Genomic DNA, 53,561 nt, shown 5'->3' with positions numbered 1-53,561 from the left:
GCCTGCATAGGCCTGTAATCTGCCGTAGGAGACCTGCATATTCACCTCCTTGTTGAATATGGTTCAATTTTTATATTACTCGTCCGGCGCAAGCTGGATAGGGGCCAATAACATTTCGGTTACATATGCTGATTGAACGGTCGATTGTTTGATTATTTTTTAGCCCTGAGTATCATTGGCAGCCGAATAGGTTGAAGGTTGATAATAGATGAGTGATTTATTCTGTGGTGCAACTCATGAGTTGGACGCAATCGGGCTTCGTTGCCCGGAACCCGTGATGATGGTGCGCAAGAAAGTGCGGCTGATGGCGGATGGCGAGACCCTGCTGGTCAGCGCCGACGATCCTTCAACCACCCGCGACATCCCCAGTTTCTGCCGCTTTATGGATCACACCCTTGTCGCCAGCGAGACAGAGCAGGCCCCCTACCGCTATCTGATCCGCAAGGGTCAATAAGCCCCCGTACCGGAGCACTCCATGACAACCATTACCCGAATCGGCACCACCCAGCGCTGGTCAGACGTGGTCATCCACAATGGCACCCTCTATGTGGTGGAAGTACCCGTCAGCGAAGAGGCCGACATCCACCAGCAGACCCGCGAAGTGCTTGAGAGCCTGCAGTGCCTGCTGGAAGCCAACGGCTCCGGCGTCGACAAGATCCTGATGGCCAATATCTATCTCAAAGACATTCAGGATATCGCTGCCTTCAACGAGCAGTGGGATGCCTGGATCCCGGCTGGCACCGCACCGGTCCGCGCCTGCGTACAGGCCCGCTTGGCCCACGAAGGCTACAAGGTGGAAGTGCAGCTGACTGCGGCTGTCTAAGCAAAACGGGATGCCTGGATCCCCTGACGCCAACACCGCACCGGTCCGCGCTTGCGTGCAGGCCCGTCTGGCCCACGAAGGCTACAAGGTCGAAGTGCAGCTGACTGCGGCTGTCTAAGAGACGGTTATCCCCCTCATCCCCAGCCCTTCTCCCACAAGGGGAGAAGGGAGCAAAGAACAAGGCGCGATTGCTCGCAACGGCTCAAATAGAAAGGCCCCGCCATCACTGGCGGGGCCTTTTCGTTACCGAAACCGGACGACTTAGGCAGTCGGGGTCAGGGTAATGGTCACGCGGCGGTTCTGGGCTTTGCCAGCAGCGGTGCTGTTGGTGGCAACCGGCTGATCCGGGCCTACGCCGGTGGTGGAGATACGGCTGCCTGCTACGCCCTGGCCAATCAGCTGGGCGGCAACGGCATCGGCGCGTTCGCGGGAGAGCTTCATGTTCAGATCGCGGGAACCGGTGCTATCGGTGTGACCGACCACGTTCAGGCGGGTCTTGTCGAACTCGGCGACCACCATGGCGACGCCAGAGAGGGTGTTGGCACCGGCCGCTTTCAGCTGGGCGCTGGAGCTGTCGAAGGTGACGTTGTTCGGCATGTTGAGGATCAACTCATTGCCATTGCGGGTCACGCTGACGCCAGTGCCTTGCAGCTTCTCGCGCAGCTTGGCTTCCTGCACATCCATGTAGTAACCGATACCACCGCCCAGCGCCGCACCGGCTGCCACGCCAGTCAGGATACCCTTCTTGCGATCACCCTTGCTGGAAGAGAGGGCACCCACGGCCGCACCGGCAGCGGCACCGGCCAGCGCGCCCCAGGCCCCTTTGGAGGTCTGGGATTCACCTGTGTAGGGGTTGGTGGTACAGCCGCTCAGGGCTACGGCCAGCGCAACAGCTGGAACAATTGTCTTGAAATGCATGAAAAAACCTCTGAAAAAACCGACTCTAAACCGGAGAGCGCGCATTCTACTCCAAAGGCATGCCAAGGTGTGACGTCAGCATGCTGATTGCGCCCCCTTCTGGCGGATGGCCACCCTTATGCCAAGCCGCACTGGATATGAGTCGAGCACCACAAGGCTCCATATGAGGCAATTCCAGGTCAGAAACGGCAAGCCCTGATGTGGTGCTATTGACTACTATTGAAAGCACCATCAATAGGTTTCAGGGGTCTTTCCATGTCTGCACTGCTTCATAACCTCTCGATCCGGCGCCTGCTGCTGGGGGCGGGCCTCGTCATCCTGCTCACCATGGTGCTTGGCGGCATCTGGCGCAGTACCCTGACCGATCGGCTCGGGCAACTGCCGGAAGCGCTGATCAGCAGTGCCAACCGGCAAATCACCCTGCAGGAGCTGCGCTATCACACCACTCAGGTGCAGCAGTTTCTGACCGATGCCGCCGTCTCGGGAGAACAGGACTCCATCTCCGAAGCCGAGCAACACGCACAGGCTGCCCGGCAGTTGCTCGCCACCCTGCCGCAGCTGCAAAGCGCCCTCACCCCCCAGCTCACCCGCCAGCTCGAGGTCGGCAAACAGATGGTCGATGCCTACCTCAAGGAGGGACGCGAAGCGGGCAACCACTTGATGAAACAGCCGGGAGAGGGGTTTGATGCGATAACCGATACCATTGCCAGTCAGGTGGAAGGGGCGCTGGTTCAGCAGCAGCAACAGCTAATGCGCCAGGAAACGGCGATTGAAGACCAGAGCAACGCGTTGCAAACCCAGGATCTGCTGCTGCTGGTGATCAGCCTGACCATCATTCTGCTGATGCTGCTGTTAATCTATCTCAAGACGGTGCGACCACTGCAACATCTGATGGCACAGCTGGTTGAGCTGGCCAACCACAGTCACAACCTCACCTTCCGGCTGCGTAGCCAGGGGCAGGACGAGTTCGCCTATCTCGCCACCGTCTTCAACCGCTTTCTCGACAATATCGACAGCCTGATCGGCTCGGTACAGCAGGTCTCCAACCAGACCCACGACAAGATGGCGCTGCTGATGAAGCTCTCCGGCAGCACCCTCAACAGCATGCAGCAGGCCCAGCAGAATACCGATCTGCTGGCGACCGCCATCAATGAAATGACCGCCACCGTCCACAACATCGAACACAACACCGAGCAAGCCAGCCAGGACACCCTGCTCACCCAGCAGCAGGCTCACGATGGCCAGCAGCAGGTGAGCCACACCATCACCCTGATCCGTCAGGTGGCCACCCATATCGAACAATCCGCCGGTGAGGTGACCCAGCTGGATCAGGAGAGCAGCCAGATCGGCAACATACTGCAGGTGATCAGCACCATCTCGGAGCAGACCAACCTGCTGGCGCTCAATGCCGCCATCGAAGCGGCACGCGCTGGTGAACAGGGACGCGGTTTTGCGGTGGTGGCCGACGAGGTGCGCCAGCTGGCGACCCGCACCCAGACCGCCACCGTCGATATCCAGAAGCGGATCGAAGCGCTGCAGCACAACACCCGCCACGCGGTCAACACCATGCACACCACCCGCAACGTCAGCGAACAGGCGGTCAATCAGGCTGCCGGCACCGGTGAAACCCTTGGCGCCATCGTCACCGCCATTACCCGGGTGGCCGATATGAACAACCAGATCGCCACGGCAGCCGAGCAACAGGCGCAGGTCGCCGAAGAGACCAACCGTAACGTCATGCAGGTTGCCAATATTGCCCGCGAATGTCTGGATCTTGCCCGCGAGAGCCGCGCTCACACCCGGGATCTGAACCAGGCCAACGAAGAGATCAATCTTATCAGCGAGCAGTTCGAGGTGAGCCAACGGGACCTCAGTGGCCACGAGCACGATCTGCTGCACTGGAACGAAGCCTTTATGGTGCGCGTGGCCAGCGTGGATCGGCAGCATCAGGGGTTGTTCGAGGCGATGAACCGCTTCTACCACGCGGTACGGGAGAACAGCCCGGCTCCGCAACGCAAGCAGCGGCTGGACGAGTTGCTGAAACTGGCCGTCCAGCACTTTGCCGATGAGGAGCGCAGCATGGAGCGAGCCCGTTACCCCGAGTTGCAGCGCCACAAGCAGGAGCACACCAAGCTGCTGAGCGAGCTGGATACCCTGATCCGGCGCGAGGATACCGACGAGCAGGATCTCAACATGGAGCTGATCATCTTTCTGAAGAACTGGCTGCTCAACCACATCTTCAAGGTCGACAAGCAGTACAGCGAATGCATGATCCATGCGGGGGTGGAGTAACCGCCCCTCACCTTCCGAAAACAACAATGCCAGTCAGCCATGACTGGCATTGTTGTTTTCGGGACTGGTTTGACAGAACTATGTGTGGGCAGCCTGCTGGCATTCGGCGTGGCAGGGGCAGCTGACCAGATGATCGTTCACCATCCCCACCGCCTGCATAAAGGCGTAGCAGATGGTGCTGCCGACGAAGGTAAAACCGCGTTTCTTGAGCGCTTTCGACATGGCATCCGACTCCGGCGAGGTCGCCGGAATATCGCCATTGCCCTGCCGCTGGTGGACGATGGGGGCGCCGCCGACAAAGCTCCACAGATAATCGACGAAGTCGATGCCTTCAGCCTCCAGCGCCAGCAGGGCGCGGGCGTTTTTGATGATCGACTGCACCTTGAGCCGGTTGCGGATGATGCCGCTGTCCTGCATCAGCCGCTCCACATCCTGCTCGTCGAACTGCACGATACGCTGCGGATCAAAGTCGGCATAGGCGCGGTAATAGCTCTCGGTGCGCTTGAGGATGGTGATCCACGACAGCCCCGCCTGCTGGCCATCGAGGCAGAGCTTGGCAAACAGCTCGCGGGCGTCATAGACCGGCCTGCCCCACTGTTTGTCATGGTATTCAATGTATTCCGGGTCCTTGGTCACCCAGGCGCAGCGCAGTTCCATTTCCTCTCCCTCGTTATTTCAGCGGCTTCCCCGACCCTGCCCACTCTGCAGGCGGCACTGCTCACATCATATACCGGACATCCCGCCCGACCAGCCACAGCGCAGCACCATCCCGCGAATCCGCTGCAATTTCGCCTATTATCCGACCATGCCAGACGGTATACTCCCTCGGTTCACATTCAGCAAATCTTGCTCTGATTTTCATTTCGCGCGAAAAAAATTATGCAAAAATTCGATGTCAAAACCTTTCAGGGCCTGATCCTGCAGCTGCAGGACTATTGGTCCCGCCAGGGCTGTACCATCATTCAGCCGCTGGATATGGAAGTGGGTGCCGGTACTTCCCACCCCATGACCTGTCTGCGTGCCCTGGGCCCGGAGCCCATCGCCTGCGCCTACGTACAACCGTCCCGCCGTCCGACTGACGGCCGCTACGGTGAAAACCCGAACCGCCTGCAGCACTACTACCAGTTCCAGGTGATCATCAAGCCTTCCCCCGACAACATTCAGGAACTCTATCTGGGCTCCCTGAAAGAGCTGGGCATGGATCCTGAAATCCACGACATCCGCTTCGTGGAAGACAACTGGGAAAACCCGACACTGGGTGCCTGGGGTCTGGGTTGGGAAGTGTGGCTGAACGGCATGGAAGTGACCCAGTTCACCTACTTCCAGCAGGTTGGCGGCCTCGAGTGCAAGCCGGTCACCGGCGAGATCACCTACGGTCTCGAGCGTCTGGCCATGTACATTCAGGGCGTGGACAGCGTCTACGATCTGGTCTGGTCTGACGGCCCGCTGGGCAAGACCACCTACGGCGACGTGTTCCACCAGAACGAAGTGGAGCAATCCACCTACAACTTCGAACACGCCGATGTAGATTTCCTGTTCCACTGCTTCGAGCAGTACGAGAAGGAAGCCCAGCACCTGCTGGCACTGGAAAAACCGCTGCCGCTGCCTGCCTACGAGCGCATCCTCAAAGCCGCTCACTCCTTCAACCTGCTGGATGCCCGCAAGGCCATCTCGGTCACCGAGCGTCAGCGCTACATCCTGCGCATTCGCACCCTGACCAAGGCCGTGGCAGAGGCCTACTACGCCTCCCGCGAAGCGCTGGGCTTCCCTATGTGTCAGCGCAGTGAGAACAAGCAAGGTTAAGGAACGGACATGGCACAACATACATTTCTGGTAGAGATCGGTACTGCTGAGCTGCCGCCCAAAGCCCTGCGCTCCCTGGCCGAAGCCTTTGCCGACAACCTCAAAAGCGAACTGACCAAGGCCGATCTGGCCTTCGGCGACGTCGAGTGGTTTGCCTCACCGCGCCGTCTGGCCCTCAAGGTAAGCGAGCTGGCCGGCGAACAGCCGAGCAAGAGCGTCGAGAAGCGCGGCCCGGCCGTCTCTCAGGCGTTCGATGCCGAAGGCAAGCCGACCAAGGCTGCCGAAGGCTGGGCCCGTGGCAACGGCATCACCGTTGAACAGGCCGAGCGTCTGGTCACCGACAAGGGCGAGTGGCTGGTCCACACCGCCAAGGTCGAAGGCCGTCCGGCCAAAGATCTGCTGGGCGAGCTGGTCGCCTCCGCACTGGCCAAGCTGCCGATCCCGAAAATGATGCGCTGGGGCGACAAGACCATCCAGTTCGTGCGTCCGGTCTTCACCGTGACCCTGCTGCTGGATGGGGAGCTGGTTCCCGCTCACATTCTGGGTATCGACTCTGCCCGCACCCTTCGCGGTCACCGCTTTATGGGCGAGCCCGAGTTCACCATCGACAACGCCAGCCAGTACCCGCAGATCCTGCAGGAGCGCGGCATGGTGATTGCCGACTTTATGGCGCGCAAGGCCAAGATCAAGGCTGACGCCGAAGCGGCCGCTGCCGCCTTTGGTGGCGTGGCCGATCTGGACGACGCCCTGCTGGAAGAGGTCACCGCACTGGTCGAGTGGCCGGTGGTGCTGACCGCCAACTTCGAAGAGAAGTTCCTGGCCGTGCCGGCTGAAGCGCTGGTGCACACCATGAAGGGTGACCAGAAGTACTTCCCGGTCTACGACAAGAACGGCAAGCTGCTGCCGAAGTTCATCTTCGTCACCAACATCGAGTCCAAAGACCCGAGCCAGATCATCAGCGGCAACGAGAAGGTGGTTCGCCCCCGTCTCTCTGACGCCGAGTTCTTCTTCAAGACTGACCTCAAACAGACTCTGGCCTCCCGCCTGCCGCGCCTTGAAACCGTGCTGTTCCAGCAGCAGCTGGGCACCGTCAAGGCCAAGGTCGAGCGCATCGAGACCGTCGCCGGCTTTATCGCCGAGCGTATCGGCGCCGACGTGACTCAGGCCAAGCGTGCCGGTCTGCTCTCCAAGTGTGACCTGATGACCAACATGGTCGGCGAGTTCACCGACACCCAGGGTGTCATGGGGATGCACTACGCCCGTCACGATGGCGAAGACGAAGCGGTGGCCGTGGCCCTCAACGAGCAGTACATGCCGCGCTTTGCCGGTGATGCCCTGCCGTCCGGTCTGGTTGCCTGCGCCGTCGCGCTGGCCGACAAGTTCGACACTCTGGCCGGTATCTTCGGCATCGGCATGCTGCCCAAGGGTGACAAGGACCCGTTCGCCCTGCGTCGCGCCGCCATCGGTGCCCTGCGCATCATGACCGAGAAGCAGCTGGATCTGGATCTGGTTGAACTGGTTGAAGAAGCGGTACGCGTCTACGGCGACAAGCTGACCAACAAAACCGTCGTTACCGACGTGGTCGACTTTATGCTGGGCCGCTTCCGCGCTGCCTATCAGGACGAAGGCATCGGTGCCGACGTGGTGCTGGCCGTACTGGCCCGCCGCCCGACCCGTCCGCTCGACTTCGATCGTCGCGTCAAGGCCGTCAGCCACTTCCGCACCCTGGATGCCGCACTGGCACTGGCTGCTGCCAACAAGCGCGTGAGCAACATTCTGGCCAAGGTCGAAGGCGAACTGCCGACTGCCGTCAAACCGGAACTGCTGGTCGATGCTGCCGAGAAGGCGCTGGCCACCCAGGTTGCTGCCCTGCAAGCCGAACTGGCCCCGCTGTTCGCCGCCGGTGACTATCAGGCTGCCCTCACCCGTCTGGCCGCCCTGCGCGAGCCGGTCGACACCTTCTTCAACGAGGTGATGGTGATGGCCGACAACGAGGCCCTCAAGGCCAACCGTCTGGCGCTGCTGAACAACCTGCGCAACCTGTTCCTGCAAGTCGCGGATATCTCCCTGCTGCAGTGATCTTGGTGGGGTAAGTGATAATAAAAACGGCGCCGAAAGGCGCCGTTTTTTATAAAATATCATCCATATGCCACATTCTTACCTTTCATTCTGTAATTCTCTCACATAACTTGACTGTTCCGCCGTTGAATTTATATAAAGCACATGGTTTACCTATATCAAATACACCTATTTCATTTTGTGAGTCTATGGCTTTAGACACGAAGTTAAGCATTTTAATTTCAACACTCTCCCTATTTTCTAGCGCGTCGTTAAATTCTATTTGTGCATCAGCAGCATAGAGGGTTCTCATTCCAATGACAGCGATATCGCCCTTTGACACTTTGGTCTTTTTTACCAATGCCCCACGAATTTCATCCTCTATTATTTCGAACTGAAACAAGCCTAATTCATTTGTAGATGGACATCGTGCGCCAAATATAAACTCAGCTTTGAATGCAGTGAAATTATCCTTCATCCCATCATGTTTCTTCGCATGATCCAATACAGCCTGTATTGAATGCTCAACTACATCAGAAAGAAAACTCAGAGTAATTGTTGGAATTACATGCTCATCAAGAAACATATCTTCTTCACAATATACATTGTTATGTAAGAGCCGTTCTTTCTCACAAGACATAGCCAGTAAGTATTCTCCATTTTCATGAATAGGATACAACTCCGACAAATGATTTTTTATTGAATTAATAATGTGTTGAGCGACTAAAGTACTACCTGCAAAAGCAATTAAACATGCCCCCTCATATTGAAAACCATAATAATTATGAAACCATCCATCATTGAATAATGGCCGCATAACTCGAATTGGCATTTCTATAACTTTTTTAAACCCTCTAACTAGAATTCTTCCACCGCTAGTAATACTAGAGTCTGACACAACGAAAATTCCATTATCGCCCACATGTAAAGCCTGTGAATTATAACCAGCAACAATAAGTGTCATATTTCCCTCAATGTTAACAATTCAAAACCACTGCAAATTTTATTTCTTAAGTGAACACTGGGATACCTGCATTTTGGGCACCATGGAGCCCTTAACTTACTCGTAATTTCGATTCGGTGGCAAGAATCCGTAGGTTCTATTAGCCGCAGGCGTAATCGGACGTTCGCGTAAATGGATTCTCCCGCCATAACAGCCAGCCGCATTTCTCCCTCCGGCTGGCCACCTTTGCTACGCAGCAACAACCGCAACCAAAGCCTCTCGTTCGTCCGATTACGCTGCGCTAATCGAACCTGCAGGGCATTGGCTGGCGCTATATGCCGGTTGTTCAAGATCGGCCATTGCCCTTTGCGGGCCGTGGATGGGCCAAGCTGCGGCATCGGGGCACACTGCAAACATGCATAAGTAAAAATTGGGTCATTATCCGAAAACCCATAAATTTTGTTTATACAAACTACCTTGGCTGAGTTGGCAGCCACCAGTGGCGTTTACGGGTGCCAGCAGGCCATCGCCCGATCTCTGGCAAACGAGCGGATTCATCCTCACCTGCCATTGCCACCAATCTTGCAAGAAGCCGGGTAAATGCCGGTACGTAAACCCGCAGGTTTGATTCGCCGTCAGGCGTAATCGAACATTCGCGTAAATCGATTCTTCCATGATAACGGCAAGCCCTATCCCACCTCTGACTGGCCGCTGGAACAACCGTGTCTCGTGTGTCCGATTGGGCTTCGCTCATCAAACCTGCATCAGACGGTGAGATGCGGTGTATGCAAATGGGCACCGAGCGTCACGAAACTCAACATTTATCGAACATCAGTCTCAACCTGCTGGTATGCAGGTTGAGTTTTTGTTGATAGATATATTTACAACTGTTGCAAATCGCTTTCTTTTTAAGCTAAAACATCCCATATTACTTGGCCTACCCTATTATATAGTTGAACAATAAGCTAAAGATATATATATTAATTACATTAAATGCAATTAGGCTGCAGCATGGAAAAACTGGATTTTATCTCCTGGCAACTGGAACGAACGAGAGGAAAGCGATTCGAAAATTATGTCATAACTCGAATTTGGCATCTGCTGAATGATTTGGAAATCAAAATCATCACTCAACAATATGTAGCAAGGCCATATGGTAGAGCGTTGACAGACCTATACTTCCCTCAATTATCACTACATATTGAAGTCGATGAGCCTCACCATTTGACGCAAGTTGAACAGGATCGGCTAAGAGAAAATGACATTATCAATGCCACTGGACATCAGATTATAAGAATTGACACCTCAAGAGGAATTGACAAACTCCACGAGGACATAGATCAAGCTGTTCTTCTAATCAGGAAAATGAAACAGCAGAAATCCAACTTTATTAAATGGGACATGGAAATGGAACAATCATCCAAGACATATATAGAACGCGGTTATATTGACTTAAGTGATGATGTGGCCTTCGATAAAATAGTGAGTGCAGTAAACTGCTTCGGTCATAACTATGCGGGGTGGCAACGAGGGGGTGCCTCTCACGGGATAGAAGAAAATACTATCATTTGGTTTCCCAAGTTATTTCCAAACGGGGAGTGGGAAAATAATATATCTGATGATGAAACCACTATTTACGAGAGGAATATCGATAATGAAAAAGCTAAAGCCCACATATTAAAAACAATAGACGATGGGATCCACACCAGAATTGTATTTGCGAAAGTAAAAGATAATTTTGGCAAGACAAAATATAGATTCAAAGGAAAATACGTTCTTAATATTGAACAGACCAACTTCACAACGGGCTTGGTTTGGGATCGTATCGCAAGCAGAGTCAAGACATATAAACCCAAAGACTGAAGTCAATTAAACTCGTAGGTTCGATTAGCCGTCAGGCGTAATCGGACGTTCGCGTAAATCGACTCTCCCGCCATATCGGCCAGCCGCATTTCTCCTCCGGCTGGCCAACCCTGACTCACGCAATAACCGGAACAACAGCATCTCGATCGCCCGATAACGCAGCGCGACTCGAGCCGACAAACGGCGGTGGTTTGCGGTGCATGCTGCTTGGCGCTGATCGGCCATTGCCCTTTGCGGGCCGCGGACGGGCCCAAAGCGGCATTTGGAGTGGATGGATGTCGGTATAAGTTAAAATTGGGTCATTTAACACAAATCCATAAATTCAGCTTATAGCGAGCCGGTTGGCCGCTTTACAGCCCACTGGCAGCCCTCGCGGACGCCGCCAAGGGGTCCCCCGATCCGCAGGGATAACCCAGGGGCTCGCTAAGCGAAGCGGCATCATGACCGACTGGCCCCTCAGCCACACCGACATGCCCTAAATGCTGGCACTGGATGCCCGCCGTACCAGCAGCGGGGTTTCGCCGCTGATGCGGGCCACGTCGAGCTTGAGCTGGTCGACCCGGGCCGGGTCCTGCTCGCACAGATAGAGGACGTAGTGGGGCTCGCCATCCCGGCTCTTTTGTACCGCCTCGAAGGTGACGTTCTGCTGGCGCGCCCAGCGGCGCCACTTCTCGACGTTGTGCGTCTGCTTGTAGACGCCGATCTTGAGCTTGGCCGGTTGTGCGCGGCGAGCGACCACCGGCTGCGGGATGACCGTTTCACGCGGCGGAAAGGCCAGCTCTATGGCATACACGACCTCGGGCGGGTCAATATCGGCCACGCCGATCTCCGCCAGCGGTTGCAGGCCGCTTGCCGCGAGGGGGAGGGTGGCAAGGTGCGAGCGGGCAATAAAGGTGAGCGAGGCCAGCAGCGCCAGACTGGTGCAGATCAGCGCGCCAACCAGCGTGGTGCTGGCGCGAGCTGCCGGGATCGGCTGCCCCTGTGGTTGGGCATCTCCCTGCACCTCTGCCCGCTCCTCTTGCTGCCTCGTCCCTGTCGCAACGGCAGGCCCGGCGAGGGTGGTAACAGGCGTCGCAGCCGGGGATAACGCAGAGGGCACAGCCGTGGCTGGCACGGTATCGCAAGCAGGCGCGAGCGCACTGCTCTTGGCTGCGCCGGACGACGGGGTAAGGGCTATCGGGCTGACCTGCCGAACGGGCAGTGACAGCAGGGATTTATTGGTGGGTTTCACGCTCTCGGTTCCAGATTCGGCAGCTGGCGCAGGATTGCCAGACTGTCAGCCTCCCGGCGGCGCCAATCCGGCAGCCTGCTCGGGGCGGCGGGCATTATCGGAGAGCACCCTTGTACCGGAGCTTAAGGAGTGACGGCTTTTCCGGTGGCGAACGCCATGAAAAAGGGCTGACATCGCGGCCAGCCCTTTGGCTATCCGACCCTTGCCGTGCCTAGCGCTGCGGTCTGGTCATCTCCTGCAACAGCTGATCGATGCAGCCCACCACCTGTTCGGAGTTCTGCTCGATCTCGCGGTAGAGGGCCTCCGCCTCTGCGTGCTTGTGCTGATTTTTCAGCTCGATGACCTGCTGGATCACCTGATGCAGTCTGGCGTGGGGGGTGGCGATCGCCTTGAAGGCCGGTTGAGAACTGCAGCAAGATGCCCCTTCGCTGAAGTACCAGCGGCCGAGGCGGCACTCCTTGTCACTGACCGCTTCGCTGCGCGACAGCCCCTCCTGCCCATCCAGATAGGCACGCACCCGGGTCTTCCAGCCCAGATGGGCGGCACGAGCGCGGGTCAGCACCATCCGCACGTTGGAACCATCCTGAAACTGCCCGGCCAGATCCCCCAGCTTGTCCACCAGGGCCGCCACATGGGTAGCAATCTGGGCGGTGTCTCGCGCCACCAGCGTGGTGGCCTGAGAGATCTCGTGGACGCTGACGATATTGCGGGTGATCTCGTCGCTCACCGAGGATTGCTCCTCCGAGGCGGCGGCGATCTGGGCGTTCATGTCGCGAATGCTGTTGACCGCCCCCTTGATTCGGCTGAGAGCCTCCCCCGCCTGATTGGCCCGCGCCACCGACTCCCCCGCCCGCGAGACGCTGTGCTCGATCATGGTCACCGTTGCGCCCACCGCCCGTTGCAGCTGCTCGATGGTGCCACGGATCTCGGCGGTGGAGTGCTGGGTACGGCCCGCCAGCGAGCGCACCTCGTCGGCCACCACCGCAAAACCGCGTCCCTGCTCACCGGCCCGGGCTGCTTCGATGGCGGCGTTGAGGGCCAGCAGGTTGGTCTGCTCGGCAATGGACTGGATCACCGCCAGCACAGTGCCAATCTGCTCGCTGGCCTTGGCGACCTCTTGCACCGTGTTGCCCGCGCTGGCGATCTCCTCGGCCAGCTGTTCGATCATGCTGACGCTCTGCTGCACCACCCCATCGCCGGTGGCCGCCTGATTGTCTGCCTCGCTGGCCGCTTCGGCTGCCTGCGCCGTGTTGTTGGCCACTTCGTGTACTGTGCTGGTCATCTCGGTCATGGCGGTGGCGAGCTGGGTGGTCTGCTCCTGCTGGCGCGTCATGCTGCCCAGATTGCCCGCCGCACTGCGCGACAGCCGCTCGCTCTCGCCAGCCAGTTCGCCCAACGTGGTGGTGAGCTGGCTGATGGTGTCGCGGATCTTGCCGACGAAGGCATTGAACGCCGCGCCGAGGCGGCGGGTCTCCTCCGGCCCGGCCACCGGCAGCATGCTGCCGAGATCGCCGGAACCGTTGGCCAGCGCCTCCAGCGCCTTGACACTGTCGAGCAGCGGGCGGCTAAGACGCGCCAGCAGCAGCACCAGCGCAACTGCAATCAGGGCAGTGCCAAGCAGCGCGATCATCACCATCTGCCAACTCTGACGTGCCAGCGCGGCTGCAACCACGCTGTGATCCCGCGCCAGTTCGATCACCCCGACCGCCTTGCCGGAGAAGTCGCGCAGCGGCGCCACCATCACCAGAAAATCGCTCCCCTGCTGCTTGATGGTGGTGAAGCGGCTCTCGCCCGCCAGCACTCCCTGATACCAGTCACCCGACTCGTTGAGCATGGATGTGCCGGTCAGCATCACAGGTTTGCCCTGTTCAAACAGATAGATGGCGAGCCGACTGTTCTGGCCGAGCAGATCGGCAAACAGCGAAGCATCGAGGGCGCGGCCAAACTCCACCGAGCCGACCGGCTGACCATTGAAGGTGACCGGCACCACGCCGCGGATCCCGGTGCCGCCCTGACCGGTCTCCAGCCCGCCCACCGGCTGATGGTTGCGGTTCACCTCGACCACCGCCAACCGGGTAGTGGAGAGGTCGTCGCCATGGTTCGCGGGTTTGTGCACCCGATAAAGGGAGGTGGCCGGGGGAACGTGGAAGTGAAACTGCTGGATCCCCTGCGCCTTGAGGGCGGGCCAGAGCGGGTCGAACAGGCTGGCAAGGGCCTGCCAATCCTTGTCGGCCACCGCCTTGGCGGCATCCGGCCGCTGGGCGATCAGGGTCGCCGCCAGCACAGTTTCATGGCTGGCATTGCGGATCACCGATTCGATATTTTGCAGTTCGGTTTGCAGTGCGCCCTGTTCCGCCGTCACCGCCCGCTGGCGGTTTTCAAACAGGTTAAAAGTGAGCAGCACCACGGCGAGCAACACGATGCCACTGATTGCCAGCAGCGTGATCTGGTGACCCAGCTTGCGAGGGGGGAACATAAGACACCATCCTTGACAGTCATACCCAACTTACAGCATGGAACGGATAAGGCAGGCGCCCCTCAGTACTTGTCTCTTTGTTGATATCGATCAAACGAGTAACAGACAAACTGCGAGGCGGCTCAAATGGTTGAAATAATTGCCAGCCGGGCTGGAATTGGGTCTGCGGGCTGCACGTTAAAAGCAAACCCCCCATAAACAAAAACCCCCTCGTGACAGAGGGGGTTTTTCATTTTGGCAACGGGTGCGGGATTAACGCAGCGGTTTGACCGAGCGACGGATAATCAGCTCGGGCTGAACCGTCATTGACTCGACATCCAGCTCTTTGTTGCGGATCCGGCTGACCAGATGCTTTACCGCCAGCTGGCCCAGCTCGGCCTTCGGGTGACGGATGGTGGTCAGCGGCGGGCTGGAGAAGCGCGCCATCGCCACGTCGTCATAACCGATGACGGAGATGTCGTCCGGCACCTTGATACCGACTTCCCATGCGGCACAAATTGCGCCGATTGCCATGGGGTCATCGAAAGCAAAGACCGCGGTCGGACGAGGCTGCATGGCCAGGATGCGCTGCATGGCATCAAAGCCGCTCTGGCTCTCGTAATCCCCTTCAATGATCTGTTCATCTTTCAGGGTCAGACCATGTTCACCCAGGGCATCACGCACCCCGTCCAGTCGCTGCTGGGTGGTCTGTTTGGCGAGCTGCCCCGTGATGCAGACGATATCGCGGTGCCCCAGCTCCAGCAGATGGCGAACGGCCATGCGGGCGCCGATGCGGGCGTTGTCGTTGATCACGTTGGCGAAATCGCACTCCGTGCCCCAATCCAGTACCACCTGCGGCACGTTCTTGTGGATGCGCAGCATGTCACGCAGCGGGGTGTCGATATCGGTACCCAATACCAGCAGGCCATCCACCCGTTTTTCCATCAGCATTCTCAGGTAATGCTGTTGACGGGGTGGCTGGTTTTCGGTGTTACAGAGGATCAGGCTGTAGCCCTGTTCGAAGCAGTACGCTTCAACCCCTTGCACCACTTCTGCAAAGAAGGGGTTTACGCTGGTGGTCACCAGCATGCCAATGGTCTTGGTCGAATTTATTTTAAGGCTGCGCGCCACCGAGTTGGGCGCGTAGTTGAGTTCTGCCACCGCCTCAATCACCTTCTGGGTCGCGTCTTCGCTGACCCGCCGAGTGTGGTTGAGCACATGTGAGACGGTGGAGATGGATACGCCTGCGCGCGAGGCGACATCCTTGATAGTGGCCATCTCTGTCTCCTGACTGTCAAAGGCGGAACAGTAGCAGATTTCCCGAATAAAGGCTTGGTTTTAACGAGCTCTGCCACGGAATTGTCAATGCTGGCTAATTTAGGCACTCATTTCTGTTTGCGCAAATGGATTGTGGTCAAAATGGGAGCGTCATCAGAGTAAAATATCGCCAGATTAATCCGCTGCTATTTCTCCAACCCGCCCTTGGTTACGTAGATGTTAAGTTTAATAATTAACATTAAACTCTGACATCCTGTAAATAACAGGTCATTTATTTCAAAATAGCCTGTTGAATCCCCCTCTGGTTAGTATCTTTAACAGCTTGTTATTGCCCCGTGAGGAATGATAGAACCTTATCTATTGCCGGATATGCGGGATGTAGATCCGGAATGGCACACGGGAATGAAACAATCCACTGATTAAGGGACGAATCAATGCATAAGTTGAGCAAAATCACAGTAGGCGCAGCGGTTTCTTTGGCTCTGTTTGGATCGATCTCCATCGCCCATGCGGCTGACACCATCAAGATCGGTATCGCCGGTCCGCTCACCGGTCCGGTCGCCCAGTATGGTGACATGCAGTTCACCGGCGGCAAGATGGCGGTCGAGCAGATCAACAAGGCGGGCGGCATCAAGGGCAAGCAGATCGAAGCGATCGTCTATGACGATGCGTGCGATCCCAAGCAAGCGGTCGCGGTCGCCAACAAGGTGGTAAACGACGGCGTCAAATTCGTGGTCGGCCACCTCTGCTCCGACAACACCCTGCCCGCTTCCGACATCTATGAAGATGAAGGGATCCTGATGATTACCCCCGCCTCCACCAACCCCAAGATCACCGAGCGCGGTTACCAGCTGACCCTGCGCACCATCGGTCTGGATAGCGATCAGGGCCCGACTGCCGCCAAATACATCATCGAACAGGTCAAACCGAAGCGCGTCGCCGTTATCCACGACAAGAAGCAGTATGGCGAAGGCATTGCCTCCAGCGTGAAAGCCGCGCTGGACAAGGCTGGCGTGAAAGTGGTGGCCTTTGAAGGGATCACCGCCGGTGACAAGGACTTCTCCGCCCTGATCGCCAAGCTGCAGAAAGAGAACGTCGATTTCGTCTACTACGGCGGCTACCACCCGGAGCTGGGTCTGATCCTGCGTCAGGCTGGCGAAAAGGGGCTGAAAACCAAGTTCATGGGCCCGGAAGGGGTGGGTAACAAGGATATCTCCGCCATCGGCGGCCCGGCTTCCGAAGGCCTGCTGGTGACCCTGCCGAACAAATACGATCTGGTGCCTGCCAACGCCCCGCTGGTTGCGGCGTTCAAGGCCAAGGGTCAGGACTCCTCCGGCCCGTTCGTCTGGACCACCTATGCCGCGGTGCAAACCCTGGCTGCCGGTATCGCCAAAGCGGGTGAAGATGACCCGGCCGCCGTTGCCGCCGCCATCAAGGCCGCTCCGATCGATACCGTGATGGGCCCCCTGACTTGGGCACCGAACGGTGACCTGAAAGGCTTCGAATTCGGTGTGTTCCAGTGGCACGCTGACGGTACCTCCAGCCAACTCAAATAATCTGCCGATCGGGGGTGAGCCTCACTCACCCCCTCCTCTCTTTGCGGGCAAGTACAGGGAACGCAGTATGTCCGAACACCTCCTTTATCTGGTTCAGCAGTTGCTGAACGGATTAACCATAGGCAGCACCTATGCGTTGATCGCCATCGGCTACACCATGGTCTATGGCATCATCGGCATGATCAACTTCGCCCACGGCGAGGTTTACATGATCGGCTCCTATGTCGCTTTCATGGTGATGGCGGGGCTCATGATGATGGGCATCGACAGCACCTTTCTACTGCTGGGGGGCGCCTTCCTGGTCAGTATCGTCATCACAGGCACCTATGGCTGGACCATCGAGCGGGTTGCCTACCGGCCGCTGCGCGGCGGCAACCGGCTGATCCCCCTCATCTCCGCCATCGGCATGTCGATCTTCTTGCAGAACATGATGCGGATGGCCCAAGGATCCCGGGATATCGCCATGCCCACCCTGATCTCCGGTGGCTGGACCCTGGGGGGCGAGGATGGTTTTCAGGCCAGCCTCTCCTATATGCAGCTGATCATCTTCGTGGTGACCTTCATCACCATGCTGGCGCTGACCCAGTTCATCAACCGCTCCCGCATGGGCCGCGCCTGCCGCGCCTGTTCGGAAGATATCAAGATGGCCAACCTGCTGGGGATCGACACCCACGTGGTCATCTCCATCACCTTCGTGCTGGGGGCCGCGCTGGCCGCCGTGGCCGGGGTGCTGCTCGGCATGTATTACGGCGTCATCAACCCCTATCTCGGCTTTATGGCCGGTCTGAAGGCCTTCACTGCGGCCGTGCTGGGCGGTATCGGCAGCATTCCGGGCGCCGTACTGGGTGGCCTGCTGCTGGGGGTGGTTGAAGCGCTCACCGCCGGTTATCTCAGCACCGAGTACAAGGATGTGATGGCGTTTGCCCTGCTCATCTTTGTGCTGCTGTTCATGCCCACCGGCATTTTGGGTCGTCCGGAGGTCGAGAAGGTATGAAACGCCAATCTATGCATGCTCTCGTGCTGCTGTTTATGTCCATATGCAGCATTCTCGGTCGTCCGGAAGTGGAGAAAGTGTGATGAAACGTCAATTTATCCACGCCTGTATCGCCAGTCTGGTACTGCTGGTGCTCTCCTTCTGGCTGCTCGGCTTCAAGCTGGAGACCGAAGGCTCCCGTCTGTTGGTAGTGAGCCGCCTCGATGTGTCGCTGGCCTGGCTGCTGGGTGGCGCCACCCTCGTATTCTGGTTCCAGATGCTGCGCGGCCAGATTGCCAAGCTGTTTCAGGCCTCCATCAGCGGCTTCTCGGTCGGCTTCAACAAGCTGGTGCTGCCGAGCCCGGAAGAGGCGCCCAAGCTCTATAACCTCACCGCCGTGCTGGTGCTGCTGTTCGCGGTGAGCTGGCCCTTTATGGCCTCTCGCGGCGCCATCGATCTCGCCACCCTCACCCTGATTTACATCATGCTGGGATTGGGGCTGAACGTGGTGGTTGGCCTCGCCGGTCTGCTCGATCTCGGCTATGTCGGCTTCTACGCGGTCGGCGCCTACAGCTATGCCCTGCTCAACACCTACTTTGGGCTGAGCTTCTGGGAGTGCCTGCCCATCGCCGGGCTGATGGCCGCCACCTTCGGCTTCCTGCTCGGCTTCCCGGTGCTGCGGCTGCGGGGGGACTATCTGGCCATCGTCACCCTGGGTTTTGGCGAGATCATCCGCATCCTGCTCAACAACATGACCACCCTGACCGGCGGCCCGAACGGGATCTCCGGCATTCCCAAACCGACGCTCGCTGGTCTGGAATTCAACCGCACCGTCAAGGATGGGGGCTTTGATACCTTCCACAACTTCTTCGGCATTACCTACAACGCCAACCACAAGGTGATCTTCCTCTACCTGATGGCACTGGTACTGGTAGTGGCGACCCTGTTCGTCATCAACCGCCTGCTGCGGATGCCGCTGGGCCGTGCCTGGGAAGCGCTGCGGGAAGACGAGATCGCCTGCAAATCGCTGGGACTCAACCCCACCATCATCAAGCTGACCGCCTTCACCATCGGCGCCACCTTTGCCGGTTTCGCAGGCAGTTTCTTTGCCTCGCGGCAGGGCTTTATCAGCCCGGAATCCTTCGTCTTTATCGAGTCGGCCATCGTGCTGGCGATTGTGGTGCTGGGTGGCATGGGCTCGCAGATCGGGGTGGTGCTGGCCGCCATCGTGATGACGGTGTTGCCGGAGCTGGCCCGCGAGTTCAACGAGTACCGCATGCTGATGTTCGGCCTCTTGATGGTGTTCATGATGATCTGGCGGCCACAAGGATTGCTGCCGATGACCCGTCCGCATCTGGAGTTGAAGAAATGAGCACTCATCAGAAGTTATTGGAAGTCTCTGATCTGTCGATGCGCTTCGGGGGCCTGCTGGCAGTCAACGGGGTAAAACTGGATATCGACAAGGGCGAGGTGATCTCCATCATCGGCCCCAACGGCGCGGGCAAGACCACCATCTTCAACTGCCTGACCGGCTTCTACTGCCCGAGCGGCGGCACCATCCGCTACAAGGGTGAGGAGATCCAGGGGTTGCCCGGCCACCTCATCGCCCGCAAGGGGATTGTGCGTACCTTCCAGCATGTGCGGCTGTTCAAGGAGATGACGGCGGTGGAGAACCTGCTGGTTGCCCAGCACCAGCACCTCAACACCAACTTTATCGCCGGTCTGTTCAAGACCCCGGCCTTTCGCCGTGCCGAGCAGGAGGGGCTGGAGCAGGCCGCCTTCTGGCTGGATAAAGTGGGGCTCAAGGATCTCTCCAACCGCGCCGCCGGCAATCTGGCCTACGGCCAGCAGCGCCGCCTCGAGATCGCCCGCTGCATGGCGACCCGTCCCGAGCTGCTGATGCTGGACGAACCGGCCGCAGGACTCAACCCGAAGGAGACCGACGAGCTGGACGAGCTGATCATGAGCCTGCGGGACGAGTTCGGGGTCTCGGTGCTGCTTATCGAGCACGATATGAAGCTGGTGATGGGCATCTCCAACCGCATCTTCGTGGTCAGCCAGGGCACGCCGCTGGCCCACGGCAAGCCGGATGAGATCCGCAACAACCCGGCAGTGATCAAGGCCTATCTGGGCGAATCGTAGGACCCAAGGAGTCACGATGTTAGAACTTCGCAACGTATCGACCCACTACGGCAAAATTCAGGCGCTGCACGATGTCAGCGTCGAGGTGAAAGAGGGGGAAATCGTCACCCTGATCGGCGCCAACGGCGCGGGCAAAACCACCCTGCTGATGACCCTCTGTGGCGAGCCCAAGCCCAGCAGCGGCTCCATCTGGTTTGAGGGGGAACAGATCAGCTCCCTCACCACCGCCCGCATCATGCGCAAGGATATCGCCGTGGTGCCGGAGGGGCGCCGTATCTTCGCCCGCCTGACGGTGGAGGAGAACCTGCTGATGGGTGCCTTCTTCGTCGACAAGGCCGAACAGCATGGCCTGCTGGATCAGGTGTTCACCCTGTTCCCGCGGTTGCACGAACGGCTGGAACAGCGGGCGGGGACCATGTCCGGCGGCGAGCAGCAGATGCTGGCTATCGGCCGCGCCCTGATGAGCAAGCCGCGCCTGCTGCTGCTGGATGAACCCTCGCTGGGGCTGGCCCCCATCGTCATCCAGCAGATCTTCGACACCATAGAGCAGCTGCGCCAGAAGGGGATGACCATCTTTCTGGTGGAGCAGAACGCCAACCAGGCGCTCAAGCTGGCCGACCGCGGCTATGTGCTGGAGAACGGCCACGTGGTGCTGCAAGACACGGGCGCCGCCCTGCTGGCCAACCCGGCGGTACGGCAGGCCTATCTCGGTGGCTGACCGGCGTGTCGACCCTCATCCATCACCACAAGGGAGCCGCTGGCTCCCTTATCTTTTGTGGGGTTAGTTTGCGCCCCGGCTTGCGGTACACTGGCCCGTAATCAACCTATTCGCAGGACATCTCAATGGACCAGTTTGCCCATATCAGTGCCCATGATGCCCACCAGAAACTGAGCGCGGGTGAAGCCCGTCTGGTGGATATTCGCGACCCGCAATCCTTTGAAGCGGCCCATGCAGTCGGCGCCTTCCACCTCACCAATGGCACCTTGGTGCGCTTTATGAATGAAGTGGATTTCGATACCCCGGTCATCGTGATGTGCTATCACGGCAACAGCAGTCAGGGGGCCGCCCAATACCTGTTGCAACAGGGCTATGACGAGGTTTACAGTCTGGATGGCGGCTTCGAGGCGTGGCGCAAAACCTTCCCCATCGAGGCAGGCGAAGCATGATCCAGCTGCTGGTGCTCGATAACGCCCGCATGGCGCAGGCGCTGGTAGACTATCTGGCGACGCTGGGCATCTCGTGCGAGCTGACCCAGTCCGAACTGGGGGTCACCATCTGGCTGGCTGACGAGCAGCGTCTCGCCCAGGCCCAGCTGGAGGTGAAACGATTCCTGACCGAGCCGAACCACCCGCGCTATATGGAGGCCTCCTGGCAGTCCGGCCGAGCCGATGCCCGCATCGACTACAGCAAGGGGATGACAGATCCCATCACCGATTTCCTCCATCAGGCGGGGCCACTGACGCTGGTGGTGATCATCGCCTGTCTGGCCATCTACGGCATCGATGCCATCGGTCTGCCCATCTACGACGAGCTGGCCTTCCACCCGACCCTGGCCCAGTTCACCGACTGGCAGGCATGGCGCTATTTCACCCCCGCCCTGATCCACTTCTCGGTGCTCCATCTGGTGTTCAACTTGCTCTGGTGGTGGTATCTGGGGGGCCAGATCGAGCAGCGCCTCGGCAGCGGCAAGCTGCTGATCCTGCTGCTGGTGGGCGCCGCCCTGCCCAATATCGCCGAGTTCTTTGCCAGCGGCCCGCTGTTTGGTGGCCTCTCCGGCGTGGTCTATGCCCTGCTCGGCTACTGCTGGCTGCGCAGCAAGCTGCAACCGACCTGTGGCCTTACCCTGCCACCGGCGCTGATGGGTTTTATGCTGTTCTGGATGGTGCTCGGCTTCTTCGACATGCTCGGCACCAGCACCGCCAATATCGCCCACCTGACCGGTCTGCTGGTCGGCCTGCTGCAAGGCTGGCTGGATCGCAACCACCAGCCGGGCTGATTTTTCAGCTACCGCAGAAACGAGAACGCCGCCCCGAAGGGCGGCGTTTTTTTACGCTCTGGGCAGTTACTGCTTGAGCAAACTCTTGCCATTCACGGTTACTTGTACCGCATTGCCACCACTCATAAAGAAGCTGGCAAATTGCGACTGCAACTCGGCGGTAACGGCACCTGCCTGATCGAAGTTCTCGTCAGGGGCCAGCAGCGAGCTATGGCCCCCCGCAACAAACTGCGCCCCATGGTGCACGGAGCCCAGATAACTATCGGTCAACGGTTTTAATCCCAGCACCCGGAACAGCGGCTCGGTCCCACCCAGCGGCGCAGAGGCGATGCTGTTGGGGATCACCTGATCCGGCAAGCTGAGCGCTCCATCGCCAACAATTTCGGTGGCGAACAGCGGGAAGTTCTTGGCGACGCCACTGCCAAGGTTGATCGGATCGGCAGAGTCCAGCACCGACTGGGCGGCAAAGGTATAGCTCTGCAAGGTGCTCGCAGCCCCCGCCTGAGTGACCGCATCCAGGCTTGGCAGGAACTCGTTGACGAAGCAGCTGGCGGCTGCCGTTTTGCAGTTCGGCGCATAGGCAGTAAAGCCCGCTTTCAGCTCCGGGCTGCCCGAGGTGAGCACCCCCATCTTGATGGTCGGTCCGAAGCTCGGCGAGTTGAGCAGCAGCGGTGCGATGCCGCCACCCGGCATCGCCAGACCGCCGGTTGTAAACTCGAACAAACTATCAGCGGCGTTACCCATTTTCTGGTTGGCTACCGCCAGCAGATTGGCTCCGGCAATGGCCCCCAGCGAGTGGCCGAGGAAGTGTACCTTCAGACCGGCACCACCCAGTTGACCACCCAATCCCCGGGTGTTGGCCAGCCCAATTGCCAGCCGCAGCCCCAGCAGATCGGCCACGCTCTGTTTCAGGTTGTCCCGCGCCACCGTCAGATACCCCAGATTCAGGTAGGGAGTCGGGTTCTCGGAGGTGGTGACGGTATCCATGCTGCCACTCAAGGCATAGCCACGTTCGCCGTGCAGCGGATGATCGATCACCACCACCGCGACCTTTTTACCAACCCCCATACCCGCGCCAATTTGGCTCAGCGCCAGGGCATAGGCGTTCTCCTTGATGGAGGTGACCCCGTGCTGATAGATGATCACATCGGTAATGGTATTGAGCGGTGCGGCGGCAAAGATCCGCAGCGGTACCGATTGCACTTCGGTCAGCGCTGGCAGCGGGTTGAAACGACCGATATTGCGCTCGGCATCCAGCGGCTTGCCACCGGAGGTGAGAGTCACCCCAATCAGTTTGCTCGCCTCGGTCAGCAGTTCGCTCTGACGGCTCGGGTCGGCCATCAGCTCGCCCAGCAGAGCCGGATCCACACCCGCCCCGACCAGCCCACCGCTCACCTCGGTATCGCCCGCTTTCAGGGCGTTGGCGATGGCATAGAGGCTGGGAATGGCCCCATGCCAGGATTGGGTCTTGGCCTTGTCCCATGAACCGGCTATCGCTGGAGTAGAGAGGAAGTAAGGGAGCTTGACGGTGCCGGTGTACACCTTGGTCTGGTTGGCGACAGCGGTAAGCTGCGCACTGTTGGCAATTGTGGTTGCCAACAAGCTCTTCTGATCTGAAGGCAGGAACGGCTCACCGGCCAGTTGGGTCAGGAAATCCACGCCGCCATTAAGGCCGCTGATGGTATAGGTTGCCGGCAAGCTGGTATTGCCTTTGGCATCCTGCTTCCACAGGGAAGCGGCGTCCAGGTTCGGGCTCTTCAGCACGGCAGCAGCGGCACTCTTCACCGCCAGCAGCACATCGGCGCCAGATTGGGTGGCAAACCAGTCGGAGAAGATCACCCGATCGCTGGTGATCCCGGTGGCCTCCTTGAACAGCCCCTCCTGCAGCGAAATCAGACCGTTGATGGCCTGATCCTGCGCGCTGCTACCTGTTGTCGATTTGAAGCTGCTGTAATCACCACCGGCTTTAAGCGGCGCCCCCCGACTGTCCTTGAGGGAGTCAGTCGCCACGATCATGTAATAAGAAGAGGGATTGAGCGGCTTGAGCGGTACCAGATTGAGTTTGCCGCCGCCATCGCTCACCACAAAGTCGGTGCCATAGGTCAGAGGCTTGTTGTTCTTCACCCCGACGGGTCGCTGAGTCACCGGATCCAGCACCAGCTCGAGCAGATAGAGTGGCGCAACGGCAGAGGCATACTCGCTGGCCGCCGGTGCCGGCACAGATACACCGGTCACGGTCGCCGGTAACAGCTGGACAGGTTGCGTCGTAGACCAGCCATCGAGAGTAGAGAGGGCAGACACCGGGTTGGAGAGATCCTGCGTCTCTGTCGAAAACTTCAGGGTGCCGTCACTGGCACGGGGGGCCAGCACGCTAGGGCGGAGGCCGCTGGCGCCACTCAGGGCATAGTCGAGGGAGCTGGTGGTATCTCCCTTGTTGTCATCGCCACCACATCCGGCCAGCAGGGCGCTGACAACAGCGGCATAAATTAGCTTCTTCTTCATTTTTTGTTCTCTTTATAGGTTGTTGTCCATCACAAGCCAACGAAGCATTCACCACTTCGAACGCACAAAGTTAACATAAAACCAACAAACAACGAGACTCGTTTTGGTCATCTTCTGCTCAGGTTTGTGTCGAGAATCAAGGTTTTACGTCAACAAGGGGGCGCAAGGGTAACAACCGCGGAGGATTCACCAGACCCGACCAGCCAGCAGGCACCGTCACGACTAAAAAGCCGCCGCGATCTCGGCAAAGTGAGGGAATTGTCGGTAGAATGTCCGCCAACGCTTAAGGAGGACATCATGATCGACCCGAAGAAACTGGAAGAGATCGCCAAGCAGGTGCACAACTCCCTGCCGCCCGGCATTCGCAGCATGGGTGAAGAGGCCGAGAAGAAGATGCGTCAGGTACTGCAAGCCCAGCTGGGCAAGCTGGATCTGGTCAGCCGCGAAGAGTTCGACGTGCAGACCAAGGTGCTGCTGCGTACCCGGGAAAAACTGGCCGCCCTCGAAACCAAGCTGGCTCAGCTCGAACAGCAGCTCGGCGCCAAAGGCGAATAACAAAAACCCCAGCTCGGCTGGGGTTTTTGCTTTGTGTTGAATCGCTAAAAGTCATCACACCTGAAGCAGGTACCAGGCCCGCTTGCCGCGCGCCTTGGCCTCGTACATGGCCCTGTCGGCCACCTCCAGCGCCTGCCGGAAGGTCAATGGCTCCTCCTCCCACAGGGCGATGCCGATGCTCAACCCCACCCGCTGCGGGTGGCCGGGTTTGGGCACATAGCCGTGCATCCGGCTGATCAGGGCGTCGGCCAGTTGCGCCAGACCACGGCTCGACACATCCCGGTGCAGATGCACCACAAACTCGTCGCCGCCGTAACGGCCGCACAGGGCCGAGCCCGGCATGATAAGCCGCAGCCAGTCAGCCATCTGTTGCAACACCAGATCGCCACAAGCGTGACCCAGCTGGTCATTGATCCCCTTGAAATCATCCAGATCGATAAAGAGCAGCGCCCCCGCCCCTTGCGGCTGCTGCTGGGCGAACGCCTTGCCAAACCCCTGCCGGTTGAGCAGACCGGTCAGCGCATCGCTATTGGCGCGCTCTGCCAGCCGCAGCTCATAAGCCTTGCGCTGGGTGATGTCGATATGGGAGCCCATGATCCGCAGCGGCTTGCCATCCGCATCCCGATCGACGACACGGCCTCGATCCCACAGCCAGGTGACTTCGCCATCCGGGCTGACAGTGCGGTACTCAGCCTCGTAGAAGGGGGTTTTCCCCTCCAGGTGGTCAAAATAGTTGCCCATGGCATGGGCACGATCGTCAGGGTGAAGCTTGGCGCGCCACTGATCGAAATGGGGGGCCATGTCGCCAACCTGAAAGTTCTGCAGATTGAAAACCCGCAACTCGCCGGTGGGGATCAAGCCCTGCCAGAGGCAAATGCCGGTGCCATCAAGGGCGGCGTTAAGCTTCTCTTGCAACAGGCTGTTTTCATACTTCAGAGCGGCGATGTCAGCCTGCAAACGGGCCATTTCACCACCGTGAGGGGACGGGATCAGCGTCGCGACCCGCTCAACAGAGCCGGGCTCTCCCCTGTCATCCTCCACAGATGACCTACCCTCTTCACTTAACACTAGGCCTCCTTGTGCTTGCCCTATGGATACCCTTATCAATCCCCCACAAAGATGCCACCAGCTACGTCTGATTAGTAGCCATTCATGTCCAAAATAACGAAAAATCATGGGATAACGCGACCCTCGTCGCACCACTCGGTGCGCACCCATCGCGGTGGCAGGCAGCCCAAAAAACACAAACCCCCGGTAAAACCGGGGGCTGCATCATCCGAACGGGGGTCTCGTCAGATAAATTCGTAGGCATCACCGAAGATGCGCTCCGGCTCGGCGCCGAGGATCTTGAACTCCTCCCGCGCCGCACCCGCCATCTCGAAACGACCGGCGACATAGATGTCGTAGTCGTGCAGACTGACGAAATCATCCATGATCGCCTTGTGCACCAGCCCGCTCTTGCCGGTCCAGTCAGCCTCCGGCTCCTGCACCACCGGGATGAAGGTGAGCGGCGCATAGTCACGCTCCCACTGCTGCATCTGCTCCAGCTCGTAGAGCCAGTGAGCCTGACGCACACCCCAGTAGAAGAACACCGGACGCTTGCTGCCCGTGTCGATCAGGTACTCCAGAATGGAGCGGGCGTAAGAGAAGCCGGTGCCTCCCGCCATCAGGATCAGCGGACGGGGGGATTCATCGCGCAGGAACGCCTTGCCAGCCGGCAATTCGACCTCGATCTCGCCCTGCTCGCGCATGCGGGCCAGCACCTGACCGGCGTAGGCGTTCTCGGGAGTAGCACCAATTTGCAGCTCCAGCACGCCCGGGCGGGTCGGCGAGTTGGCGATGGAGAAGGGGCGCTTGTCCGAATCGCTCATCACCACCAGCAGATACTGGCCCGGCTTGAAGCTGATCTCTTGCTGCGGCGTCAGGGCCACATGCCAGATGGTGTCGACATATTCGCGCAGTTCCTCTACGCGGCATTTGATACGTTGCATTCTTGTCCTTGTGGCGGGCTCGCTCGGCCCGCTTCGCTCATGATTTCACTGTAGGATTGGCCTGCGACCCAGACCCAATCAGTCGAGAATACCCAATTCAGTGCGGATCGCATCACTTTTTGCAGCAAAACAGCCATGTTTGGCTCAACCGAGGATATTGAGCTCATCCCAGATGGCATCGATTTTCTGCTTCACCGCCTCGTCCTGCACGATGGGCTGGCCCCACTCCCGATTGGTCTCGCCAGGCCACTTGTTGGTGGCATCCAACCCCATCTTGGAGCCGAGGCCGGAGACCGGCGAGGCGAAGTCCAGATAGTCGATCGGGGTGTGCTCAATCAGGGTGGTATCCCGTGCCGGGTCCATCCGGGTGGTGATGGCCCAGATCACATCCTTCCAGTCGCGGGCGTTGATGTCGTCATCGCACACCACCACGAACTTGGTGTACATGAACTGGCGCAGGAAGGACCAGACCCCCAGCATCACCCGCTTGGCGTGGCCCGGGTAGCGCTTCTTGATGGTGACCACCGCCATCCGGTAGGAGCACCCCTCCGGCGGCAGATAGAAGTCGACGATCTCGGGGAACTGCTTCTGCAGCAGCGGCACGAACACCTCGTTCAATGCCAGACCCAGCACAGCCGGTTCATCGGGCGGACGGCCAGTGTAGGTGCTGTGATAGATGGCATCGCGCCGCTTGGTGATGTGAGTGATGGTGAAGACCGGGAACTCATCCACCTCGTTGTAGTAACCGGTGTGATCGCCATAGGGCCCTTCCGGCGCCATCTCGCCCGGCTCCAGATACCCTTCCAGCACGATCTCGGCGCTGGCGGGCACCTCCAGATCACAGCTGATGGCCTTGATCACCTCGGTACGGCTACCGCGCAACAGACCGGCAAAGGCATATTCGGAGAGGGTATCCGGCACCGGCGTCACTGCGCCGAGAATAGTCGCCGGATCGGCGCCAAGCGCCACCACCACTGGGAAGCGCTCGCCCGGATGGGCCTCTTGCCACTCGCGAAAATCGATGGCTCCGCCACGGTGATCGAGCCAGCGCATGATCAGCTTGTTCCTGGCGATCTTCTGCTGGCGATAGATACCGAGGTTCTGTCGCTTCTTGTAGGGGCCACGGGTGATTGTGAGCCCCCAGGTGACCAGCGGTGCCACATCACCGGGCCAGCAGTGCTGGATCGGGATCTGGTCGAGATCGACCGCGTCACCCTCCTGCACCACCTGCTGGCAGGGGGCGGAAGAGAGGCGCTTGGTCGGCATGTTTAGCACCTGCTTGAAGATCGGCAGCTTCTCCATCAGCTCCTTGAATCCCTTGGGCGGCTCGGGCTCCTTCAGATAGGAGAGCCAGACCCCGACCTGGCGCAGGGCGCTCACGTCTGGCTGGCCCATGCCCATGGCAACCCGATCCGGCGTACCGAACAGGTTGGTCAGCACCGGCATGGTGTAGCCTTTGGGATTTTCGAACAGCAGAGCCGGACCACCCGCACGCAGGGTGCGATCGCTGATCTCGGTCATCTCCAGATAGGGATCTATCTCGCGAGTGATGCGCTTGAGTTGTCCGTTTTGTTCCAGCTGCGCGATGAAATCACGCAAATCCTTGTATTTCATGCAAGTTCCCAACCGGGTTCAGGAGGTCAGGCATTATAACCCTGGCCGCACACCGGGTGTACCCGAATCGGGCAGCAGACTCGGCGCAATGGGGGGCGTGTCACGTTGGCCGAGGCGCCTGGCCAGCGCGGAGAGCAGCAGTGGCTCATCCACCTCCATCAGCAAACCGGCCACCAGCGCCCCATATTGACGGTTGGCCAGCTCCACCAGCAGATAGCGCTGAGCCTGTTGCGGCAGGGGCGAGATCACGCTCAGCTGGCGCAGGGCAGGCTCTTTCAGTTGTGGATTATCACTGGCCGCAATCAGCAGAGCGCTGGCTACGCCCCCCTGATGAAACCGGTTGATGGTGGGCAGTGCGGCAAGGGTGTCCTGATCCACTGGCTGACGCCACAGTCGGGCATAGAGGGTCGGTTCACCGGTACGCTGCAACAGATGCAGCAGCAGGCGGTTGTCGGGCAGATAGATATTTTGCGCCGCCAGCTGGCGCGCCGTGCGGCGCCAGAGTGACAACGGCACCTGATCGAAAGCCAGCAGCAAGGCTTGCTGCTGGCGGGCAATATCGGGGTTACCGCGGTAATAGATGGATTTGAGCCGGAAACGGCCCTGCGCCAGTTGCTGGCGATAGCTCGCCTGCCAGCGCTGTTGCTGCCACTGACACAGCAGCAATCGAGCCCGAGCACTGAAATCGTAGGCCGGTTGCTGCACCAGAAAACCGTCCACCTGCTGTTCCACCAGCCACTGGGGAGCCTTGCCCGCCTGAGCTTCCACCCAGGCCTGCAATGCAGGAGAAGCCGGCTCTGACACCGGAATATCGCGCAGCAGTTGCAGCAGCAAAAATTCCCGCTGCTCGCGACTCAGGGTAACAAGCAGGGAGTCGATAGCGGCAAACTGCCCCTGTTGCAAACGGCTCGCCAGATAGCGCTGGTGCGTCTGCAAAATCTCGGCAGTCACCGCAGCCGGAGCTGCCTGCGTATAGGCTGGCATTGCAAACAACAATCCCAGCAAGAACCAGAAAGCGGGTTTCATGACGTCCCTATCCTTGTGGCATCGAGGATTCATAGTACCCAAGCGACCGGAAAACAGATAAACAAAAACCGCGACCAGGGCCGCGGTTTCGTTATTCTGTGACCAGACTTACTTCTGCTGGCGCCGCATGGCGTCGAAGAACTCGTCGTTGGTCTTGGTCATCGCCAACTTGTCGATGAGGAACTCGATGCCGTCAATCTCGCCCATCGGGTGGACAATCTTGCGCAGGATCCACATCTTCTGCAGCTCGTCGCCGGTGGTCAGCAACTCTTCCTTACGGGTGCCGGAGCGAGTGATGTCGATAGCCGGGTAGACACGCTTCTCGGCAATCTTGCGCGAGAGGTGCAGTTCCATGTTACCGGTACCCTTGAACTCTTCGTAGATAACCTCGTCCATCTTGGAGCCGGTATCGATCAGCGCGGTAGCGATGATGGTCAGGCTGCCGCCCTCCTCAACGTTACGTGCAGCACCGAAGAAGCGCTTCGGACGGTGCAGGGCGTTGGCATCCACACCACCGGTCAGTACCTTGCCGGATGACGGGATAACGGTGTTGTAGGCACGGGCCAGACGAGTGATGGAGTCCAGCAGGATCACCACATCTTTCTTGTGCTCGACCAGACGCTTGGCCTTCTCGATCACCATTTCGGCAACCTGAACATGACGGGAAGCAGGCTCGTCGAAGGTGGAAGCGATCACTTCACCCTTCACCATGCGCTGCATCTCGGTCACTTCTTCCGGACGCTCGTCAATCAGCAGAACGATCAGCTCACAGTCCGGGTGGTTGTAGGCGATGCTCTGGGCGATGTTCTGCAGCAGCATGGTCTTACCGGCCTTGGGCGGCGCCACGATCAGGCCACGCTGGCCTTTACCGATGGGGGAAGCCAGGTCCAGTACACGGGCGGTGATATCTTCGGTAGAACCGTTACCCCGTTCCATGCGCAGACGTTCGTTGGCATGCAGGGGGGTAAGGTTTTCAAACAGGATCTTGTTGCGGGAGTTTTCCGGACGGTCGTAGTTGACCTCGTTGACCTTGAGCAGTGCGAAGTAGCGTTCGCCCTCTTTCGGTGGCCGGATCTTGCCGGAGATGGTATCGCCGGTACGCAGGTTGAAGCGGCGGATCTGGCTCGGGGAGACGTAGATATCGTCCGGACCTGCCAGATAGGAGCCGTCTGCACTACGCAGGAAGCCGAAACCATCGGTCAGGATTTCCAGCACACCGTCGCCAAAGATATCTTCGCCACCCTTGGCGTGCGCCTTGAGGATTGCAAAAATAATATCTTTCTTGTGCGCCCGAGCCAGATTTTCCAACCCCATGGATTCGCCAAGCTTGACCAGCTCGGACACAGGAGTGTTCTTTAATTCAGTCAGATTCATAGTGGTGAAAGTCTGTAAGCAAGGATTGAAATGAGGAGACAGTCTGCTGGATTGATGCTGATCGGATTTGATTGCCAGGCTGTGGTTAGCAAAGAGTCAGGCAAAAAGGTTAGCAAACGAGCGATAAACTAGCACCAATCGGGATGAGCGTCTAGGTGATAAAACACAAGGAGCGCATTATTGCAATGCGCTCCTCTTTGATTATTACAGGTTGCCGTCCAGGAACTCTTTCAGCTGAGTCTTGGACAGTGCACCGACCTTGGTCGCTGCCACTTCGCCATTCTTGAACAGCAAGAGGGTCGGGATACCACGAATGCCGTACTTGGGCGGAGTATCAGAGTTATGGTCGATGTTCAGTTTGGCTACGGTCACACGACCTTCGTACTCTTGGGCAACTTCTTCCAGGATCGGGGCAATCATCTTGCACGGACCACACCATTCGGCCCAGAAGTCGACCAGAACGACGCCATCGGCTTTGATTACATCTGCCTCGAAGCTGGCATCGCTCAGCTGAACAATCTTGTCACTCATCTCCAACTCCAGTCAGTAAATAAGGCTTTATTGATACGTCAACAAAGGCAATAGTTGCCCTATTTGAAATGATCCTGTTTATTATTGCAAGCCTAACCTGATAACCTACCGCCATGAGCAAAACACACTTAACGACCGACAAATTCGCCCAAATGGGCCTCGAACCCGAAGTTCTGGCTGGTCTGGAATCAAAGGGATTTCACTATTGCACCCCCATCCAGGCACTGTCTCTGCCACTGCTGGTAGAAGGCCACGACCTTGCCGGTCAGGCTCAGACAGGGACCGGCAAGACCATTGCCTTCCTGGCCGCAACGTTCAACTATTTGCTGACCCACCCGCTGACCAAGCCCCGTCTGGTTAATCAACCCAGAGCCATCATCATGGCGCCCACCCGGGAACTGGCAGTACAGATCTATAACGATGCCGACAGCATCGCCGCATCTACCGGCCTGAAACTCGGCCTCGCCTACGGTGGCGAAGGTTACGACAAGCAGCTGGCCGTGCTGGAACAGGGTGTCGACATCCTGATCGGCACCACAGGTCGCATCATCGACTACTTCAAGTCCAAGGTGATCGATCTGAGCAACATTCAGGTGGTGGTACTGGACGAAGCGGATCGCATGTTCGATCTGGGCTTCATCAAGGACATCCGCTTCCTGTTCCGCCGCATGCCTGCCCCGACCGAGCGTCTGAGCATGCTGTTCTCCGCCACCCTCTCCCTGCGCGTGCAGGAGCTGGCCTATGAACACATGAACCACCCGGAACATGTGCAGGTTGAGCCGGAGCAGATGACTGGCGTACGGATCAAGGAGGAGCTGTTCTACCCCTCCAACGAAGACAAGATGCTGCTGCTGCTCTCCCTGATGGAAGAGGAGTGGCCGGAAAAAGCGATCGTCTTCGCCAACACCAAGCATGTCTGTGAAGACGTTCATGCCTGGCTGGAGAACGATGGCCACCGCGTCGGTCTGCTGACCGGTGACGTGCCGCAGAAGAAGCGGATGAAGATCCTCGAGGATTTCACCAAGGGAGCACTGGACATTCTGGTCGCCACCGACGTGGCCGCCCGTGGTCTGCACATCCCCGACGTGACCCACGTCTTCAACTATGACCTGCCCGACGACGCCGAAGACTATGTACACCGTATCGGTCGTACCGGTCGTGCCGGCAAGAGCGGTCACTCCATCAGCCTGGCCTGTGAAGACTATGCCTTCAACCTGCCAGCCATCGAGGAGTACATCCACCACGCCATTCCGGTCAGCAAATATGACCGCGAAGCGCTGCTGGATGACGTGACTGCGCCGAAACGGGTATTCCGCAACCGTCAGCCGGTGAACCGCAACATGCGGGATCGCCAGGGCGGTGGCCACAGCAACAACCGTCGTCCGCCACGCAAGAGCTAAGGACAGGCCCAGTTGCACAACTCGCCTCTCTATGCTGCCATCGACCTCGGCTCCAACAGCTTTCATATGCTGGTGGTGCGCGAGGTCGCCGGTGCCCTGCGCACCGTCGCCAAGGTCAAGCGCAAGGTTCGCCTCGCTGCCGGGCTCGATCCGGAATTTCGTCTCAGCCGTGCCGCCATGGAGCGGGGCTGGGACTGTCTGCGCCTCTTCTCCGAGCAGCTGCAGGACATTCCGGCCGACAACATCCGGGTAGTGGGTACCGCCACCCTGCGCCTTGCTACCAACGTCGATGAGTTCCTCCGCGAAGCGGAGCGGGTGCTCAACCACAGCATCGAGATCATCTCGGGCGAGGAAGAGGCCAAGACCATCTATGAAGGGGTCTCATGGACCTCTGCCGGGGAAGGCAACCGGCTGGTGATCGACATCGGCGGCGCCAGTACCGAACTGGTGATCGGCGAACATAGCGAAGCAAAACTGCTCAACAGCCTGCACATGGGCTGCGTCACCTGGCTCAACAATCACTTCGGTGATGGCGAGCTCAGCGAAGCGCGCTTCGAGCAGGCGATTGCTGCCGCCAAGGCAGTGCTGGTGAAGGTGGCGGAAGATTACCGCACTCTCGGCTGGCGCACCTGCGTCGGCGCCTCCGGCACGGTACAGGCGCTGCAGGAGATCATGCTGGCACAAGGGAAGAGCGAACGGGTCACATTGCCGAAGTTGCAGGAGCTGATGGGACAGGCCATCGCCTGCGGCAAGCTGGATCGACTGCAGTTGGAAGGGCTGGCGGCCGAGCGGCTGACCGTGTTCCCCTCCGGCCTCGCCATCCTGATCGCCATCTTCGAAACCCTGAACATCGAGAGCATGACCCTCGCGGGCGGCGCCCTGCGCGAAGGGCTGATCTACGGTCTGCTTGGCAACAATCACGACTGTGATGCCCGGGATCGTACCGCCGACAGCCTGATCAGCCGCTATCAGCTGGATAAAGAACACGCCGAGCGGGTACGCGATACCGCCGTCGAAGCATTCAGCCAGCTGCAACCGGCCTGGCGACTCTCCAAACGCTACGGTCGCCCGATCTTGCGTTATGCCGCCCTGCTGCACGAGATCGGCCTCTGCATCGAGTACAAGAAGGCGCCGCAACACGCCGCTTATATCATCGACAACATCGACATGCCGGGCTTTACCCCTGCACAAAAAAAGCTGTTGTCGGCCCTGCTGTTCAACCAGCGGGACGAATTCAAGCTGGAACCGCTGGAGAAACAGGGTGCCGTCACCGGTCGCCAGGCAATCCGGCTGACCCGCATCCTGCGCATCGCGCTGATCCTCTGCATGCGCCGCACCCAGGGCACAGTGCCCCGCTTCACCCTGCAGGCCGAAGAGGAGTCGCTGACCCTGACTTTGCCCAAGGGATGGATGGACGAACACTACCTGCGTGCCAGCGAGCTGCGGCTCGAGGTGGAACGCCAGCAGAAGATGGGCTGGCCGACCCGCGTACAGGAAGCCTGATTCAGCAACCTGCCTGTTTTGGAGCCGATCATGCCGGATTATCAACCCATCAGCTGCGATCTCTACGACTGGCTCGAAATTGCCGCCAGCTGGCAACTGCCGGTGACCCTCGCCAGCCGCGATGGTCGCCAGTGGGATGACAAGATCCGTACCATCGAAGCCAGCGAGGGTGTCGAGTATCTGCTGCTGCACAGTGGCGAGCGGCTCAGTCTGGCAGAGTTGGCGACCCTGCGCCTCTACTGGCAAGGGGAAGATAAGCTGATCCACTTCGCGCCAACCAACTGAATCCTGTACGAAAAAGGAGGGCCAACATGACGTTGGCCCTCCTTTTTTGCATCCGCGACTCACACCGGCCGTTAACCTGCCGCCAATGCCGCCATCACGTAGACATCGAAGCGGTTACCCTTGGTCTCGATGGCCATGCTGGGTTTGTGTTCATTGAGCCAGCCAGCATAGGCTGGGCGCTTTACCACCACCCGCTTGTTCGCCATCTTGAGCGCGGCAGGCAGCAGGGCATCCGCATCGAGATCCGGCCCCACCAGCGACTGGAACACCCGCATCTCTTTTTTCACCAGCGCCGACTTCTGCTTGTGGGGGAACATGGGATCGAGATAGATGACATCAGGCCGCTCGCTCAACGCCAGCAGGTTGTCCACCGCCGGGCCTTGCAGCAGTTGCATCCGCTCGCTGACCCAGGGGCCAATCTCGGGATCCTGCGTCGCCCGCATCAGCCCGTCCTGCAACAGGGCGGCCACCACCGGGCTGCGTTCGATCAGGGTCACCTTGCAACCGAGGGAGGCGAGCACGAAGGCATCGCGCCCCAGCCCGGCGGTCGCATCCACCACGGTCGGTGTGGCACCGGCCTTGAGCCCCACCGCCTTGGCGATGGACTGGCCGCGACCGCCGCCAAATTTGCGGCGATGGGCCACCGCCCCTTCCACGAAGTCCACATAGACGGCACCCAGCTTGGGTTCATCCAGCTTGCGCAGTTCCAGCCTCTCTTCAGTCAGTACCAGCGCAAACTGAGCCGGAAACTCCACGTCGGCAAGGCGTAAACGCAGGGCGTCGAGCTCGCCATCACGGGCGGGGACTTCACTGAAAACCTGAATATGGGGCATAGGGAACAGACTCATGGCACGTACAGAAGCGGCCATGATAACAGAAGCGGTGGATCAGCTCACGACAGTGAGGTTCATCCCCTGACGGTTGAGGGCGAGGTAATCGGTCAGGTCGTCATAGGCCAGCGGACGGCTGAGCAGATAACCCTGAGTAAAGGCACACCCCTTCTGGCAGAGGAAGTTGAGCTGCTCGCGAGTCTCCACCCCTTCGATTACCACCTGCATCCCGAGGTTGTGCACTATGTTGATGATGCCGTCGAGCAGCATGCGATCCTGCTCGTTGAAGGGGATATGGCGCACGAAAGAGCGGTCGATCTTGACCAGATCCACCGGGAAGGTGCGCAGATAGTTGAGGGCCGAGTAGCCGGTACCGAAATCGTCGATGGCCAGCTTGCAGCCCGCCTCGCGCAGGGCATCGATCCGCACCCTGTGCTGATCACTGCTCTCCATCAGCAAGGATTCGGTAATTTCGATGACGATGTCGGCAGGATCGAGCCCAAAATGGTGGATCACCTTGAGCCACTCACTCGCCTCCGGATCGATGGTCTGGAACTCCATGGTGGAGCGGTTGATCGACATCTGCAGATCCGGGAAGCCGGACTGCTGCAACCGCGCCAAATCGCGGCACGACTGCCACAACACCAGCGCTCCCAGCCCCTGAATCAGGCCAGCCTCTTCCGCCAGCGGAATGAACTCGGCAGGGGAGACCTGCCCCCACTGGGGGTGATACCAGCGCACCAGCGCTTCCAGCTTGGCGACCCGTCCACTGCGGTTGTCCCAGATCGGCTGATAGGCCATGGTCAGCTGCTCCAGCTTGATCGCTTCGGCCAAATCCTGCTGCATCTGATGGCGCTGGCGCACCTCTTCCCGCATGGATGAGCAGTAGGCACCGAGCAACCGTCCCTGCCGCTTGGCCGCAAACAGCGCCTGTTCGGCGTTGCGCAGCAGCTCGTCGCTCTCGCTGCCATCGACCGGACAGAGGGTCATGCCGATGGTCGCGGTCACATAGAGATGCTGGTTGGCCAGCATGAAGGGGCGGGCAAAGCTGCCGATCACCTGCTTGGCAAACACCTCAGCCTGACGGCGGGTGACGATGCCGGGCACCAGAAAGGCGAACTCATCGCCACCGATGCGGGCCACCAGATCTTCGGTACGCACCCGGCTCACCAGCCGATCCGACACCTCCCGCAGCAGGGCATCGCCAGCATGGTGATCCATGCTGTTGTTAACCGCCTTGAAGTTGTTGAGGTCGAGCACCATCAACGCAAAGCGCTCGCCCCGCTCGCAGAAGCGGGTGAGACAGCGGCCAAACAGCCAGCGGTTGGGCAGGCTGGTGAGGTTGTCGTAGTTGGCCTGGGTCGCGATCTTCTGCTCGGCCACCTTGGTCTGGGAAAGATCGCTGAAAATGGCGATATATTGGTGGATTTTGCCAGCTTCACGCAGGGTGCTGATCATCAGTTGCTGCGGATAGAGCTTGCCGTTCTTGCGCTTGTTCCATACCTCGCCACGCCACACCCCCACCCGCTCCAGCGCGTGGTACATGTCGGCATAGAAGGTCTGATCGTGCAGCCCGGACTTGAGGATGCTGGGCCGCTGGCCCCGCACCTCGTCACTGCTGTAGCCGGTGATCTGCTCGAAGGCCGGGTTGACCGAGATGATGCGGCTATCGGCATCGCACACCAGAATCGCCTCTGAGAGGTTGTCATAGACCCGGTGAGAGAGCTTGAGCTGCTCCGCATGACGCTTGAGGGGATCGATATTCTCCAGCAGCACCATCAGGTAGTCCGGCTGCTGCTGTTCGTCGCGGATCAGGGTAACGGTCACCCGCCCCCACAGGATCTCGCCCCCCTTGCAGAAGTAGCGCTTCTCCTGGGTGAAACTGCTGCGCTCGCCACGCTGGATCTCTTCGTAACAGGCGATGCTGCGCTGCCAATCCTCGGGGTGATTGATGTCGGAGATGGAGCGATGGAGCAGCTCGTCGAGGGGATAGCCCAGCATCTTTTCAATGGCCGGGTTGGCCCAGAGAATACGGCCGGAGAGATCGAGCTTGCCGATCCCGACCGGCGCCTGAGAGAGCATGCGCTGCAATACATGGGACGAGTCAGGCAGCATCGGTTGCGACTCCATCTGCTGCAACATCAGCGCCAGTTCGCGCCCGGCCAGCGGCCCCAGCAACCTGAGCAGCCCCATCACCTTGCCCATATTGGCCTGCTGCTGGCGATAGAGCAGGCAGCAGATGCCGATAGTCTCGCCATCGGCACTCTTGAGGGCAATACCGGCATAGGCCTGGGCTTGCCACTCCTCGGCGAGCGGCACATCAGGAAAGAGCTGCAGCAGACGATCGCTGAACCAGGCCTCCCCCTCCTGCCAGGTAATGGCATCGGGGCTTGCAGCGCACGGCAACGTCAGGGATTCGGGGTCGAGACAGGAGGGATAGGCAGCCTGCACCGTCAGATGGGTAGCATTTGGTTCCCTGCTGGCGATCAGGACGACATCAGCCATCACAGCAGCGGCGATTTCACTCACAAAGGTATCGAAATATCCCAGGCCGCTCGAATGAGCCAGACTGGAGATGATTTGATAGACGGAATCGAGTGCTCGCCTCATGGCAAGTGGCTTTCTCTCCTTGAAGGTTAGAACACGACTCTACTGAAGAGGCGTGGGCAGTGCAAATATGCAATCAGCAAGATATTAAAAAGCCTTGAAAAAAGGGACCAAAAGGTCCCTTTTTTCGCAGAAATCACGCCTCGATCCCACTATGCCGCAAAAGTGTACCTGCTTGAAGCTCACCCGGGCCGCAGGGCCGGAACGTCAGGCAGCGATCCCGCTATGGCGGAGCAGTGCATCCACCTTGGGCTCGCGGCCACGGAAGGCACGGAACAGCTCCATCGGCTCCTTCGAGCCCCCCTTCTCCAGAATATTCTTCAGGAAGGATTGGCCGGTGGCCGGGTTGAAGATCCCCTCCTCCTCGAAGCGGGAGAAGGCATCGGCAGAGAGCACCTCGGCCCACTTGTAGCTGTAGTAGCCCGCCGCATAGCCGCCCGCAAAGATGTGGGAGAAGCTGTGCTGGAAGCGGTTGAACGCTGGCGGCGTCATCACGGCCACCTGACTGCGCACCTCGTCCAGCAGGGTCGGGATCAGATCCGGGTTGGCCGGATCAAACTCCTGATGGAGGCGGAAGTCGAACAGGGCAAACTCCAGCTGACGCAGCATCTGCATCGCCGCCTGGAAGTTGCGGGCGGTCAGCATCTTCTCCAGCAGATCGGCAGGCAGCGGCTCGCCGGTTTCGTAATGGCCGGAGATAAAGGCCAGCGCCTCGGACTCCCAGCACCAGTTCTCGAGGAACTGGCTCGGCAGCTCCACCGCATCCCACGCCACGCCGTTGATACCGGCGACACCGGCCACATCGATGCGGGTCAGCATATGGTGAATGCCGTGGCCGAACTCGTGGAACAGGGTGACCACTTCGTTGTGGGTGAACAGTGCAGGCTTGCCATCCACCGGGCCGTTGAAGTTGCAGGTCAGGTAGGCCACCGGTTTTTGCAGCGAGCCATCCTGACGGTAGCGACGACCCAGGCAGACATCCATCCAGGCACCGCCCTGCTTGTGCTCGCGGGCGTAGAGGTCGAGGTAGAAGCTGCCGCGCAGCTCATCCTCGGCATCGAAGATATCGTAGAAGCGCACGTCAGGGTGCCAGGTGTCGATGCCGAGGCGCTCGCGCACCTTCATGCCGAACACCCGCTTCACCACCTCGAACAGTCCCTTCACCACCTTGCTGGCGGGGAAGTAGGGGCGCAACTGCTCGTCGGAGATGGAGAACTTGTGCTGCTTGAGCTTCTCGGCGTAATAGGCGAGATCCCAGGCGGCCAGCTCGCTCTGACCATGCTGCTCGGCGGCAAAGGCGCGGATCTCTTCCAGCTCGGCTTTGCCTTGCGGCAGTGATTTGGCCGCCAAATCGGTGAGGAAGCTCACCACCTGTTCGGTCTTGTCCGCCATCTTGGTGGCCAAGGAGAGCTCGGCATAGTTGGCAAAACCGAGCAGCTGGGCCAGTTCGCGGCGCAGGGTGAGAAGCTCGCTCATGATGGAGGAGTTGTCCCACTTGCCCGCATTGGGGCCCTGATCGGAGGCGCGGGTAGTGAAGGCCTGGTACATCTCGGCGCGCAGTTCGCGGTTGTCCGCGTACATCATCACCGGCAGGTAAGAGGGGATATCCAGGGTGAACAGCCACCCCTCTTTGCCCTTGAGCTCGGCCATCTGGCGGGCAGCGGCACGCACGCTGTCGGGCAGACCGGCCAGTTCGGCGTCATCGGCCACCAGCTTGTGCCAGCCCTGGGTCGCATCCAGCACGTTGTTGCTGAAACGGGAGGCCAGCTCGGAGAGGCGAGCCTGAATTTCGCCGTAACGCTGCTGCGCCTCGGCAGGCAGACCGATACCGGAGAGGCGGAAGTCGCGCAGGGTATTCTGGATTTCCTTGCGCTGGGCGCCGCTCAGCAGCGGGAAGTCATCGCTCTGGGAGAGGGCCAGATAGGCCTGATAGAGCCCTTCATGCTGACCGACATAGGTCTGGAATTCGGAGAGCAGCGGCAGGCAGGCGTCATGAGCCTCGCGCAGCGCTTCGCTGTTGAGTACGGAGTTGAGGTGGCTGACCGGTGACCAGATCCGTGACAGACGGTCATTTACCTCTTCCAGCGGGGCAATCAGGCTATCCCAGGTATGGGGTTCACGCTGGGCCAGCACATCGCTGATCTTCTGCTTGCAGTCAGCAATCGCCTGAATCACGGCAGGCTGAACCTGCTCTGGCTTGATCTGGCTGAAAGGGGGCAGAGAATCCATTGTCAGCAAAGGGTTATTCATCCCGGTTACCTCTTGTTTGGTCTTGAACAGACCGCTTTAGCAGCTCTGTATGGCTTTCTAACATGTGGGCAACCCATGCAATAATCAAGCTGGAATCACACTCCAGCCCCCTTTTTGCCATCCGTCTCACAACCGGGGCGCCGCACGCCACCCCGCGTCAGCTCATGACACAAGCCGCCGGGACTGTTCCTCATCTTGCTCGTGCGACAAACCAGAGACAGGCTCACGCCGATTTCGATGACAAGAGCCCTCACCAAGCCTGTGGCCATCAGCGTTTGGCGCCCCTTCAGGCATCGCATTATTTAAACAAAATTCATCTGGAACACATTGAATTATTAACTTTTTCCAAAATGTGACATGCAGGAGAGCGTATTGATTAATTTATCTTTCCCCTCCTACCATATGCGGCTAATTTAGGGGGCCACTTGATTGTCTGTGCCACACAGAGGTCGGGTGAAAAAGGCAATGTGGCTCGAAAGGCCACCACGCAAAGCCACCGGTCTAAGGGATTTTCCTATGACAGCGGGGCTGCCCCCGAAGCCCATCCCTGGATGGGCCTCCTTTTGCAATGTACGGAGCAATGATGAACAAGTTCAAACTCTCCCTGCTGGGCTGCCTGATCGGCGCCACCAGCCCGATGCTGCACGCAGCAACCGCTGGCCAGAGCATGGTCAACCCGCAATCCGGCGTGGTGGTCGGCTACTGGCACAACTGGTGCGGCGGCGCTGGCTACAAGGGCGGTACCGCCCCCTGCGTCAAACTCGATCAGGTCAACCCGCAATACAACGTGGTCGATGTCTCCTTCATGAAGGTGTATGGCAGCAACCCGATCCCGACCTTCAAGCTGGATACCGCCACCGGCATGAGTGAAAGCCAGTTCATCGAGCAGATCGCCGAGCTGAACCGTCAGGGCCGTGCCGTGCTGCTGGCGCTGGGTGGTGCCGATGCCCACATCGAATTGCGCACCGGTCAGGAGCAAGCGTTTGCCGACGAGATCATCCGTCTGGTGGAGACCTATGGTTTCGACGGTCTGGATATCGATCTGGAGCAGGCAGCCGTCACCGCCGCCAACAACCAGACCGTGATCCCGGCCGCCCTGCGCATCGTCAAAGATCACTACCGCGCCCAGGGGAAAAACTTCCTCATCACCATGGCGCCCGAGTTCCCCTACCTGACGGCCAACGGCCTCTACACCCCCTATCTGCGGGCGCTGGAAGGCTACTACGACTGGATCAACCCCCAGTTCTACAACCAGGGTGGCGATGGTATCTGGATCGACGGGATTGGCTGGATTGCCCAGAACAACGATGCCCTGAAAGAAGAGTTCATCTACTACATGGCCGACTCGCTGATCAACGGCACCCGCGGCTACTACAAGATCCCCCACGACAAGCTGGTGTTCGGCATCCCAACCAACGTCGATGCTGCCGCCACCGGTTACGTCAAGAATCCGCAGGATCTGTTCGATGCCTTCAACAAGCTGAAGAGTCAGGGTCAGCCCCTGCGTGGCGTGATGACCTGGTCCATCAACTGGGACATGGGTCGCAACGCCGCCGGTCAGGCCTACAACGAAGCCTTCATCAAGAGCTACGGCCCCTTCATCCACGACCAGGACATCACCCCGCCGGTCGACAACGGCAAGCCGGTGTTCAGCGGCGTGAGCGATACCCGCATCAAGCAGGGCACCGCCTTTGATCCGCTGGCCGGTGTCAGCGCCAACGACAAGGAAGATGGCGACCTGACCGGCCAGATCCAGGTTGAAGGCGCGGTAGACAGCCAGCGCATCGGTCTCTACCCCCTCACCTACAAGGTGAGCGATCGCGACAACAACGTCACCGAGCAGGTGCGTAGTGTCGAGGTCTACAGCATGAAGCCGGTATTCAACGGCATCACCGACACCACGCTGGAGCTGGGCACCCCCTTCGATCCGATGACCGGCGTCAGCGCCCATGACGAAGAAGATGGCGACCTGACCGCCCAGATCAAGGTCAGCGGCAGCGTCGACAGCAACAAGGTCGGCCGCTACGCCCTCACCTATCAGGTGAGCGACAGCGCAGGCCAGCTGGTGACCCAGCAGCGCACCGTGACCGTCAAGGAGCAGGGCGCCATCTGCGAAAACAGCTGGGATGCCAAGAAGGTCTACGTGGGCGGCGACATCGTCAGCCACAACGGCAAGAACTGGCTGGCTGGCTGGTGGACCCAAAACGAAGAGCCGGGCACCACCGGTGACTGGGGGGTCTGGAAAGTCCAGGGCGACAGCGACTGTGACGGTGGCAGCAAGCCGCCGGTGATCGGCAGTAGCGACTTTACCGTCAGCGCCATGGCGGGCGAGTACACCATCGTCAACGGTCAGGTCAGCATCCGTTTCAACGTGACCACCGCCAACCCGGTACAGATCACCGCGACCCTGGAGCAGAACGGCCGCAGCCATGGCACCACCAGCAGCAAGGTGAACGGCACCAGCCCCCTGGTACTGCAAGGCAGCAACGTCACCAATGGCAGCTACGACGTGGTGATCACCGGTCTGGCTGACGGCCAGAAGCCGGTAGTGCAGCGCTTCCCGGTTGCTCTGACCGAAGAGAGCGACAACGGCGGCAGCGATGGCGACTACCCGGCCTACGCCCCCAACACCAGCTATCAGGCCGGTGATCGGGTCAGCAATGCCGGTGGCAACTACGAGTGCAAACCCTGGCCCTACAGCGGCTGGTGTGGCGGCTCGACCAGCCACTATGCGCCGGGTACCGGCACTGCCTGGAGCGATGCCTGGATCAAGCTGTAATCAGCGGGTCATAAAAAAGGGAGCCGTTGGCTCCCTCAGCCACTATGCATCAACCGCGACCGGCTCTGCCTGGAGCGATGCCTGGACCAAGCTGTAATCAGCGGGTCATAAAAAAGGGAGCCATAACGACAGAGGGGGAGCCATCGGCTCCCCCTCTCGTTTATCTCTTCAACCCAACTTAACGGGCATCTTCCTTCAGCCACTGCGCCACGCGCTTGGCAAAATAGGTGAGGATGCCATCAGCCCCGGCACGCTTGAAGCAGAGCAGGGACTCCATGATGCACTCCTTCTCTTTCAGCCAGCCATTCTGGATCGCCGCCATGTGCATGGCGTACTCGCCACTCACCTGATAGGCAAAAGTCGGCACGCCGAACTGATCCTTCACCTGACGGATCACGTCCAGATAGGGCATGCCCGGCTTGACCATCACGCTATCGGCCCCCTCCTGAATATCCAGCGCCACTTCGTGCAGGGCTTCGTTGCTGTTGGCCGGATCCATCTGATAGGTGGCCTTGTTGCTCTTGCCGAGGTTGCCGGCAGAACCGACCGCATCGCGGAACGGGCCGTAGTAGCAGGAGGCGTACTTGGCGGAGTAGGCCATGATCTGGGTGTTGATGAAGCCGTTCTCTTCCAGCGCCGCGCGGATGGCACCGATGCGGCCATCCATCATGTCGGACGGCGCCACGATATCGACCCCGGCCTCGGCATGGGAGAGCGCCTGCTTGATCAGGATCTCGGTGGTGATGTCGTTCAGCACATAGCCTTCGTCATCAATGATGCCGTCCTGACCGTGGGTGGTGAACGGATCGAGCGCCACGTCGGTAATCACCCCCAGCTCCGGGAAGCGGGCCTTGAGGGCACGCACGGTACGCTGGGCCAGCCCGTCCGGGTTGTAGGCCTCTTCCGCCATCAGACTCTTGCTCTCCAGCGGCGTCACCGGGAACAGGGCGATGGCGGGCACACCCAGCGCTACCAATTCCGCAGCCTCTTCCAGCAGCAGATCAATGGAGAGGCGATCCACCCCCGGCATGGAGGGAACGGCTTCCCGACGGTTCTCCCCCTCCAGCACGAACACCGGATAGATGAGATCGTTGACGGTCAGTACGTTCTCGCGCACCAGACGACGGCTGAAATCATGTTTGCGCAGACGGCGCAGGCGGCGGCCCGGAAAGGCGCCCGGAAGAGTTGTAGCCATGAATCACTCCTGGAGAGGAAGTTGGAAGAACGCGGCGGAGGTGGCCCGGGTGTGGGCCAGCAAGGCCTCGGGCGCTTCACCACGACAGGCCGCCACCACATGGGCGATGTGCGGCAAAAAAGCGGGTTCGTTGCGTTTTGGTCTGGGTTTCAAATCCCGCGGCACCAGATAGGGGGCGTCGGTCTCGATCATCAGCCGACCGGCCGGAATGCGGGCCACCTGTTCCCGCAGCAGCTGACCGCGCCGCTCGTCACAGAGCCAGCCGGTCACCCCGATATGCAGCCCCAGCGCCAGACACTCGTCCAGCTCCTCGTCGGAGCCGGTGAAGCAGTGCAGCACAGCCCCCGGCAGTCTGGGCAACCAGGGACGGAGGATCTCGATGAAACGGGCGTGGGCATCGCGACAGTGGAGAAACACCGGCATCCCGAGCTCGGCGGCCAGCGCCAGCTGGGCGTCGAACACCGCATCCTGCACCGGACGGGGAGAGAAGTCGCGGTTGTAGTCGAGACCGCACTCGCCGATGGCGACCACCTGCGGCAGCGCCGCCAGCTCGCGCAGGGCGGGCAGGGTCGCTTCATCGACACTCTTGGCATCGTGGGGATGGACCCCAGCGGTGGAGAAGCAGTAGCCCGGCCAGCGGGCGGCCAACTCGGCGCTCTCACGGCTGCCGTCCAGATCGGTACCGGTGAGGATCAGAGCCTCCACCCCGGCGACACGGGCACGAGCCACCAGCTCAGGCTGTTCACCGGCAAACTGGCTGCTGGTCAGGTTTAAACCGATATCGATCATGGGATGAGACGTTCCGAACAAAAGGAAGACATATCAGGTATTTGAAAACCATCTACCGAATGGGGTCTTACCATACGCCTCGAACGGGAACATGAAAAGAGGAAGGGAGCCTCAGCTCCCCTCGTTCTGCTATTCCTGCGGACTTCGTCATCCTCTCGCCGTCCGGCAAACAGGTGACGAACAGAGCCTCAGCTCTCCCCATCCGGTTGTTCCTGTTGCTCTTCATCCTCTTTCCTCACGTAGAAGCGGGCGAAGAACAGACCTATCTCCCACAGCGCCCACATCGGGATGGCGAGCAGGGTCTGGGAGAAGACATCAGGCGGCGTCAGCAGCATGCCGACCACAAACACCCCGACGATGACGTAGGGACGCTTCTCTTTCAGACTCTTGGGGCTGGTCACCCCGGTCCAACAGAGCAGGATGGTGGCCACCGGGATCTCGAACGCTACCCCGAACGCGAAGAACAGGGTCAGCACGAAGTCCAGATAGCTGGCGATATCGGTCGCCACCGTCACCCCGGCGGGGGCGGTACTGGTGAAGAAACCGAACACCAGCGGGAACACCACGTAGTAGGCGAACGCCATCCCCGCATAGAACAACAGGGCACTGGAGACCACCAACGGCATGATGAGCCGCCGCTCATGCTGGTACAGACCGGGGGCGATAAAGGCCCAGGCCTGATAGAGCAGGTAGGGGATCGCCACGAAGAAGGAGACCACCAGAGTCAACTTGATCGGCGTCAGGAAGGGGGTCGCCACATCCGTCGCTATCATGCTGGTCCCTTCGGGCAACTGGCTGAGCAGCGGCTGGGCCACGAAGTCGTAGATGTTGTTGGAGAAGTAGATCAGCGCTAGGAAGACCACCAGAATGGCGGAAATGGAGCGCAGTAAACGGGTTCTCAGCTCAACCAGATGGCTGATCAGGGGTTGTTCGGCCTGACTCATGGCTTCACCTCCCCTTTAGCGGCTGACTCGTTGACAACCTCACCGACCAGCTCCCTCTCCCGCTGGCTGTTGACCGGCGGCACGTCGTGGCTCAGCTGCACCGCAGGCTCCACCGGCGTGGCAGGTTCAGCCTGGACGACCGGCTCGGGACGCGGCGGACGGATTTCGTTCTCCACCTGATAGGGGCGATTGACCGACTGGGCCGCCGCCTTGAGCTGTTCGATGGACTCCTGCAGCTCGGGGCTCAGGTTGCTCATCTGCAGTTGCTCAGCCTTCTTAAGATCGTTGTGCAGCTCTTGCAACTTGAGCTCCTGCTCCAGCTCGGTCTTGACCGAGTTGGCGGTCGAACGGATAAGCCGTATCCAGTGACTTGCCGTGCGAATGGCCTCTGGCAACCGCTCGGGCCCCAGCACCACCAACGCGACGACAGCGATAACAACCAGCTCCCAGAAACCGATATCGAACATGGCTTAGGCCTGATCTTTGTCTTTCTGCTTGGCGGCATCACTGCTCTGAGTGGCCGCTTCGTTCAGCTGTTTCGGGGGAAACTCGGCATCTTTCTGCTCGGCCTTGGCATCGGCCGGCTCGTCGGAGAGTGCTTTCTTGAACCCTTTGACCGCCGCGCCCAGATCACCGCCAATCCCGCGCAGTTTCTTGGTACCGAACAGCAGCACGACGATGACTGCGATGATCAACAATTGCCAAATACTGATACCACCCATGACTTTCTCTCCAGAACAGGCGCCTGATGGCGCGGTTTTTGTTTAATGGGAACGGGTTCGCAACCAGCCGACCAGCCAGCAGAGTGCTGCACCGGCGAGACTGAATTGTCCCCACTCAATATGTTGTTTTTGGGTCAGCAAGAATACACCCGCCAATAGCAGACTGGCTCCAACCCCTAAGAGGTAGCGGGCCTGCCCCTGCCGACGACTGTGACGGCGGAATTCGTCAAACATCTGGTCGAAATGACGCTGCTGATGACGGGTCTGGCGCAGGGTCTCATAGACCAGCTCCGGCAGCTCCGGCAGCTTCTCAGCCCAGAATGGCGCCTTCTCCTTGATGGCGTTCCACACCGCTTTCGGCCCTACCTGCTCATGCATCCAGTTTTCCAGATAGGGCTTGGCGGTCTGCCACAAATCGAGCTGCGGGTAGAGCTGACGCCCCAACCCTTCCACATAGAGCAGGGTCTTTTGCAGCAGCACCAGCTGCGGCTGCACCGTCATATGGAAGCGGCGGGCTGTGTTGAACAGGTTGAGCAGCACGTGACCAAACGAAATTTCGGAGAGCGGCTTCTCGAAGATGGGCTCCAGCACGGTACGGATGGCGAACTCGAACTCGTCCACCTTGGTGTCTGCCGGTACCCAACCAGACTCCACATGCAGCTCCGCCACCCGGCGATAGTCGCGGTTGAAGAAGGCGAGGAAGTTCTCCGCCAGATAGCGTTTGTCTTCCCGATTGAGGGTGCCGACGATGCCGCAGTCGATACCGATCCAGAGCGGGTTTTCCGGGTGCTCATAGGAGACGAAGATGTTGCCCGGGTGCATATCGGCGTGGAAGAAGCTGTCGCGGAACACCTGGGTGAAGAAGACCTCCACCCCGCGCTCGGCCAGCAGCTTCATGTTGGTGCCGTTGGCTTCCAGCGCCGCAATGTCGGAGACCGGAATGCCGTAGATGCGTTCCATCACCAGCACCTGCTCGCGGCAGAGGTCGGTGATGATTTCAGGCACATAGAGCGCCTCTGAGCCGGTGAAATTGCGGCGCAGCTGGATGGCGTTGGCCGCTTCGCGCATCAGGTTGAGCTCGTCGAGGATAGTCTTGCGATACTCCTCCACCACCTCAATGGGGCGCAGCCGCGCGCTCTGGGGCACGAAACGGGCCACCAGACGGGCCAGCGCCCGCATCAAGCGCAGATCGGCGTCGATGACCGGCTCGATATCGGGACGGATCACCTTGATGACGATCTCGCGGCCACTCTCCTTCAAGCGGGCGGTGTGCACCTGCGCGATGGAGGCCGACGCCAGCGGCGTCTCGTCGAAGTCGTCAAACAGGGTTTCGATGGGGCAACCCAGGCTCAACTCGATCTGCTGGCGCGCCGCCTGACCACAGAAGGGGGGCACCCTGTCCTGCAGCAGAGCCAGCTCCTCGGCGATATCCGGCGGCAACAGGTCGCGGCGGGTCGAGAGCATCTGGCCAAACTTGATGAAGATGGGGCCAAGAGCTTCGAAGGCGAGACGAATGCGGGCACCGCGGCTGAGATCCGGTTGCTTGTTCTTGAGCCAGAACAGGGAGCGACGGGCTAGACGACCCGGCCAGGGTTGATAGCGGGCGGGCACCAGTTCGTCGATGCCCTGCTCCAGCAGGATGGTGATGATGCGATAGAGGCGTTTGAACTCCTTCGGGGTCATCAGGTCACCTGCTGTTCGAAGCGGGCCAGCCGCAGTTCGACGGCCTTGAGCTGCTGGGCCAGCACCTCAACGTCATCGTTAAAGCTCGCCACTTCCAGCGGGCCGGGTGCGAGGCGGGCCTCTTCGGTCAGATATTCCGCCAGCTGGCTGCGGGTGCGGCACAGTTCGCGGCCGACCAGACGACGCGCCTGACGGGCACCGCTGAACAGGGTATGGGCCAGCACGTCGCCGGTATAGCGCGACAGCTCCTCTTCCCAGTCGATATCCAGCTCGCCCAGCAGCACGCTGAATGCCTGTACCAGCTGGGGATCGCCGCTCAGATCCAGCTTCTCCTCGCGGATATAGCGGGTCAGGGCGGACGGGTCTTTCAGCAGACCGAGGGCGGTCAGGGAGAGGCTAAGCACCGCATCGGCCTCCCCTTCATGCTGGGCCAGCACATCCAGCCGACGCTCGGAGAAGACAAACCAGAGGGGCTTGAGTTCACGCAGCTCCAGCTTGAGCACCTTGCCCACCAGTTTGCGCAGCCGCTCCGGGCTCTGTTTGTCCAGCGACAGCAACTGGTTGAGGCTGGTTTCGATCACCGCGGTGACCATGGCATCCATCGGCATAGGCAACCTTAAAACTTGTAACCGCGGTGCAGGGCGACCACACCCTGAGTCAGGTTGAAGAACTCGACCTGCTCGAACCCGACATTTTCCATCATGCCAGCCAGGGTCTGCTGATCCGGATGCATACGGATGGACTCTGCCAGATATTTGTAGCTTTCACCGTCGTTCGCGACGATTTCGCCCATTTTCGGCAGTAGTTTGAAGGAGTAGAGGTCATAGAGCTTGGCGATCACTTCGCTGACCGGCTTGGAGAACTCCAGCACCAGCAGACGGCCACCCGGCTTGAGCACCCGGAACATGGAGGCGAGCGCCTTGTCCTTGTCGGTGACGTTGCGCAGGCCGAAGCCGATGGTGATGATGTCGAAGTGGTTATCCGGGAAGGGGAGCGCTTCGGCGTTGGCCTGTACGTAGGAGACGTTGTTGGCGACCCCCAGATTGCGCAGCTTGTCGCGGCCCACTTTCAGCATGGAGTCGTTGATATCCGCCAGCACCACCTGACCGGTCTCGCCGACGATGCGGGAGAACTTGGCGGTCAAGTCACCGGTGCCACCGGCCAGATCCAGCACCTTCTGGCCCTTGCGCACACCGGAGCAGTCGATGGTGAAGCGCTTCCACAGGCGGTGGATGCCGAACGACATCAGATCGTTCATCAGATCATACTTGGCTGCCACCGAATGGAAGACACCTGCTACCAGAGTTTCCTTCTCGGTCGCGGCCACGGTTTTAAAGCCAAAATGCGTTGTCGTTGCTTGTTCTGACATCCCTTAAACACCCATAGAGCAAAGAATGGCCGCCAGTTTACCAGAGCCACTGGCGTCCGGACACCTTAAACCCGGCTCGCAACCAACTGCATGCCCAGCACAACCATGGCCAGACAGAGGAAGAGATTGAGACCGATATTGAGCAGCGCTTTCAGATAAGCCCCATGTTGGGCCAGCACCACCGTATCGAGGGCAAAGGAAGAGAAGGTGGTCAGGGCACCGAGGATCCCCACCATCAGCAGCGGCTTGAGCGGATGCTCGGCCACATGCCCGTGCAGAATGAGGGCATAGGCCACCCCCATGATGAAAGAGCCCACCACGTTGACCACCAGAGTCCCGTAAGGAAAGTGGCGCCCCAGCAGCAAGGCCATCAGTTCGGCAATCCCAAAACGAAGGCAGGCGCCGATGGCGCCCCCTGCAGCAACATAGAACCAGGTTTGCATGGTGTCACTCCCTCAGGGTAAGGTCGCCATTATGTCGCAATGGCGGCCCTTGTGCCCAGAGGGGGAACTAATCGACATCCAGCCTGATTGAAAACTCAGCGGCGAAAATCGATCGGCTCGGGCTGACCCAGCACGATTTCGGTCTGGGCCGGTCTGGTCTGGGCAATCACCTTGCCGTGACGGATTGAATAGCGCACCGGCACCTGACGACGCACCGCATCGAAGCCGTTTTCGGCGGGCAGGATCAGCAAGTTGGCCGGTTTGCCCACCTCGATGCCATAGCGATCCTGCACATTCAGGGTGCGAGCGCTGTGGCTGCTGATCAGCTTCAAACCGTCGTTGATCTGCTCGTAACCCATGATCTGACAGACATGCAGCCCCATGTGCAGCACCTGCAACATGTTGGCAGTGCCCATGGGGTACCAGGGATCGAACACGTCGTCGTGACCGAAGCAGACGTTGATGTTCGCCTCCAGCATCTCCTTTACCCGGGTGATACCACGGCGCTTGGGATAGGTATCGAAGCGCCCTTGCAGGTGAATGTTCACCAGCGGATTGGCCACGAAGTTGAGGTCCGCCATCTTGAGCAGCCGGAACAGGCGGGAAGCATAAGCCCCGTTGTAGGAGTGCATGGCGGTGGTGTGGCTGGCCGTCACCCGATGGCCGATACCGCGCTCGTAGGCCAGGGTCGCCAGCGTCTCGATAAAGCGGGACTGCTCGTCATCAATTTCGTCGCAGTGCACATCGACCAAAACCTGATACTTCTCGGCAAGATCGAAGATGTAGTGCAAACTTTCGACCCCATATTCCCGGGTAAACTCGAAATGGGGGATCGCGCCGATCACGTCGGCACCCAGCTTGAGCGCCTCCTCCAGCAGTGCCTTGCCGTTGGGGTAGGAGAGGATCCCCTCCTGCGGGAAAGCAACAATTTGCAGCTCCACCCACTCCTTCATCTCCTCCCGCACCTCCAGCATCGCCTTCAGGGCCACCAGATTGGGGTCGGAGACATCGACGTGAGTGCGCACAAACTGGATGCCGTTGGCGATCTGCCACTTCAGTGTCTGGATGGCACGTTGCTTCACATCCTCATGGGTCAGCAGCGCCTTGCGCTCGGCCCAGCGCTCGATCCCCTCGAACAGGGTGCCGGAGAGATTCCAGCTCGGCTCGCCCGCTGTCTGGGTGGTATCGAGGTGAATATGGGGTTCGATAAAGGGAGCGATGGCCAGACCGCCCTCCCCGTCCAGCACCCGACCGGCGACGGCATGCTCGTCATGGGGTTCGATGGCGGTGATGACCCCATCCTGACAGCGGATCTGCCACAACCCTTCCCGATCGGCAAAACGAATATGTTGAATCAGCATTTGTTAGCTTCCTGTACCAGAACCGGCCGCGGGGTGAGGCGAACCAGAATGAAATAGGTGAAGGCGGCGCCCAATACCGCGTTGAGTGGCACTATGCCCGGCAGCCACTTGCCGACAGCCACCCCGACTGCCGTGGCGACCAGCGCCTGCCAGCGCACCGTCTCGAACTGCTGATCGGCAAACTGACGGTAACGCTCACGATTGAGCAGGAAATCCATGATGATAATGCCACCGATCGGCGGAATTGCCGTACTCAAAAAGGCCAGCCAGCCGACAAAGTTGTTATAGAGCCAGAGGGCGCAAGCCGTTCCAATCAGGCCGTTGATCACGCTGAGGGGCTTGCTCTTGAGACCGGTAATGTTGGCAAAACCGAGACCGGAGGCGTAGAGAGCGTTGTCGTTGGTGGTCCAGATATTGAGGCCCAGCACCAGAATGGCGGGGATCAGCAGGCCCTGCATCAGCATCACTTCCGAGATATCAGCCTGCCCGGTCACCGCCGCACCGGCTGCGCCGAAGATGAACATCAGAGTGTTGCCCAAAAAAAACGCCACCATGGTAATCATGACGGCGCCCCAGGGTTTGCGACCAAATCGAACAAAGTCGGCGGTCAGGGTTCCTGCACTGATAAAGGAACCGACCACCATGGTCAGCGCCGTGGTGAACTCGATGGGGTTGGTCGGTTGCACCTGCTGCAGCGCCGCCATGCCACCGGTCGAGGTCACCGCCAGCCAGACCGAGTAACCACCGAGCAGTGCGATAGCCGGTACGGCCACAAAGCTCAGTACCATCAGGGCGGAGATCCCGAAGTAGACGGTCACCGTCATCAGAATGCCCGAAATGGCGATCAGCCAGTTCACATCGATCCCGGTCGCCTTCTGCGCCGGTAGCGCAAACATGGCCACGCCAACGCCAAACCAGCCGACCTGAGTACCGCCAAGCAGCAGCGAAGGCAGCCAGGAACCTTTCACCCCAAAGGAGTAACGAGCCAGCAGATGGGTAGAGAGGCCGGTTGAAGCACCGATATAACCGAGACAAGCGGTGTAGATCCCCAGCAACAAGTTGCCGATCAGTACCGCCTTGATGAAGTCATCGAACACCAGCCCGGTACCGAGCGCCCCGCCGGTCCACATGCTGGCAGAGAAGAAAGTCAGGCCGAGCATCACCAGCATCAGCGACAGCACACCTTTGCGCCCTTTGGCGGGAACCGCCCCCAAACAGTATTCGTTATCCTGCGCCATGCTCTCTCTCCACGTAATAGGCAAAACGCGCCGGATTTTACATGTAAAACGTTTTACGTCAATCAAACCGCGATGAATATTGCGAAATTAATGAGTTTTGTGGTCAAACGAACCACAAAAATGGGGAGTAATGGAGATGTATGAAACCCTGTGAAATGGCGATCAGCAGAGAATATGGTGAATTTTTACCGAGAGACAAATGCAAAAAAGCCTCCCTTTTCAGGGAGGCTTTTGCTTT

General features: G+C 59.4%; 46 protein-coding genes and 1 riboswitch. Of the genes, 19 read left to right on the top strand and 27 right to left on the bottom strand.

Annotated features, from left to right (window positions below):
* The first annotated feature begins 208 nt into the window (after nt 1-208).
* The 3 genes from tusA to LD28_RS0104895 are packed head-to-tail and all read left to right on the top strand — an operon-like array spanning nt 209 to nt 941.
* On the top strand, nt 209-454 hold the full coding sequence (gene tusA, locus LD28_RS0104905) for a sulfurtransferase TusA (RefSeq protein ID WP_005339470.1): 246 nt from the start codon (nt 209-211) through the stop codon (nt 452-454).
* A 21-nt stretch (nt 455-475) separates the two neighbouring features.
* On the top strand, nt 476-823 hold the full coding sequence (locus LD28_RS0104900; protein WP_033135890.1) for a RidA family protein: 348 nt from the start codon (nt 476-478) through the stop codon (nt 821-823).
* Between the two features lie 10 nt (nt 824-833).
* Nucleotides 834-941, top strand: coding sequence for a RidA family protein (locus LD28_RS0104895; protein ID WP_017783254.1), 108 nt, complete (start codon nt 834-836; stop codon nt 939-941).
* Nucleotides 942-1,084: 143 nt separating this feature from the next.
* On the opposite strand, the gene LD28_RS0104890 is transcribed toward LD28_RS0104895, so the two are convergent.
* Nucleotides 1,085-1,741, bottom strand: coding sequence for an OmpA family lipoprotein (locus LD28_RS0104890; RefSeq protein WP_033135889.1), 657 nt, complete (start codon nt 1,739-1,741; stop codon nt 1,085-1,087).
* A gap of 255 nt (nt 1,742-1,996) precedes the next feature.
* Here LD28_RS0104890 and LD28_RS0104885 point away from each other — a divergent pair, with 255 nt between their 5' ends.
* Complete coding sequence (locus tag LD28_RS0104885; RefSeq protein WP_033135888.1) at nt 1,997-4,033, top strand: bacteriohemerythrin; 2,037 nt, start codon at nt 1,997-1,999, stop codon at nt 4,031-4,033.
* 78 nt (nt 4,034-4,111) lie between these two features.
* On the opposite strand, the gene LD28_RS0104880 is transcribed toward LD28_RS0104885, so the two are convergent.
* Entirely contained in the window at nt 4,112-4,690 is a 579-nt protein-coding gene (locus LD28_RS0104880) for a DNA-3-methyladenine glycosylase I (protein ID WP_033135887.1), read from the bottom strand.
* Between the two features lie 222 nt (nt 4,691-4,912).
* Between LD28_RS0104880 and glyQ the strand changes: the two genes are divergently transcribed.
* Nucleotides 4,913-5,836: a glycine--tRNA ligase subunit alpha gene (gene glyQ / locus LD28_RS0104875; RefSeq protein WP_033135886.1), complete on the top strand. Its 924-nt coding sequence runs from the start codon at nt 4,913-4,915 to the stop codon at nt 5,834-5,836.
* Nucleotides 5,837-5,845: 9 nt separating this feature from the next.
* Nucleotides 5,846-7,915 carry a glycine--tRNA ligase subunit beta gene (glyS, locus tag LD28_RS0104870; RefSeq protein WP_033135885.1) on the top strand — a complete coding sequence of 690 codons (2,070 nt, stop codon included), beginning with the start codon at nt 5,846-5,848 and terminating at the stop codon, nt 7,913-7,915.
* Between the two features lie 85 nt (nt 7,916-8,000).
* Here glyS and LD28_RS22845 read toward each other — a convergent pair whose 3' ends face one another.
* Nucleotides 8,001-8,858 (bottom strand): hypothetical protein, encoded by an 858-nt coding sequence (locus LD28_RS22845; RefSeq protein WP_156120108.1) that lies wholly within the window; start codon nt 8,856-8,858, stop codon nt 8,001-8,003.
* Between the two features lie 990 nt (nt 8,859-9,848).
* On the opposite strand from LD28_RS22845, the gene LD28_RS0104860 reads away from it, so the two are divergent.
* On the top strand, nt 9,849-10,700 hold the full coding sequence (locus tag LD28_RS0104860) for an AbaSI family restriction endonuclease (RefSeq protein WP_033135893.1): 852 nt from the start codon (nt 9,849-9,851) through the stop codon (nt 10,698-10,700).
* Nucleotides 10,701-11,175: 475 nt separating this feature from the next.
* Here LD28_RS0104860 and LD28_RS0104855 read toward each other — a convergent pair whose 3' ends face one another.
* From LD28_RS0104855 to LD28_RS0104845, 3 genes are all read right to left on the bottom strand, one after another.
* Nucleotides 11,176-11,931 carry a hypothetical protein gene (locus LD28_RS0104855; protein WP_156120107.1) on the bottom strand — a complete coding sequence of 252 codons (756 nt, stop codon included), beginning with the start codon at nt 11,929-11,931 and terminating at the stop codon, nt 11,176-11,178.
* A 211-nt stretch (nt 11,932-12,142) separates the two neighbouring features.
* Nucleotides 12,143-14,407, bottom strand: a complete 2,265-nt coding sequence (locus LD28_RS0104850; protein ID WP_033135882.1) for a methyl-accepting chemotaxis protein — start codon at nt 14,405-14,407, stop codon at nt 12,143-12,145.
* 252 nt (nt 14,408-14,659) lie between these two features.
* Entirely contained in the window at nt 14,660-15,664 is a 1,005-nt protein-coding gene (locus tag LD28_RS0104845; protein WP_033135881.1) for a substrate-binding domain-containing protein, read from the bottom strand.
* A gap of 434 nt (nt 15,665-16,098) precedes the next feature.
* Here LD28_RS0104845 and LD28_RS0104840 point away from each other — a divergent pair, with 434 nt between their 5' ends.
* The 7 genes from LD28_RS0104840 to glpG all read left to right on the top strand — a co-directional run bounded on the left by LD28_RS0104840 (nt 16,099) and on the right by glpG (nt 22,332).
* Nucleotides 16,099-17,220 carry a branched-chain amino acid ABC transporter substrate-binding protein gene (locus LD28_RS0104840; RefSeq protein WP_033135880.1) on the top strand — a complete coding sequence of 374 codons (1,122 nt, stop codon included), beginning with the start codon at nt 16,099-16,101 and terminating at the stop codon, nt 17,218-17,220.
* Nucleotides 17,221-17,287: 67 nt separating this feature from the next.
* The gene (livH, locus tag LD28_RS0104835) at nt 17,288-18,214 is read left to right on the top strand and encodes a high-affinity branched-chain amino acid ABC transporter permease LivH (protein WP_033135879.1); all 927 of its coding nucleotides are present in this window, start codon (nt 17,288-17,290) and stop codon (nt 18,212-18,214) included.
* Nucleotides 18,215-18,296: 82 nt separating this feature from the next.
* A complete protein-coding gene (locus LD28_RS0104830) occupies nt 18,297-19,565 on the top strand; it encodes a high-affinity branched-chain amino acid ABC transporter permease LivM (protein ID WP_033135878.1) in 1,269 nt (422 codons plus the stop codon).
* Nucleotides 19,562-20,335, top strand: coding sequence for a high-affinity branched-chain amino acid ABC transporter ATP-binding protein LivG (gene livG / locus LD28_RS0104825; protein WP_033135877.1), 774 nt, complete (start codon nt 19,562-19,564; stop codon nt 20,333-20,335). Before LD28_RS0104830 ends, livG begins: the two co-directional genes overlap by 4 nt.
* A gap of 16 nt (nt 20,336-20,351) precedes the next feature.
* A complete protein-coding gene (locus LD28_RS0104820) occupies nt 20,352-21,053 on the top strand; it encodes an ABC transporter ATP-binding protein (RefSeq protein WP_005339433.1) in 702 nt (233 codons plus the stop codon).
* 125 nt (nt 21,054-21,178) lie between these two features.
* The gene (gene glpE, locus LD28_RS0104815) at nt 21,179-21,502 is read left to right on the top strand and encodes a thiosulfate sulfurtransferase GlpE (RefSeq protein WP_033135876.1); all 324 of its coding nucleotides are present in this window, start codon (nt 21,179-21,181) and stop codon (nt 21,500-21,502) included.
* Nucleotides 21,499-22,332: a rhomboid family intramembrane serine protease GlpG gene (glpG, locus tag LD28_RS0104810; protein WP_033135875.1), complete on the top strand. Its 834-nt coding sequence runs from the start codon at nt 21,499-21,501 to the stop codon at nt 22,330-22,332. Before glpE ends, glpG begins: the two co-directional genes overlap by 4 nt.
* Nucleotides 22,333-22,398: 66 nt before the next feature.
* Here glpG and LD28_RS0104805 read toward each other — a convergent pair whose 3' ends face one another.
* Nucleotides 22,399-24,834 (bottom strand): VolA/Pla-1 family phospholipase, encoded by a 2,436-nt coding sequence (locus LD28_RS0104805; RefSeq protein WP_033135874.1) that lies wholly within the window; start codon nt 24,832-24,834, stop codon nt 22,399-22,401.
* Between the two features lie 297 nt (nt 24,835-25,131).
* Here LD28_RS0104805 and ubiK point away from each other — a divergent pair, with 297 nt between their 5' ends.
* A complete protein-coding gene (gene ubiK, locus LD28_RS0104800) occupies nt 25,132-25,389 on the top strand; it encodes a ubiquinone biosynthesis accessory factor UbiK (protein WP_033135873.1) in 258 nt (85 codons plus the stop codon).
* Between the two features lie 54 nt (nt 25,390-25,443).
* On the opposite strand, the gene LD28_RS0104795 is transcribed toward ubiK, so the two are convergent.
* From LD28_RS0104795 to trxA, 6 genes are all read right to left on the bottom strand, one after another.
* Nucleotides 25,444-26,457 carry a GGDEF domain-containing protein gene (locus LD28_RS0104795; protein ID WP_033135872.1) on the bottom strand — a complete coding sequence of 338 codons (1,014 nt, stop codon included), beginning with the start codon at nt 26,455-26,457 and terminating at the stop codon, nt 25,444-25,446.
* Nucleotides 26,458-26,681: 224 nt separating this feature from the next.
* Nucleotides 26,682-27,380, bottom strand: coding sequence for an NAD(P)H-flavin reductase (gene fre, locus LD28_RS0104790; RefSeq protein ID WP_033135871.1), 699 nt, complete (start codon nt 27,378-27,380; stop codon nt 26,682-26,684).
* A gap of 144 nt (nt 27,381-27,524) precedes the next feature.
* Nucleotides 27,525-28,994 carry a 4-hydroxy-3-polyprenylbenzoate decarboxylase gene (ubiD, locus tag LD28_RS0104785; protein WP_033135870.1) on the bottom strand — a complete coding sequence of 490 codons (1,470 nt, stop codon included), beginning with the start codon at nt 28,992-28,994 and terminating at the stop codon, nt 27,525-27,527.
* A 33-nt stretch (nt 28,995-29,027) separates the two neighbouring features.
* Complete coding sequence (locus LD28_RS0104780; protein WP_033135869.1) at nt 29,028-30,020, bottom strand: hypothetical protein; 993 nt, start codon at nt 30,018-30,020, stop codon at nt 29,028-29,030.
* Nucleotides 30,021-30,128: 108 nt separating this feature from the next.
* Nucleotides 30,129-31,394 carry a transcription termination factor Rho gene (rho, locus tag LD28_RS0104775; protein ID WP_005342418.1) on the bottom strand — a complete coding sequence of 422 codons (1,266 nt, stop codon included), beginning with the start codon at nt 31,392-31,394 and terminating at the stop codon, nt 30,129-30,131.
* Nucleotides 31,395-31,598: 204 nt separating this feature from the next.
* Nucleotides 31,599-31,925: a thioredoxin TrxA gene (gene trxA / locus LD28_RS0104770; protein ID WP_033135868.1), complete on the bottom strand. Its 327-nt coding sequence runs from the start codon at nt 31,923-31,925 to the stop codon at nt 31,599-31,601.
* Between the two features lie 113 nt (nt 31,926-32,038).
* Here trxA and rhlB point away from each other — a divergent pair, with 113 nt between their 5' ends.
* From rhlB to LD28_RS0104755, 3 genes are read left to right on the top strand one after another with little or no spacing between them, the layout of a single operon-like run.
* Entirely contained in the window at nt 32,039-33,325 is a 1,287-nt protein-coding gene (rhlB, locus tag LD28_RS0104765) for an ATP-dependent RNA helicase RhlB (RefSeq protein ID WP_033135867.1), read from the top strand.
* A 12-nt stretch (nt 33,326-33,337) separates the two neighbouring features.
* Nucleotides 33,338-34,828, top strand: coding sequence for a guanosine-5'-triphosphate,3'-diphosphate diphosphatase (gppA, locus tag LD28_RS0104760; protein ID WP_033135866.1), 1,491 nt, complete (start codon nt 33,338-33,340; stop codon nt 34,826-34,828).
* 30 nt (nt 34,829-34,858) lie between these two features.
* Nucleotides 34,859-35,113: a Rho-binding antiterminator gene (locus LD28_RS0104755; RefSeq protein ID WP_033135892.1), complete on the top strand. Its 255-nt coding sequence runs from the start codon at nt 34,859-34,861 to the stop codon at nt 35,111-35,113.
* Between the two features lie 71 nt (nt 35,114-35,184).
* On the opposite strand, the gene LD28_RS0104750 is transcribed toward LD28_RS0104755, so the two are convergent.
* From LD28_RS0104750 to prlC, 3 genes are all read right to left on the bottom strand, one after another.
* On the bottom strand, nt 35,185-35,946 hold the full coding sequence (locus tag LD28_RS0104750) for a class I SAM-dependent methyltransferase (protein WP_420911699.1): 762 nt from the start codon (nt 35,944-35,946) through the stop codon (nt 35,185-35,187).
* 54 nt (nt 35,947-36,000) lie between these two features.
* Nucleotides 36,001-38,553, bottom strand: coding sequence for a putative bifunctional diguanylate cyclase/phosphodiesterase (locus LD28_RS0104745; RefSeq protein ID WP_033135865.1), 2,553 nt, complete (start codon nt 38,551-38,553; stop codon nt 36,001-36,003).
* Between the two features lie 204 nt (nt 38,554-38,757).
* Nucleotides 38,758-40,800 carry an oligopeptidase A gene (prlC, locus tag LD28_RS0104740; RefSeq protein ID WP_033135864.1) on the bottom strand — a complete coding sequence of 681 codons (2,043 nt, stop codon included), beginning with the start codon at nt 40,798-40,800 and terminating at the stop codon, nt 38,758-38,760.
* 451 nt (nt 40,801-41,251) lie between these two features.
* Nucleotides 41,252-41,336, top strand: a riboswitch (cyclic di-GMP riboswitch).
* Nucleotides 41,337-41,383: 47 nt separating this feature from the next.
* Between prlC and LD28_RS23900 the strand changes: the two genes are divergently transcribed.
* Nucleotides 41,384-43,579, top strand: a complete 2,196-nt coding sequence (locus LD28_RS23900) for an immunoglobulin-like domain-containing protein (RefSeq protein ID WP_033135863.1) — start codon at nt 41,384-41,386, stop codon at nt 43,577-43,579.
* A gap of 178 nt (nt 43,580-43,757) precedes the next feature.
* On the opposite strand, the gene hemB is transcribed toward LD28_RS23900, so the two are convergent.
* The 11 genes from hemB to codB form a co-directional block, all read right to left on the bottom strand.
* Nucleotides 43,758-44,774, bottom strand: a complete 1,017-nt coding sequence (gene hemB, locus LD28_RS0104730) for a porphobilinogen synthase (RefSeq protein WP_033135862.1) — start codon at nt 44,772-44,774, stop codon at nt 43,758-43,760.
* A 3-nt stretch (nt 44,775-44,777) separates the two neighbouring features.
* Nucleotides 44,778-45,563 (bottom strand): TatD family hydrolase, encoded by a 786-nt coding sequence (locus tag LD28_RS0104725; protein WP_033135861.1) that lies wholly within the window; start codon nt 45,561-45,563, stop codon nt 44,778-44,780.
* Nucleotides 45,564-45,751: 188 nt separating this feature from the next.
* Nucleotides 45,752-46,507, bottom strand: coding sequence for a twin-arginine translocase subunit TatC (tatC, locus tag LD28_RS0104720; RefSeq protein WP_033135860.1), 756 nt, complete (start codon nt 46,505-46,507; stop codon nt 45,752-45,754).
* The gene (gene tatB, locus LD28_RS0104715; protein WP_033135859.1) at nt 46,504-46,974 is read right to left on the bottom strand and encodes a Sec-independent protein translocase protein TatB; all 471 of its coding nucleotides are present in this window, start codon (nt 46,972-46,974) and stop codon (nt 46,504-46,506) included. Before tatB ends, tatC begins: the two co-directional genes overlap by 4 nt.
* Before the next feature lie 3 nt (nt 46,975-46,977).
* Nucleotides 46,978-47,229 (bottom strand): Sec-independent protein translocase subunit TatA, encoded by a 252-nt coding sequence (tatA, locus tag LD28_RS0104710; protein ID WP_033135858.1) that lies wholly within the window; start codon nt 47,227-47,229, stop codon nt 46,978-46,980.
* Nucleotides 47,230-47,271: 42 nt separating this feature from the next.
* Entirely contained in the window at nt 47,272-48,912 is a 1,641-nt protein-coding gene (gene ubiB / locus LD28_RS0104705) for a ubiquinone biosynthesis regulatory protein kinase UbiB (RefSeq protein ID WP_033135857.1), read from the bottom strand.
* Entirely contained in the window at nt 48,912-49,520 is a 609-nt protein-coding gene (locus tag LD28_RS0104700; RefSeq protein WP_033135856.1) for a ubiquinone biosynthesis accessory factor UbiJ, read from the bottom strand. Before LD28_RS0104700 ends, ubiB begins: the two co-directional genes overlap by 1 nt.
* Before the next feature lie 8 nt (nt 49,521-49,528).
* The gene (gene ubiE / locus LD28_RS0104695) at nt 49,529-50,281 is read right to left on the bottom strand and encodes a bifunctional demethylmenaquinone methyltransferase/2-methoxy-6-polyprenyl-1,4-benzoquinol methylase UbiE (RefSeq protein ID WP_033135855.1); all 753 of its coding nucleotides are present in this window, start codon (nt 50,279-50,281) and stop codon (nt 49,529-49,531) included.
* 65 nt (nt 50,282-50,346) lie between these two features.
* Nucleotides 50,347-50,724, bottom strand: a complete 378-nt coding sequence (crcB, locus tag LD28_RS0104690) for a fluoride efflux transporter CrcB (RefSeq protein ID WP_033135854.1) — start codon at nt 50,722-50,724, stop codon at nt 50,347-50,349.
* 95 nt (nt 50,725-50,819) lie between these two features.
* The gene (locus LD28_RS0104685; protein ID WP_033135853.1) at nt 50,820-52,085 is read right to left on the bottom strand and encodes a cytosine deaminase; all 1,266 of its coding nucleotides are present in this window, start codon (nt 52,083-52,085) and stop codon (nt 50,820-50,822) included.
* Nucleotides 52,079-53,323, bottom strand: coding sequence for a cytosine permease (gene codB, locus LD28_RS0104680; RefSeq protein WP_033135852.1), 1,245 nt, complete (start codon nt 53,321-53,323; stop codon nt 52,079-52,081). The genes LD28_RS0104685 and codB overlap by 7 nt, the downstream gene beginning before the upstream one ends.
* Between the last annotated feature and the right edge of the window lie 238 nt (nt 53,324-53,561).

Source organism: Aeromonas finlandensis (assembly GCF_000764645.1).
Classification (GTDB): Bacteria; Pseudomonadota; Gammaproteobacteria; order Enterobacterales; family Aeromonadaceae; genus Aeromonas; species Aeromonas finlandensis.
This window is presented reverse-complemented; position numbering and strand designations above follow the sequence as displayed.

Excerpts from the sequence above, each read along its gene's own strand:
- ubiE (WP_033135855.1), bottom strand. The coding sequence starts at position 50,281 with ATGTCAGAACAAGCAACGACAACGCATTTTGGCTTTAAAACCGTGGCC.
- livG (WP_033135877.1), top strand. The coding sequence starts at position 19,562 with ATGAGCACTCATCAGAAGTTATTGGAAGTCTCTGATCTGTCGATGCGC.
- LD28_RS0104750 (WP_420911699.1), bottom strand. The coding sequence starts at position 35,946 with ATGCCCCATATTCAGGTTTTCAGTGAAGTCCCCGCCCGTGATGGCGAG.
- prlC (WP_033135864.1), bottom strand. The coding sequence starts at position 40,800 with ATGAATAACCCTTTGCTGACAATGGATTCTCTGCCCCCTTTCAGCCAG.
- rhlB (WP_033135867.1), top strand. The coding sequence starts at position 32,039 with ATGAGCAAAACACACTTAACGACCGACAAATTCGCCCAAATGGGCCTC.
- LD28_RS0104725 (WP_033135861.1), bottom strand. The coding sequence starts at position 45,563 with ATGATCGATATCGGTTTAAACCTGACCAGCAGCCAGTTTGCCGGTGAA.
- glpG (WP_033135875.1), top strand. The coding sequence starts at position 21,499 with ATGATCCAGCTGCTGGTGCTCGATAACGCCCGCATGGCGCAGGCGCTG.
- tusA (WP_005339470.1), top strand. The coding sequence starts at position 209 with ATGAGTGATTTATTCTGTGGTGCAACTCATGAGTTGGACGCAATCGGG.
- tatC (WP_033135860.1), bottom strand. The coding sequence starts at position 46,507 with ATGAGTCAGGCCGAACAACCCCTGATCAGCCATCTGGTTGAGCTGAGA.
- hemB (WP_033135862.1), bottom strand. The coding sequence starts at position 44,774 with ATGGCTACAACTCTTCCGGGCGCCTTTCCGGGCCGCCGCCTGCGCCGT.
- trxA (WP_033135868.1), bottom strand. The coding sequence starts at position 31,925 with ATGAGTGACAAGATTGTTCAGCTGAGCGATGCCAGCTTCGAGGCAGAT.
- LD28_RS0104840 (WP_033135880.1), top strand. The coding sequence starts at position 16,099 with ATGCATAAGTTGAGCAAAATCACAGTAGGCGCAGCGGTTTCTTTGGCT.
- LD28_RS0104850 (WP_033135882.1), bottom strand. The coding sequence starts at position 14,407 with ATGTTCCCCCCTCGCAAGCTGGGTCACCAGATCACGCTGCTGGCAATC.
- tatA (WP_033135858.1), bottom strand. The coding sequence starts at position 47,229 with ATGGGTGGTATCAGTATTTGGCAATTGTTGATCATCGCAGTCATCGTC.
- LD28_RS0104860 (WP_033135893.1), top strand. The coding sequence starts at position 9,849 with ATGGAAAAACTGGATTTTATCTCCTGGCAACTGGAACGAACGAGAGGA.
- glyQ (WP_033135886.1), top strand. The coding sequence starts at position 4,913 with ATGCAAAAATTCGATGTCAAAACCTTTCAGGGCCTGATCCTGCAGCTG.
- LD28_RS0104845 (WP_033135881.1), bottom strand. The coding sequence starts at position 15,664 with ATGGCCACTATCAAGGATGTCGCCTCGCGCGCAGGCGTATCCATCTCC.
- LD28_RS0104745 (WP_033135865.1), bottom strand. The coding sequence starts at position 38,553 with ATGAGGCGAGCACTCGATTCCGTCTATCAAATCATCTCCAGTCTGGCT.
- crcB (WP_033135854.1), bottom strand. The coding sequence starts at position 50,724 with ATGCAAACCTGGTTCTATGTTGCTGCAGGGGGCGCCATCGGCGCCTGC.
- LD28_RS0104830 (WP_033135878.1), top strand. The coding sequence starts at position 18,297 with ATGAAACGTCAATTTATCCACGCCTGTATCGCCAGTCTGGTACTGCTG.
- LD28_RS0104885 (WP_033135888.1), top strand. The coding sequence starts at position 1,997 with ATGTCTGCACTGCTTCATAACCTCTCGATCCGGCGCCTGCTGCTGGGG.
- rho (WP_005342418.1), bottom strand. The coding sequence starts at position 31,394 with ATGAATCTGACTGAATTAAAGAACACTCCTGTGTCCGAGCTGGTCAAG.
- ubiD (WP_033135870.1), bottom strand. The coding sequence starts at position 28,994 with ATGAAATACAAGGATTTGCGTGATTTCATCGCGCAGCTGGAACAAAAC.
- codB (WP_033135852.1), bottom strand. The coding sequence starts at position 53,323 with ATGGCGCAGGATAACGAATACTGTTTGGGGGCGGTTCCCGCCAAAGGG.
- glpE (WP_033135876.1), top strand. The coding sequence starts at position 21,179 with ATGGACCAGTTTGCCCATATCAGTGCCCATGATGCCCACCAGAAACTG.
- LD28_RS0104805 (WP_033135874.1), bottom strand. The coding sequence starts at position 24,834 with ATGAAGAAGAAGCTAATTTATGCCGCTGTTGTCAGCGCCCTGCTGGCC.
- glyS (WP_033135885.1), top strand. The coding sequence starts at position 5,846 with ATGGCACAACATACATTTCTGGTAGAGATCGGTACTGCTGAGCTGCCG.
- ubiK (WP_033135873.1), top strand. The coding sequence starts at position 25,132 with ATGATCGACCCGAAGAAACTGGAAGAGATCGCCAAGCAGGTGCACAAC.
- LD28_RS0104890 (WP_033135889.1), bottom strand. The coding sequence starts at position 1,741 with ATGCATTTCAAGACAATTGTTCCAGCTGTTGCGCTGGCCGTAGCCCTG.
- LD28_RS0104880 (WP_033135887.1), bottom strand. The coding sequence starts at position 4,690 with ATGGAACTGCGCTGCGCCTGGGTGACCAAGGACCCGGAATACATTGAA.
- fre (WP_033135871.1), bottom strand. The coding sequence starts at position 27,380 with ATGCAACGTATCAAATGCCGCGTAGAGGAACTGCGCGAATATGTCGAC.
- LD28_RS0104685 (WP_033135853.1), bottom strand. The coding sequence starts at position 52,085 with ATGCTGATTCAACATATTCGTTTTGCCGATCGGGAAGGGTTGTGGCAG.
- ubiB (WP_033135857.1), bottom strand. The coding sequence starts at position 48,912 with ATGACCCCGAAGGAGTTCAAACGCCTCTATCGCATCATCACCATCCTG.
- LD28_RS0104820 (WP_005339433.1), top strand. The coding sequence starts at position 20,352 with ATGTTAGAACTTCGCAACGTATCGACCCACTACGGCAAAATTCAGGCG.
- LD28_RS0104700 (WP_033135856.1), bottom strand. The coding sequence starts at position 49,520 with ATGCCGATGGATGCCATGGTCACCGCGGTGATCGAAACCAGCCTCAAC.
- LD28_RS23900 (WP_033135863.1), top strand. The coding sequence starts at position 41,384 with ATGAACAAGTTCAAACTCTCCCTGCTGGGCTGCCTGATCGGCGCCACC.
- LD28_RS0104780 (WP_033135869.1), bottom strand. The coding sequence starts at position 30,020 with ATGAAACCCGCTTTCTGGTTCTTGCTGGGATTGTTGTTTGCAATGCCA.
- tatB (WP_033135859.1), bottom strand. The coding sequence starts at position 46,974 with ATGTTCGATATCGGTTTCTGGGAGCTGGTTGTTATCGCTGTCGTCGCG.
- LD28_RS0104755 (WP_033135892.1), top strand. The coding sequence starts at position 34,859 with ATGCCGGATTATCAACCCATCAGCTGCGATCTCTACGACTGGCTCGAA.
- LD28_RS0104895 (WP_017783254.1), top strand. The coding sequence starts at position 834 with ATGCCTGGATCCCCTGACGCCAACACCGCACCGGTCCGCGCTTGCGTG.
- LD28_RS0104900 (WP_033135890.1), top strand. The coding sequence starts at position 476 with ATGACAACCATTACCCGAATCGGCACCACCCAGCGCTGGTCAGACGTG.
- LD28_RS22845 (WP_156120108.1), bottom strand. The coding sequence starts at position 8,858 with ATGACACTTATTGTTGCTGGTTATAATTCACAGGCTTTACATGTGGGC.
- livH (WP_033135879.1), top strand. The coding sequence starts at position 17,288 with ATGTCCGAACACCTCCTTTATCTGGTTCAGCAGTTGCTGAACGGATTA.